This window comes from Bradyrhizobium sp. SZCCHNR1051, from assembly GCF_032489615.1.
Taxonomy (GTDB): Bacteria; Pseudomonadota; Alphaproteobacteria; order Rhizobiales; family Xanthobacteraceae; genus Bradyrhizobium.
Genome location: NZ_JAUEYJ010000028.1, coordinates 1 through 57,671 on the forward strand (window position 1 = coordinate 1; position 57,671 = coordinate 57,671).

Below are 57,671 nucleotides of genomic sequence, written 5' to 3' on the forward strand. Positions count from 1 at the left end.
TCCAGCAGAGGCGCTTGACGAGCTGCTGTCACGAATGAAAACACTGGGTGTTGCGACCACCGCTTGAGCCCGCCTCCCGGCCTTCCCTGCGCAATGGTTGGAACGGCTTATACGTGCTCTCTCCGGGGAACGGCTGTCTTGCCCCCGTCATCGCGATGCGCGTCATCCGCACCACGACTTGACGCCAGCACCGCGGCGCCGAGACCACACGATTTCGCCGTGCGCACCGGATCGTTCGTCCGCATGGAAGACCACGCTGCAACCCGTTGCGCCCACCGCATCCCGCGCTCCACGTCCGTGACGATCGCGATACGCCCCTCTGCAACGAGGCGGGATGGCGGTTAATAAATCACGATTTTCAGAAATATGCAAGGGGGATATTTCTGGGCCGGGGGGCCGGGCAAGCATCAATCGCGCACGCGACGCAGCAATGATCAGTCTCGCGGAGGCAGAAGCTCGATCTCCTGTTCGCCGTGCCGGATCGCTGTCGGCAGGTCTTGCGCGACGAGGTCGGAAATCCATTGGACGAGCGCGGGCAGGGCTTCGTCCTTCGCGCGCCGACGAAGTCCAGGCAAGTCCCGCTCGTGCGCGGTGCCGACTTTGATGTTGAGACGCTCATAAGGAATGTCGCCGTCCGGCGGCCGATATCGCGCATCGAACAGACGCCTGCCGTGGCTGCGAACGAGGTGGATGCGAATGCCGCCGAGATCTCTTGCGGTCAGTGCGGCGAGGATGACGCTCGGCTTGAGAAGATACCCGTAGCCCTTGGGGATCTTGCCGGTTTCTGAGGTGAACTCCATGCGATATCTCTGGCAGGTTCGGAAACTGAGCCCGTAGGGTGGGCAAAGCGGAGCGTGCCCACCATTCTTTTCTTTTCAGCTTCATTTCAGTGGCGACGGCGGTGGGCACGACGCTTCGCGTCTTTGCCCACCCTACGGCTCCGCTCGCTCGGCGCCACGGAAGCCCGTCAGTCCGAATAGCGCTGCTCGGCCCAGGGATCGCCGCGGTTGTGATAGCCGCGCACCTCCCAATAGCCGGGCGCATCCTTGTCTAGGAATTCGATCGCCTTCAGCCATTTTGCGCTCTTCCAGAAATACAGATGCGGCACGACGATGCGGACCGGGCCGCCATGCTCCTGGGTGAGCGGCGCGCCGGACCAGCTATGCGCGAGCAGGGCGTCCTCGGCGGCGAAGTCCTCCAGTGCGAGATTGGTCGTGTAGCCGTCGTAGGAATGCAGCACGACGAAATCGGTTGTGTCGCGCGGCCGGCAGGCGGCAAGCAGGTCGCGCGTCGCAAGCCCTTCCCATTGATTGTCGTAGCGCGACCAGGTCGTCACGCAATGAATGTCGGATGTGAACTGGCGCTGCTCCTGGGAGAGGAAGGCGGAGAAATCCCAGAACAGAGGATTTTCCACCGCGCCATAGACGTCGAGCCGCCAGCGCTCTGATGTGACCGAGGGCGTCAGGCCGAGATCGAGCACCGGCCAGTCGCGGGTCAGATGCTGGCCCGGCGGCAGGCGCTGGTCCTCGGGCCGCACGATCCGGCCGGTCAGGAATTTGCCCTCGTGAGCCCAGCGCTCCTTGCTGCGGGTCAGCTTGCTCTCGGGCGGTAGCCCGGACTCGTCAGCCATGACGGCACCTCATCCGTGGTGGCAGCTCATTCATGGCGGTGCATCGCCGACGCATGCTTGGTGTCACGCATGGTCGCATAGATCAATAGCGACGTGAAGATCACGCCCGTGAGATAATAATAGAACCAGGTCTCGTGCCCAATGCTCTTGAAGTAGAGCGCGATAGCCGGTGCGGTGCCGCCGAACAGCGAGACGGTGATCGCGTAGGGCAGGCCGACACCGAGCGCACGGACATTGGTCGGAAACAGCTCGGCCTTCACCACCGCGTTGATCGAGGTGTAGCCGGCCGTGAAGATCCAGGCGCCGCAGATCAGCAGGAAAGCTGTGAACGGCTCCTTGGTGCCCTGCAGCACGGTCAGAATCGGGATCGTCGCCAGCGTGCCGGCGACGCCGAAGAAGATCAGCAGCGGCTTGCGGCCGATGCGATCGGAGATCGCGCCATAGAGCGGCTGTAGCACGCAGGCAAACAGCAGCGAGCCGAAGATCACCATCGTGGTCTGGTCCTCGGTGAGGCCGACCGACAGCTTGACGAAAGTCTGCATGTAGGTCGTGAAGGTGTAGAATGCCGCCGTGCCACCCGCGGTCAGGCCGACCACCAGCAGCAGCTCTCTCGGATATTTGAGCAGCGTGGTGATCGATCCCGACGGACTGACCGTCTTCTTTGCTTCCACGAAGGCCTCGGTTTCATGCAGGTTCCGCCGCATGACGGCGGTGAAGATGGCGAGGCCGGCGCCGATCGCAAATGGAATGCGCCAGCCCCATGCCTTGAGCTCCTCGGTTGTCAAGAACACCTTCTGCAGGAGCAGCAGCACGATGATCGCGGTGAGCTGGCCGCCGATCAGGGTGACGTATTGGAAGCTCGAATAGAAGCCGCGATGCTTGGCGTCGGCGACCTCGGACAGGTAGGTGGCGCTGGCGCCATACTCGCCGCCGAGGCTGAGGCCCTCGATGACGCGGGCGAGCGCCAGGATGATCGGCGCGGCGATGCCGATGGTGGCATAGGTCGGCGTCACCGCAATGATCAGCGAGCCGAAGCACATGCAGAGGACCGAGACGGTCAGCGACAGCCGCCGGCCATGGTGATCGGCGAGATAGCCGAACAGCCAGCCGCCGAGCGGGCGCATCAGGAAGGTCGCGGCGAACACGACCGCGGCGTTGAGCTGCTCGACGACCGGGTCCTTCGATGGAAAGAAGGCCGGCGCGAAATACAGCGCAAACGCCGTATAGGCATAGAAATCGTACCATTCGACCAGGTTGCCGGCCGAGCCGATCAGGATCGCCTTGATGCGGCGCTCGACGTCGCTGAACGTCGTGGCTTCTTCGGCAGGCTCGATCACCTGGTCAGTCATATCCGGTCTCCGGCAAGCGTGATTTGCGGCCCTTCTACGGCAGCAGCCCCGATTGCCACAGACGATAACGGACATGGGTCCCATGTTCAGCGCATGGAACTCTGCGCGCGTGCCACAAGCAGTGTCGAGGCGGGGGCGCATCACGCTGCGGCCCATCCTTCGAGACGCCCGCCTTCGGCGGGCTCCTCAGGATGAGGGGAATGACTTAGCCCTTCGGCGCGCGCGGATCGATCGGGGTCGAGCCGGCAACGCCGAGGACGTCCTCCAGCACCTTGGCGCCTGCGAGCAGCTTGGCGTCGGCGCGCGGCGCTGCGACCATTTGCAGTCCGACCGGAAGACCCGACGCCGTGAAGCCGCAGGGCAGCGACAGGGCTGGGCAACAGGCCAGCGTGATCGCGTAGACGATGCCGAGCCATTGCACGTAGTTGTCGAACTTATGCCCGGCGCATTCGGCGACGTAGCGGTTCTCGACCGGGAAGGGCGGTACGATGGTGGCCGGCGCCAGCAGCAGATCATAGGTCTCGAAGAACTTGACGGCGCGCGCGGTGATCGCCACGCGCTGCGCCTCGGCGCGCGCGATCTGCGCGACCGTGAGCTTCAGCCCTTCCTCGATGTTCCAGATCACCTCGGGCTTCAAGAGGTCGCGCTTGGTACGCAGCAGCTCCGCCTTGCTCATCGCGAAGTCGAGCGCGCGCAGCACGTGGAAGCATTCATGCGCCTCGCTGAAATCGGGATGCGTCTCCTCGACGATCACGCCGAGCTCGGCGAAGCGCTGCGCCGCCTTGCGGGTGACCGCAGCGACTTCCGGATCCACGGGCGTGATGCCAAGATCCGGAGAGTAGGCAACGCGGACCGGCTTCCTGCCGGAGCGCGCGGCGGCCAGGAACGACGTCGCAGGCGAGGGCAGCGAGATCGGATCCGCGGCGTGCTCGCCGCTCATCGCGTCGAGCAGCAGCGCGAGGTCCGCGACGTTGCGGGCCATCGGGCCCTGGATGGCGAGATTGCGGTCGATGGCCACCGCCGGCGTATGCGCGACGCGGCCGAAGCTCGGGCGCAGGCCGACGATGCCGCAGAAGCTCGCGGGGTTGCGCAGCGAGCCGCCCATGTCGGAGCCGTGCGCCAACCAGGCCATGCCGGTGGCAAGCGCCACCGCGGCGCCGCCGGAGGAGCCGGCCGCCGAGCGGGACGTGTCCCAGGGATTGCGCGTCGCGCCGAACACCTCGTTGAAGGTGTTGGCGCCGGCGCCGAACTCCGGCGTGTTCGACTTGGCGTAGATCACGCCGCCATTGGCTTCGAGATGCTCGACCATGAGATCAGAGCGTTCCGGAATCCGGTCCTTGAAGATCGGCGAGCCCTGGGTGGTGAGCACGCCGGCGACGTCGGTGAGGTCCTTGATCGGCACGGGCAGCCCGGCCAGCACCCCGCGCTCGGCAGCCGGTTTCTGCATCAGCGCCTTGGCGTGATCGCGCGCGCGGTCGAAGCACAGCGTCGGCAGCGCATTGACCTTGCCGTCGACGGCTGCGATGCGCGCTTCCAGCGCGTCGAGGCAATCCAGCGGCGTGACCTTGCCGGACTTCAACTTGTCGACGACGGCGCAGGCGCTCTCGCGGATCAATCCCTGGTCGGCCAAAGTGCAGTTCTCCTGATTGGAAGCGTCCCGGCGCAAAGTCGTAGATCATGTTTCGGCTGAGGTGGAAAGGTCGCGGCGATCAACCCCACCCTGCGCTGATGCCGCCATCGACGGTATAGATCACGCCGGAGGTGTAGCCGGCACGGTCCGAGGCCAGGAACGCCATCAGGTCGGCGATCTCCCTGACATGCGCGGGGCGGCCGAGCGGCAGGCTCTTCTGGAATTCGGTGTAGCGGCTCTCGTCGCCGAACTGATGCTTGGCGCGGGTCTTGAGCAGAGTGACGTGGCGATCGGTGCCGACCGGCCCGGGATTGATGCCGACCACACGGATGTTGTCGGCGAGGCTCTTGGAGCCGAGCGCGCGGGTGAAGGCCATCAGCGCCGCATTGCCGGCGCTGCCGCAGATGTAGTTGGCGTCGAATTTCTCGCCGGCCGCGCCGATGTCGTTGATGATGACGCCGCCACCGCGCGCCTTCATCTGCGCATAGACCAGGCGCGTCAGATTGATGAAGCCGAACACCTTCAGGTCCCAGGCATGCCGCCAGGCCGCCTCGTCGATCTTGTCGATCGCGCCGCCCGGGATGTCGCCGGCATTGTTGACGAGGATGTCGATATCGGAAGCGGCTTCGGCCAGCCGCGCGACGTCCTCGCTCTTGCGCAGGTCCACGACATGCGCGGCCGCATCGATCTGATGCTTCGATCGCAGCTGCCCGACCAGCGCCGCGAGCCGGTCGCCACTGCGCGCTGCAAGCCTGACGTGACAGCCTTCCTCGGCGAAGGCTTCGGCGGCTGCGGCACCGATCCCCTTGGACGCGCCGGTGATGAGAACGCGCTTGCCGCGCAGATGAAGGTCCATGGACGTGCTCGCTGGGATGGGTGAGGAGATAGGATTGTCTGGCGCGTCAGCCATGCGGTCAATCTTGCACCGCAGCGTTGCGCTTGGGCGTGGTTTGGTTCATTCAGGCATTCGCCATTTCAGCCGGGCGTACCGGCGTAAACGACCAAGGATCCGCTCGATGAGCAAGAAGCCCTATCGCATCGCAGTCATTCCCGGCGACGGCATCGGCAAGGAGGTCATGCCCGAGGGCATTCGCGTGATCGAGACGGCGGCCAAGAAGCACGGCGTCGCGGTGCAGTTCGATCATTTCGACTTCTCGAGCTACGACTATTACGAGAAGCACGGCCAGATGATGCCGGACGACTGGAAGGCGCAGATCGGCGGCCATGACGCGATCTATTTCGGCGCCGTCGGCTGGCCCGCCAAGATCGCAGACCATGTGTCGCTGTGGGGCTCGCTCATCAAGTTCCGCCGCGAGTTCGATCAGTACGTCAATCTGCGTCCCGTGCGGCTGATGCCCGGCGTGCCGTCGCCGCTGGCGGGTCGCAAGCCCGGCGACATCGATTTCTGGGTGGTGCGCGAGAACACCGAAGGCGAATACTCCTCGGTCGGCGGCCGCATGTTCCCGGACACCGATCGCGAGTTCGCGACGCAGCAGACGGTGATGACGCGCATCGGCGTCGACCGCATCCTGAAGTTCGCCTTCGAGCTCGCTCAATCCCGGCCGAAGAAGCATCTGACCTCGGCGACGAAGTCCAACGGCATTTCGATCACGATGCCTTACTGGGACGAGCGCGTCGAGGCGATGGCGAAGAACTATCCGGGCGTGAAGTGGGACAAGTACCACATCGACATCCTCACCGCGAACTTCGTGCTGCACCCGGACTGGTTCGACGTCGTCGTCGGCTCCAATCTGTTCGGCGACATCCTGTCCGATCTGGGACCTGCCTGCACCGGCACGATCGGCATCGCGCCGTCGGGCAACATCAATCCCGAGCGCAATTTCCCGTCGGTGTTCGAGCCGGTGCACGGCTCGGCGCCCGATATCGCAGGGCAGGGGATTGCCAACCCGATCGGCATGATCTGGTCGGGCGCGATGATGCTGGAGCATCTGGGAGAGAAGACTGCAGCGCAGTCGATCGTCGGCGCGATCGAGCGGACGCTGGCCGAACGGACGCTGCGCACGCGGGATCTGGGCGGCAACGCCGATACGGTGGCGTGCGGCAAGGCCGTCGCAGACATGGTGGACTAGTCGCCGCTATTTGCTCGATGTCGCCCCGGCGAACGCCGGGGCCCATAACCACCGGCCGTCATTGTAGCCGCCGATATCTGCCACCGCGCGCCACAGATAAATCACGCGGTATGGGTCCCGGCGTTCGCCGGGACGACGGTGGGGGGCGGCAGCTCGATCAACATCGTCATTGCGAGGAGCGTAGCGACGAAGCAATCCAGGGCCGTCGCGGGGACTCTGGATTGCTTCGCTTCGCTCGCAATGACGAAGGAGAGAGCCGTAGGGTGGGCAAAGGCGCGGCTCTGCTGCATCCCCGCATGAGATCGCGGTGGCGCCGTGCCCACCGTCTTGCCGCGTACGCGCTGATCGACGGTGGGCACGCTGCCGCCTAGCGCGGCCGCTTTGCCCACCCTACGCGTCAACAACTACTTCTTCGCTACGCGCCGGCAGTGCTCCCATGCGGCGTGGATCAGGTTCTCGCTCGCCTCCGGGGTGCGGAAGGCCGAGTGCGCGGACAGCGTCACGTTCGGGATCGTGGTCAGCACGTGATCTGCCGGCAGCGGCTCGGTGTTGAAGACGTCGAGGCCGGCGTGGCGGATGTGGCCGGAGCGCAGGGCGTCGATCATCGCTGCTTCGTCGACGATGGCCGCGCGGGCGGTGTTCACGAAGATCACGCCCGGCCGCATCTGCGCGATGCGGTCGCGGGACAGGAAGCCGCGGGTCTCGTCGTTGAGCAGGAGATGCAGCGAGACGACGTGGCTCTCCTTGAGCAGCGTGTCGAGATCGACGAACTCCACGCCCGGATGACTCTTCGGCGAGCGGTTCCAGGCGATCACCTTCATGCCGCCGCCGGACGCGATGCGCGCGACCTCCGCGGCGATGCCGCCGAAGCCGATCAGGCCGAGGGTCTTGCCGGTCAACTGCATGCCGTCGTCGCGCAGCCAGTTGCCGGCGCGCATCTCGCGGTCCATCTGCGCGATGCCGCGGGCCGAGGCCCACATCAGCGCGATCGCTGCTTCTGCCACCGCCGTATCGCCATAGCCCTTGATCAGGTGCACGGTGATGCCGAGCTCGGCCAGCTCCTCCGGATTCATGTAGCTGCGCGCGCCGGTGCCGAGGAACACGACGTGCTTGAGCCCCTTGCACTGCTTCGCGACCTCGGTGGGCAGGGCGGTGTGATCGACCACGCCGATCTCGGCGCCATCGAGAATGGCGGGCCAGTCGTCCGGCTTGATGTCCGGATCGAGATGCACGCGCATCTCGGGATCGGCCGATCTTCGCTGCCGCTCGAAAATCTCGGCAAGCGACTCGTTGGCGTCGATGAAAACTCCGCGCACGTGAGGATCTCCTCTAGGAAGTAGGCAAAATGGTCGCGCAGGACGAGGTCTGCTCCCTCCCCCCTTGTGGGGAAGGGCTGGGGAGGGGGGCCCCGGGCGACACCGCCGCTGTGGACCCCCACCCCCAACCCCTCCCCGCAAGGGGGAGGGGAGCTCAGTGTGCCTGCGCGACTTAGATCGGAGAATGATAACTTAAAGTAGCAGCGAGTGAGAGCAATCAGCCCGTCACGACGCCACGCCCGCCAGCGACAGCACGGTGTGCAGCAGCACGTTGGCGCCGGCGGCGCAGTCGGATTGCGTGGCATCCTCGAGCTCGTTGTGGCTGATGCCATCCTTGCAGGGCACGAACACCATCGCGGCCGGCATGATCGTGTTGAGATTGCAGGCGTCGTGGCCCGCTCCCGACGTGATGCGCCGGTGCGAATAGCCGAGCGTGCCGGCAGCGCGCTCGACGGCATCGACCAGCTTGGGATCGAAGTGCGTCGGCGGCTTGCGCCAGACCTGGTCGATCGCGATCTCGACTTTGCGCTTCTTGGAAATCTCGCTCGCCGCCGCACGCAGGCTGGCATCGAGCGCGTCCAGCGTCTCGGCGTTGGCGCTGCGGCAGTCGATGGTGAAGGCGATCTCGCCGGGGATCACGTTGCGCGAGGGATTGGCGATCACGGCCTCGCCGATGGTGGCGACCGCGTTCGGTCCGAGCTTGAGCGCGATCTGCTCCAGGGTGAGCGCGAACTCCGACAGCGCCAGCAGCGCGTCGCGGCGGAGCGGCATCGGTGTCGAGCCGGCATGGCTCTCGAAGCCGGTGACCTTGCCGTCGTACCAGAACACGCCCTGGCCGTGATCGACCACGCCGATGGTCTTGTTCTCGGCCTCCAGGATCGGACCCTGCTCGATGTGCAGCTCGACGAAGCCCGAGAATGTCTGCGTGCCGACCTTGGTCTCGCCGCGATAGCCGATCTCGTCCAGCGCCGCGCCCACGGTCATGCCTGCGGCATCTGTCCGCGACAAAATGTCCTCGACCGTGAAGTCGCCGACATAGGCGGCCGACGCCATCATCGCCGGCGCGAAGCGCGAGCCTTCCTCGTTGGTCCAGTTGACGATGCAGAGCGGCGCGTCGGTCTCGATGCCGGCGTCGTTGAGCGTGCGGATCACCTCCAGCGCGCCGAGCGTGCCGAGAATGCCGTCGAACTTGCCGCCCGTCGGCTGGGTGTCGAGATGCGAGCCGAGCCCGACCGGCGGCTTCGACATGTCGCGGCCCTTGCGAAGTGCGAACATCGAGCCGAGCGTGTCGACGTGCACGTCGAGCTCGGCATCCTCGCAGGCTTTGCGGAACCAGTCGCGGACCTGCTTGTCCTCCTGGCTCAAGGTCAGCCGCCGCACGCCGCCCTTCGGCGTCGCGCCAAACCTGGCGGTCTCGTGAATGCTGTCCCAGAGGCGGGCGGAATCGATCTGCAGATTGGTGACGGCGCGGCTCATGCTTGAAATCCCTGTACTCCGGCATCCTGTCCATCGCGCGCCGCGACGATGGCGTCAACCGATGCCGCCGGATGGCTGGCCGTCTGCGCCGTCCTGGCTGCGAGCTCGGCGACGCGCTCGATCGCGACCATCTCGGGCGATGACAGCCAGCTCGCCGTGAAGGTCAGCGGCGGAATCCGCAAATCCGTTTTCAACTCCTGCAGGCGTCCGCGCTCGATCTCGTTGGCGACGATCGCCGCGGGAATGACGGCGACGCCGAGGCCCTCGACGGCCATGTGGATCACGGTCGCCAGCGAGGCGCTGGCGTGCAGCCGCATCGGCGGCAGATGCGGGCGGTTGAACAGCGAACGCACATTGTCATAGGGCTGGGTGTTGCGCGGAAAGGTGATGATTGGAAACCGTGCCATCTGCTCCGCCGTGATCAGGCCTTTGCCGAAACCCAAAGAGGGGCTGGCCAGGAAGCTGATCGGATAGTCGCACAGCACGCGGCTGCGGATGCCCGACGCGGACGGCGAGCCGAGCGCGAAGGCGAGCTCGATCTCCTGCGCCAGCAGCCGTGCATGCAGGTTCGGCGTGACGTCGACCTCGATCTCCAGCGAGAGGTTCGGATAGCTCTCGTTGACGCTCTTGATCAGCCGCGGCAGCCAGTCGTGCACGATGGTCTCGGCGACGCCGAGCCGAAGCACGCCGCGCATCGCGGAGCGGTCGCCGACCTCGGCCAGCATCTCCGCGCGCAGGCCGATCAGCTTCTCGGCATACACCAGCATCTGTCGTCCGCTCGCAGTCGGTGACGCCACGCGATGGTCGCGGTTGAGCAGCTTGACGCCGAGCTCGCGCTCGAGCTGGGCGATCCGCTGGGAAATGGCCGGCTGAGTGGTGTTCAGGCGCTGCGCCGCGCCGCGAAAGCTGCCAAGCTTCACCACCCAGAGGAAGGTCTCGATGGAACGGAAATCCAACATCGCGCCCCGCTCGGATCAATTTGTCTTATCGATCCCGATTAAAAACGAAGATTAGACTTTATAGCATGGCTGATGTTCAGTGAGTTTGTCGAGATATTAGGCAAGTGGCACAAATGACTGTTTCTGCGGCACTGCAGCAATCAGCGGGTGGGAGTGAACTTCTCCCGAGCCATCAAGCCCGCCTGGATTATCGCGCCGGCAGGGGCTGGAGCACGGCGGGGGTCGCAAACGGCTTCGTCCAGGGCAATCTGGCTGTTATCCCCGAGCAGTACGCTGGCGCCTTCCACCGCTTCTGCCAGCTCAATCCGAAGCCGTGCCCGATCATCGGCATGTCCGATCCGGGCAATCCTTTCATCCCGGCGCTCGGCGCCGACCTCGACATCCGCACCGATGTGCCGCGCTATCGCGTCTGGCGCGATGGCGAGATGGTCGAGGAGCCGACCGATCTGCTTGCGCACTGGCGCGACGACCTCGTCACCTTCGTGCTCGGCTGCTCGTTCTCGTTCGAGGAGGCGCTGATGGCGGACGGTCTGCCGATCCGCCACATCGAGCAGGGCTGTCGCGTGCCGATGTACCGCACCAACATCGCCTGCACGCCGTCGGGGCCGTTCGGGGGGCCGATGGTGGTGTCGATGCGCCCGTTCAAGCCGGCGCAGGCGATCCGCGCCGCGCAGATCACGACGCGCTTTCCCGCGGTGCACGGCGCGCCGGTGCATCTCGGTCATCCTGAGCAGATCGGCATCGCTGATCTCAACAAGCCGGACTACGGCGATCCGGTGCCCGTCGCTGCGGACGAAATCCCTGTGTTCTGGGCCTGCGGCGTCACACCGCAGGCGGTCATCGCCGCGGCCAAGCTGCCCTTCGCCATCACCCACGCGCCGGGCCTGATGCTGATCACCGATCTCAGGAACAAGGATCTCGCCGTCCTCTAGTCAGCCAGCTTGTGCTGCTTTTTGAGCCTTTACCACCGACGTCAACCGCTTCATCGATGCGCTTTCATCAGAGGATCTTGCCATGACCATTACGCGCCGTAACGTCCTGCTTGGAGCCACCGCTGCCGCTGCTCTCGGTCCGATCGCCGCCCGCGCCCAGACGTCGGAAGTGAAGATCGGCGTCATCTATCCGTTCTCGGGCGCCAGCGCCCAGATCGGCGTCGACGCGCAGCGCGCGTTCGAGACGGCGGCCGAGATCATCAACGGCAAATACGACTACGACCTGCCGCTGGCCCGTACCGAGGGTCTGCCGGGTCTCGGCGGCGCCAAGATCAAGCTGGTGTTCGCCGATCATCAGGCGGATCCGCAGAAGGGCCGCGCCGAGGCCGAGCGCCTGATCACGCAGGAGAAGGTCGCAGCCGTCATCGGCTCCTACCAGAGTGCCGTCGCGGTTACCGCGAGCCAGATCTGCGAGCGCTACCAGATCCCGTATCTCTCCGCCGACAACTCCTCGCCGAGCCTGCATCGCCGCGGCTTGAAATACTATTTCCGCGCCGCGCCGCATGACGAGATGTTCTCGCAGGCGATGTTCGACTTCTTCGATGCGATGAAGAAGAAGGGCACCAAGATCGAGACGCTCGCGCTGTTCCACGAGGACACCATCTTCGGCACGGATTCGAGCAACGCCCAGCTCAAGCTCGCCAATGAGCGCGGCTACAAGATCGTCGCCGACATCAAGTACCGCGCCAACTCGCCGTCGCTGTCGGCCGAGGTGCAGCAGCTCAAGGCGGCCAATGCCGACGTGCTGATGCCGTCGAGCTACACCACCGACGGCATCCTGCTGGTCAAGACCATGGCCGAGCTCGGCTACAAGCCGAATGCGATCGTGGCGCAGGACGCCGGCTTCTCGGAGAAGGCGCTGTATGACGCGGTCGGCGACAAGCTCGAAGGCGTGATCTCGCGCGGCTCGTTCTCGCTCGATCTCGCCGCCAAGCGGCCGATGGTCGGCAAGATCAACGACATGTTCAAGGCCAAGTCGGGCAAGGATTTCAACGACTACTCCTCGCGGCAGTTCATGGGCCTGATCGTGATGGCCGACGCCATCAACCGCGCCAAGTCCACCGATGGCGAGAAGATCCGCGACGCGCTGGCCGCGACCGACATGCCGGGCGAGCAGACCATCATGCCGTGGAAGCGCGTGAAATTCGACGAGAGCGGCCAGAACAACGACGCCGATCCGGTGCTGCTGCAATATGTCGGCGGCAAGTTCGTCACCATCTTCCCGACCCAGGCCGCGGTGGCCCAAGCCACCTGGCCGATGAAGTAGCAACCTCGAGTGTCGTCCCGGGCAAGCCGCGACGCGCGTCAGCGCGTGGCGGCGCCGACCCGGGACCCATACTCCGAGGCCGTGGTTGGACGATGATTGGTCGTCGTCGTGCCCCACAAAAACAGTCGTGGTTATGGGTCCTGGCTTTCGCCAGGACGACACCAAGTGTCACATCGAGAGTGGGGCAAGATCTGTGACAGCAGAAACAATCATCCAAAGTCTCGCCAGCGGCCTCTTGATGGGCCTGCTCTACGGCCTGATCGCCGTGGGGCTGGCGCTCATCTTCGGGCTGATGGACGTCGTGAACTTCGCCCATGGCGAGTTCCTGATGATCGCGATGTACGCGACCTTCTTCCTGTTCGCGTTCTTTGCGCTCGACCCGTTGCTTGCAGCGCCGCTGGTCGCCGCCGCTCTGTTCGTGTTCGGCGCGGTGGTCTATCTGCTGATCGTCAGATTTGCCGTCCGGGCCAAGGCCAATACCGGCATGGTGCAGATCTTCTCCACCTTCGGGCTCGCGGTGCTGATGCGCGGGGTCGCGCAGTATTTCTTCACGCCGGACTATCGCAGCATTCCGCACTCCTGGCTCGGCGGCAAGACGATCTCGATCGCCGGCATCTATCTGCCGCAGCCGCAGCTGGTCGGCGCGCTGATCGCGATCGCGGCCTTCGCCGGGCTGTACTTCTTCATCCACCGCACCGATTTCGGCCGCGCGCTAGAGGCGACGCGTGAGGATGCCGGCGCGGTGGCGCTGGTCGGCATCGACAAGAACAAGGTGTTCGCACTCGGCTGGGGCCTTGGTGCGGCGCTGGTCGGCCTTGCCGGTGCGGTCATGGCGATCTTCTTCTATGTCTTTCCCGACGTCGGCGCGTCGTTCGCGACCATCGCCTATGTGACGGTGGCGCTCGGCGGCTTCGGCAGCGTATTCGGCGCCTTTGCCGGCGGCATCGTCGTCGGCCTGGTCGAGGCGATCACCACGCTGATCCTGCCGCCGTCACTCAAGACCGTCGGCATCTACGGCGTCTATCTCCTCGTCGTCTTCATCCGCCCGCGCGGCCTGTTCGGATCGATCTGATGGACAAGGCATTCATCCAACGCCGCCGGCGCGACCTCGTCCTCGCCGCCTTCCTCGCCGCGGTCGCGGCCGCGGTGCCGCTGTTCGTCAAGGACGTCTACGTCCAGAACATCATGGTGTTGACCCTGATGTATGCGGCGCTGTCGCAGAGCTGGAACATTCTGTCCGGCTATTGCGGCCAGATCTCGCTGGGACACGCGCTGTATTTCGGGCTTGGCGCCTACACCACCGCGATCCTGTTCACCAAGTTCGGCGTGCTGCCGTGGTTCGGCATGCTCGCCGGCGGTCTCATCTCAGCCGTCATTGCGATGGCGCTCGGCTATCCCTGCTTCCGGCTCGGCGGCCATTACTTCGTCATCGCAACCATCGTCATCGCCGAGATAACGCTGCTCTTGTTCCAGAACTGGGATTGGGCGGGGGCGGCACTCGGCATCGACATTCCGGTGCGGCGCGACTCGTGGCTGACCTTCCAGTTCACCCGCTCCAAGCTGCCGTACTTCTACTTTGCGCTCGTGCTCGCCTGCGTCGCCTGGTTCGTGACCTGGTGGCTGGGGGATTCGAAGTGGGGCTATTGGTGGCGCGCGGTGAAGGACAACCCGGTCGCCGCCGAGAGCCTCGGCGTCGACGTGTTCAACTCCAAGATGGGCGCAGCGGCCGTCTCGGCCTTCCTGGTCGCGATCGGCGGCAGCTTCTATGCGCAGTTCGTGTCCTACATCGATCCTGAAAGCGTGATGGGATTCCAGTTCTCGCTCTTGATGGCGCTCCCGGCCGTGCTCGGCGGCATCGGCACCTTGTGGGGACCGATGCTGGGCGCGGTCATCCTGATCCCGCTGACCGAGCTGACCCGCTCCTTCATCGGCGGCTCCGGCCGCGGCGTCGACCTGATCGTGTATGGCGGCCTGATCGTTGCGATCTCGCTGGCGCGGCCGCAGGGGCTGGTCAGTCTGTTCTCCCGCAAGCCGAGGCCGGCCGCCCAGCCGGCGAGAGAGGCGGTGGCGTCATGACCGCGCTGTTGGAAACCCGCAACATCACCCAGCGCTTCTCCGGCCTGACCGCGAACTCCGACGTCTCGATTTCGGTCGGGCGCGGCGAGATCGTCGGCCTGATCGGACCGAACGGCGCCGGCAAGTCGACCTTGTTCAACCTGATTGCCGGCGCGTTCAAGCCGACTGAAGGCGCGATCATCTTCGACGGCGACGACGTCACGGCGCTGCCGGCAGCCGAGCGCTGCCAGCGTGGCATCGGCCGCACGTTCCAGGTCGTGAAGAGCTTTGAGAGCATGACGGTGATCGAGAACGTCATCGTCGGCGCGCTGGTGCGCACCACTGTCATGCGCGAGGCGCGGCGGAAGGCGCATGACGTGCTGGCCTTCTGCGGGCTCGATACGCGTGCCGACGTGCTGGCGAGCGACCTCGTGCCGTCGGAGAAGCGGCGGCTGGAAGTGGCCCGCGCGCTCGCGACCGAGCCGAAGCTGCTGCTGCTCGACGAGGTGCTGACCGGCCTGACGCCGGTCGAGTCACAAAAGGGCGTCGAGCTCGTGCGCCGCGTGCGCGACACCGGCATCACGGTGCTGATGGTCGAGCACGTCATGGAGATCGTGATGCCGCTGGTCGATCGCGCCATCGTGCTCGATCTCGGCAAGGTGCTGATCGAAGGCAAGCCCACGGACGTCGTCCGCGATCCCAAAGTCATTTCCGCCTATCTCGGAGACCGCCATGCTGTCGGTGCGTGACGTCACCACCGCCTATCAGGGCCTCGTTGCGATTTCGAACGTCTCGATCGATGTCGAGAAGGGTGAGATCGTCTGCGTCGCCGGCGCCAATGGCGCCGGCAAGTCGACGCTCTTGAAGTCGATCGCCGGCGCCGAGCGGCCGCGTGCCGGCGCCGTCACCTTCGACGGCAATCGCATCGACGGCATGGCGCAGTATCTGATCACGGCCAAGGGCATTGCCTATGTGCCGGAGAACCGGCGGCTGTTTCCGCGGCTCTCGGTGCGCGACAACTTAAGGCTCGGCAGCTATCTGTATCGCGGCGAGGCCAATCGCGAGGAGCCGCTCGACTTCGTGTTCAAGCTGTTTCCGCGGCTGTCGGAGCGGCTCGAGCAGCGCGCGGAAACGCTGTCCGGCGGCGAGCAGCAGATGCTGGCGATCGGCCGCGCGCTGATGACGCGGCCGCGGCTCCTGATGCTCGACGAGCCGTCGCAGGGCATCATGCCGAAGCTGGTCGACGAGATCTTCCAGGCCGTCAAGCGCATCCGCGATGCCGGCATGACGGTGCTGATCGTCGAGCAGCGCATGGCCGAGTGCCTGGAGATCGCCGACCGTGCCTACATCCTGCAGACCGGCCGCGTGCTGATGCAGGGCACCGCCGCCGAGATCAGCGGCAACAAGGATGTGCGGAAGGCGTATCTGGGGCTGTGATCGACTGTGTGCTTCGCAGCCGCCGAGCCGCTGCAAAGCAAGGGTAATACAGGGTTCTTGCTGCGGCCCCCTGGATCGCTTTGCTCGGTATGACGGAGTATGTGGGGGCTCCCGTGCCCACCACGACCGTCATTGCGAGCGGAGCGAAGCAATCCAGAATGCCAGACCAGTAGGAGGTCTGGCATTTGTTCTCTCGGTATTTCGAAATCACGATCGGAAGAATCAGGTCAGAGCATCGTACAAGTCATTCCATTGCGGATTGATCGCCTCGATCAGTGCCAATTTCTTCTTTCGGCTGCCTGCCTTGATCTGTTTCTCGCGTTCGATCGCGGCTACCATCGTTTCATGGACTTCGTACCAGACGAGCAGCTTGCACCCGTATGTCTTGGTGAATCCCGGAACGAGACCTTCACGATGTTGGTACGCGCGTTTAGGCAGGTCGCTGGTCACACCAACATAGAGCGCTCCATTGCGCCTGTTCGCCATGATGTAGACGCAGGGTTGTTTCATCGGATCGGCTACGAGGTCCGGGGCGACCGGAGCGAGGTTATCCAGAGTCTTTTCCGCTGCCCCTGGATCGCTTCGCTGCGCTCGCGATGACGGAGTATGAGGAGGAGACGGCGCCCACCACAGCCGTCATTGCGAGCGCAGCGAAGCAATCCGGGGATTCCAGCCGATTAGAAGGTATGGATTGTTTCAGCGCAAGACCGCCTCGCAATGACCGAGGCCGCGTTATGATCCGTCGTAGCTTACACCATGCCCTTGCCGGCGTCGGAGCCCTGGCGGCGCTGGCGGGCCTGCAGCACCAGGATCACGGACAGCGCGGCGAAGATCACCACGAACGACACCGCCGAGGTCAGCGTGCCCAGCGCGTAGATGTCGGGCTTCGTCACCGTCGTTGTCAGGCCCTGCAGCTCCAGCGGCAGGGTGTTGACGGAGCCGATCGCCTGGCTGGAGCGGGCGAGCTCGTCCCAGGAGAGCGTAAAGCCGAACAGGCCGATGCCGACCACGCTGGGCAGGATGATCGGCAGCACGACGTGGCGGAAGGTCTGCCAGGGCGTGGCGCCGAGGTCGCGTGCGGCTTCCTCCAGCCGGCCATCGAAGCGGTTGAAGATCGCGAACATGATCAAGAGGCCGAACGGCAAGGTCCAGGTGAGATGCGCACCCAGGCCCGACGTGAACAGGCCCATGGCCGTGGTATAGCCGTCGGCGAGCCAGCCCAGGCCGACATCGGCGCCGTGCTTATTGATGAAGTCGTCGATCAGCCGGAACTCGAGCGCTATGCCGAGCGAGGTGATGATCGACGGCATGATCAGGCTCGCGATCGCCGTGTAGAACAGTACCGAGGCGCCGCGGAACGGCTTGCGGAAGGCCATGCCCGCGGCGACCGACAGCACCACGGTGATCACCATCACGACGAGCCCGAGCGCTAGCGACCGCTTGAACGCCGCGCCGATATCGACGATGCCTCCGCCGGAAAACACTTTGCCGAACCAGGTCAGCGACACCCCATTCATCGGAAAGGTGAGGCCGCCGTCAGGCCCCTGGAATGACAGGATGTAGATCGCGATCATCGGCCCGTACAGGAACAGCACATAGGCCGAAAAGAACAAGGCGAGGATGTAGAACGAGCGCGGCCGCTTGTCGCCCATGGCTCAGAGCTCCTTGCGCACGTCGACGATCCGCGTCAGCGCGGAGATGATGATGATGGTGATACCGAGCAGGATCACGGCATTGGCGGCGGCGGCCGGGAATTGCAGCGCGGAGAGGCGCGCTTCGATGATCTTGCCGGCGGAGGCAATCTGCTGGCCGCCCATCACGCCGATGGTGACGAAGTCGCCCATGACGATCGTGATCACGAAGATCGAGCCGATCACGATGCCGGGCTTCGACAGCGGAATGACGATGTTGACCAGTGTCTGCCAGCCCGACGCGCCGGCATCATAGGCGGCCTCGATCAGCCGCTTGTCGATGCGGATCATCGAATTGAAGATCGGCACCACCATGAAGAACGTGAACAGGTGCACCAGCGCCAGCACCACCGAAAATTCGGAGAACAGCAGCCACTCGATCGGCTTGTTGACGAGGCCCACACCTTGCAGGCCCTGATTGACGAGGCCGTTGCGCCCCAGCAGCGGGATCCAGGCGATCATCCGGATCACGTTCGATGTCCAGAACGGGATCGTGCACAACAGCGACAGCACGATCTGCCAGGTCTTGCTGCGAACGTGGAAGGCGAGGAAATAGGCGACCCAGAAGCCGATCATCAGCGTCAGGCCCCAGGTCAGGAGGCACAGCTTCAGCGTCTTGAGATAGGTCTTCAGGATGGTGCACAGCTCGGGCAGGTTGGCGACGCAGCCCTCGAACGTGTCGGTGTAGCCGCGGAAGCTGAACGCCGGGATCATCTCATATTCGTTGTAGTCCCAGGCGCTGACGACGACGACGAGCACGAGCGGCAACAGGAAGAACAGCGCGAACACCAGCATCATCGGGCCGGCCTGCAGCCAGGCGATCGAGCGCATGGTGATCTTGCGCAAAGCGCTCTCCGCCGGCGCCACGCTGTCAGGCGAATTGTCGATCGTCACGGCCACGGATGCAACCTGTCGTCCTGTGTGTGCGGGAGAGAGAGAAGGAGGCCTGCCGCGCGGGAAAGCACGGCACGGCAGGCCGGGATCGTCACATCAGGCGGCGATGAACTCGTTCCACTTGCGGACCATGTAGTCGTTCTCGTCCATGACCGCGTTCCAGCACACGACGTTGCCCATGCGGTCCTCGTAGGAGCCGCCATCGCGCACGGCGCCGGCCTTCTCCATCAGGGTGCCGTCCGGCGCCTTGATGTCGGCCTTCGCCGGCTTGCCTTCCATCCAATAGCCCCACTCGTCCTCGGTCATGTTGGCCTTGGCGGTGGAGAGCACGGCCGAGTAGTAACCCTGGCGGTTGAGATAGGCGCCGGCCCAGCCGGACAAGTACCAGTTGACGAACTCATAGGCCCAGTCGAGCTTCGGGCCGCCGGCCACCGCCTTGGAGACGCAGAAGCCCGAGGCCCATGAGCGGTAGCCTTCCTTGAGCGGCTGGAAGGTGCAGGGGATGCCCATCGACCGCACCTTGGTGACCGCCGGCGACCACATCGACTGGATCACGGTCTCGCCCGAGGCCATCAGGTTGACGGACTCGTTGAAGTCCTTCCAGAACGCGCGGAACTGGCCGGCCTTCTTGGCCTCGGTCAGGACCTTCATCGTCAGGTCGATCTCGGCCTTGGTCATGTTGCCCTTGTCGGCATATTTGTACTGGCCGGTCGCCTCGACGACGAGGGCGGCGTCCATGATGCCGATCGAGGGGATGTTGAGGATCGAGGCCTTGCCCTTGAATTCGGGGTTGAGCAGCTCGGCCCAGGAGTTGATCGGGCGCTTGATCAGGTCGGGACGGATGCCGAGCGTATCGGCATTGTACACGGTCGGGATCAAGGTGACGAACTCGGTCGGCGTCGCCGAGAAGGTCTTGGAGTTCGCCCCCTCGAGATAGAGCACCTTCCACGGCGCGGTGCCCTGGCCGCCGATCTTCTTGCCGTTCGGCAGCTCGCCCTTGGTGAAGACGGGCGTGATGTTGTCGAACTCCTTGATCTTGCGCGCGTCGAGCGGAAAGATGTTGCCGGACGGCACCAGCTTCTTCAGCGAGAAATATTCGGTGTCGAGCACGTCGAAGGAGTTCGGCTGGGTGATGACGCGCTTGGTCACGTCGTCGGTCGTCGCCGTGATGTATTCGATCTTGATGCCGGTGTCGGCGAGGCACTTCTTCGAGATCTCGTCGCCCTCGTTCACGGCGGTGCCGAGATAGCGCAGCACCTTGGCGTCGGCTGCGTGGACATAGGGCGCGCTGAGCAGCGTGCCCGAGCCGGCGAGACCGGCGACGCCCGCCGCGCCCTTGAGCAGCGTGCGGCGGCTGATGGATGTTGTCTTCGATCGGTCGGTCATGATCATCTCCTTGGGAAAACGAGCAAACGAAATCAGGCGACCAGCTCAGCGGCCGGTGCGGCTGCTGCTGCGGGACGGGTCGTCAGCGCATCGGCGAGCGCCGGATTCCAGGTGACGACGACGCGCTCGCCGATGCTGTGGGTCTGTGCATCGAACTGATCGTCGCTGAGCTGCGCCGAGATCTCGGGGCCGCCATCGGTCGCCACCGCGACCAGCACATAGGTGCCCTGATATTCGATCTTGCTGATCGTGCCCGGCACGGCCGGACCGTCGACCGCCGCAGTCGGCGCCTTGAGCTGGATGCGGTCGACGCGTACGGCAAAGGTCTCGCCGTTCAGCGGGATCACGTTGTGACCGCCGATGAAGCGGGCGGCGAATTCGGTGCGTGGATGATTGAAGATCTCGCGCGGGCTGCCCTGCTGCTCGATGCGGCCGCCATTCATCAGCACCACGAGGTCGGACAGCGCCATGGCCTCGTCCTGGCCATGGGTGACATGGACGAAGGTGAGGCCGAGCTCGCGCTGCAGCCGCTTCAGCTCGGCGCGCATGCGCAGGCGCAGGAACGGGTCGAGCGCCGACAGCGGCTCGTCGAGCAGCAGGATCTGCGGCGAGGTGATCAGCGCGCGGGCCAGTGCCACGCGCTGTTGTTGTCCGCCGGAGAGCTGCGCCGGCAGGCGGCCGGCATAGCCCTGCATGTCCACCAGCTCGAGCAGCTCGCGTGCCTTGGCGTGGCGCTCGGGCTTGGACACGCCTTTCATCTTCAACGCAAACGCCACGTTGTCGATGACCGAGAGATGCGGAAACAGCGCGTAGGACTGGAACATCATCGCGGTGCCGCGCCCAGCAGGCGGCAGCTCGGTCACGTTCTTGGCGCCGACGATGATGTCGCCCGATGTCGCCGATTCATGGCCGGCGATCATGCGCAGGGTGGAGGTCTTGCCGCAGCCGGACGGACCAAGCAGGCAACAATAGGAGCCGGCGGGAATCCGCAGGTCGATTGCGTCGACGGCGGTGACGTGACCGTACATCTTCGTCACCCTCACCAGTTCCAAGCTCGCGCCCGCCGCCATCCGCCCTCCGTCGTCCTGTCGCGTGTCGGTCATGATCGCGGCTCGCTCCATCGGGCGGCTGCGATCCGATCCGTCTGATGTCTGCAACGGATATGCCAAGGGTCGCCGTGGGGGCGGGGCAGTGCGCGAAGATTGCGCGTTGGGCGAGATGCGTATGCAACGCTCGAAAGGGCATTCCCCGGTCCCGGCGGCAGCCCGCTCAGATCGGGCGCCGATCCGGCCAAACAGCCGCGCCCACGCCGATGTGGAGGCATTTTGCCCTTGTCCTTTCGTGCTCCGGGCGTGCTGCGCGATGGGCTGCAATCGATGGTGGAAGGGCGGGGCGCATCCTCGCGCCGCGGCAGTGGTGTGCTGCCGGTGCCGTCCTTGTTCGATCGATCCGCCCGTGATTGCTGCCGCAGCCTTATCTTGCCTCAATATTAGGCATCGTTGCCGTCTGGAGGCAAGGCAGCTTGATCAGTGACAAGGCGGCGCAGGCTCCGCGGCATGCAGGCAGGTCGGCGGGACGCTAGACCCGCCGTGCCCGCGATCTGGCCTGCGCGGCGGCCACCAGCATGCGCTCGGCGATGTCGCGCAGCTCGCTGACCGCGATTGGATCGGAGGCGGCGAACGCGTCATAGGAGTCGGTTGCGATCGGAAACCAGCGATAGAAGCGGGCCTCCTCATACAGCACCCGCACAGCGGCATCGATCTCGGCTGGCGTTGTTGCGGGATATTGCATGCCCATCCATCCGGACCGGTGGGATCAGTGATGATCGCTGTGATCGGGCAGGCCGAGGCCGAACACTTTCACCAGATCGTCGACCTGCTGCGGCGAGAGGTGACGTGGGTTGAGCCCGCGCAGCAGCAGATACAGCTTTGCGGTCTCCTCGAGCTCCTCCATCGCGAACACGGCGGCTTCCAGCGTATCGCCGGACACCACCGGCCCGTGATTGGCGAGCAGCACCGAGGCGTATTTGCCGGCGAGACCCTTGATGGCATCGGCTACCGCGGGATCGCCGGGACGATGATAGGGCACCAGCGCGGTCTGACCGCAGCGCATTAAATAATAAGGTGTCAGCGGCGGCAGCGCGGCGCGCGGATCGATGTCCGGCAGCATCGAGATCGCGACCGAATGGGTCGAGTGCAGATGCACCACGGCGCGGGCAGCATTGCGCGTCTGGTACAGCGCGGTGTGCAGCGGCACCTCCTTGGTCGGCGCGTCGCCCGAGACCAGCTTTCCCGCGGCATCGAGCCGCGACAAACGGGCCGGATCGAGGAAGCCGAGCGAGGCATTGGTCGGCGTCACCAGCCAGCCGCCATCATCGAGCCGCACGCTGATGTTGCCGGAAGAGCCCGGCGTCAGCCCGCGCTCGAACAGCGAGCGGCCGAACCGGCAGATGGCCTCGCGAATCGCAGTTTCCGCCACGGGACTTTCCTCGCATTTCGCTCTTTGGCCGCTTTGTCTCACGCTTTGGCAACGCGGCCAAGCCGTGATACCCAGAGTGCAGTCCGGGGCAACCGGACGTCACCAGGAAACGCTTCAGGGATCTGCCGCATGCCGTCGCCATCGCAATTGAAAGTCGCCGTGATCGGGCTTGGCTCGATGGGATTCGGCATGGCGACCTCGCTGAAGCGCGCAGGCTTCGAGGTGACCGGATGCGATGTCTCGGCGGATGCCGTAGCGCGCCTCGTCGCCGACGGCGGCAAGGGCGCGGCGAGCCCGGCCGAGGCAGCGCGAGGTGCCGACATCGTGGTCAGTGTCGTCGTCAACGCGGCGCAGACGGAAGCCATCCTGTTCGGCCCCGGCGGTGCTGCCGAAACCATGCCGAAGGACTCCGTGTTCGTCTCCTCCGCGACCATGGACCCTGACGTCGCGCGGCGGCTCGCGAAGCAGCTCGAAGCCACCGGCCGGCACTACCTCGACGCGCCGATCTCCGGCGGCGCGCAGCGCGCCGCGCAGGGCGAGCTGACGATCCTGGCCTCGGGCAGCGCGGCTGCGTTTGCCAAGGCGCGGCCGGCGCTCGATGCGATGGCGGCCAAGCTCTATGAGCTCGGCGATGCGGCCGGGCAGGGCGCCGCGTTCAAGATGATCAACCAGCTGCTCGCCGGCGTGCACATCGCAGCCGCCAGCGAGGCCATCGCCTTTGCCGCCAAGCAGGGCCTCGACATCCGCAAGGTCTATGAGGTCATCACAGCCTCGGCCGGCAATTCCTGGATGTTCGAGAACCGCATGCCGCACGTCCTCGACGGCGACTACACGCCGCGCAGTGCGGTCGAGATCTTCGTCAAGGATCTCGGCATCATCCAGGACATGGCGCGCAGCCATCGTTTTCCGGTGCCAGTCTCGGCCGCCGCGCTGCAGATGTTCCTGATGACGTCGGCCGCCGGCATGGGCCGCGACGACGACGCCTCGGTGGCGCGGATGTATGCGCAGGTCACCGGCACGACGCTGCCGGGCTCCTCCAAGTAGCAAGCAGTACGACGAGTTTTCACGCCATGCCCCGTTTCGCCGCCAATCTCTCGATGATGTTCACCGAGCATCCGTTCCTCGATCGCTTCGCGGCCGCCGCCAAGGCCGGCTTCACCGCGGTCGAATTCCTGTTTCCCTATGATCATCCTGCCGAGGAGGTCGGCAAGCGGCTGCACGGCAACGGCCTGGCGCAAGCGCTGTTCAACCTGCCGCCCGGCAACTGGGATGCCGGCGAGAAAGGCTTTGCCGCGCTGCCCCAGCGCTTCGATGATCTCAAGGCGAGCCTCGAGACGGCGCTGCCCTATGCCAAGGCCACCGGCGTGAAACGGCTGCACATGATGGCGGGCATCGCCGAACGTAGTGATGCGAAGGCCGTGGAAGCCTACACCAAGTCGGTGGCCTGGGCGGCGGAGTTCTTCGCGCCCCATGGCCTCGACGTCGTCATCGAGCCGATCAATGCGCGCAACGTGCCCGGCTACTTCCTCAACGATTTCGGCTTCGCCCGCGATCTCATCCGCGAGCTGAAGATTCCAAATCTCAAGCTGCAATTCGACATCTATCACTGCCAGATCATCCATGGCGACGTCACCATGCGGCTGCGCGAGATGATGGACATCATCGGCCACATCCAGATCGCCAGCATTCCCTCGCGCAACGAGCCCGACGACGAGGAGCTGAACTATCCGTTCCTGTTCGCCGAGCTCGACCGGCTCGGCTATGCCGGCTTCGTCGGCTGCGAGTACAATCCGCGCGGTCGCACCGAGGACGGGCTCAACTGGTTTGCGCCCTACAAGGGAGTGAAGCCGTGACCTTGAAGCTCGGCTGCATCGCCGATGACTACACCGGCGCCTCCGACCTCGCCAACACCTTGACTCGCGCCGGCCTGCGCACGGTGCAGACGATCGGCGTGCCGGCTGATGACCTCACGCTGCCGGAGGTCGATGCCGTCGTGGTGTCGCTGAAGAGCCGGTCGATCGAGGCTTCGCTTGCCGTGGCCCGCTCACGCGAGGCCGACAAATGGCTGCGCGCACGGGGGGCCGACCACGTGCTGTTCAAGATCTGCTCGACGTTCGATTCCACCGACGCCGGCAATATCGGCCCTGTCATGGACGCGCTCGCCGGTGATGCGGGCGACGGCATCGTGCTGGTGACCCCGGCCTTCCCGGAAACCAGGCGGACCGTCTATCAAGGCAACCTCTTCGTCGGCAGCGTGCCGCTCAACGAGAGCCCGCTCAAGGATCATCCGCTCAACCCGATGCACGACGCCAATCTGGTGCGCGTGCTGGCGCGCCAGAGCCGCAGGAAAATCGGCTTGGTCGACCTCGCCGCCGTCGTGCACGGGCCGGAGGCGATCGGCCACAGGCTGCAGGAATTGGCCGCGCAGGGCATTGGTGCGGCGATCGTCGATGCCGTGTTCGACGCCGACCTGATTGCGATCGGCGCGGCCGCCTTGAAGAACCGGGTCTCTGTCGGCGCGTCCGGCATCGGGCTCGGGCTGGCGCGCGCTTTGGTCGAGGCCGGGCACGTGCATGCCCACGGCTTGGCGCATCACGCGGATGCGCCCGTCGGCGGCATGGCCGCCTGCCTCGCCGGAAGCTGCTCGCAGGCGACGCTGCAGCAGATCGCGCAGGCCGAGACCATCATGCCGGTGCTGCATCTCGATGCGGCGGGCCTGGTCGCCGGTCCGGACGAGGCGCAGCGCGCGCTGGCCTGGGCGCGTGAGCGCATTGCCAAGGGGCCTGTGCTGATTGCCTCCAGCGCGACGCCGGATCAGGTCAGCGCGCTGCAATCCAGGCACGGCCGTGAAGCGGCGGGGCACGCCATCGAGCAGGCGATGGCCGATCTCGCCGAGGGGCTGATTGAGACCGGCGTGCGGCGGTTGATCGTCGCCGGCGGCGAGACCTCGGGCGCCGTCGTTGACCGGCTGGGGATTCCCGGCTTCCTCGTTGGTCCAGAGATCGCGGCCGGCGTGCCAGTGCTTCGCGCAATCGGCGCGCAGGGCGGCGACATGCTGCTGGCGCTGAAGTCCGGCAATTTCGGCGGGCCGCAGTTCTTCGCCGACGCGCTCGGGCTGATGCGCTAACTGCGCGTCAGCCGACTGCCGGCTGCGTCGGCCTGTGCCGGATTTTGGAACGACGTGCTGGGCCTCGGTCCCGATCTCATCATCTGCTTAGTTTGTGAGCCGTCGCTCGGCACGGCAGCGCCGCCGTGCCGCCATAAGCATCGGGACGCACACTGAAAAAGCAGAAGTTTTTTGCGTGTAATGCCCGATAACTCCCGTAAATTAACGGTCTCTAGGGACCTCACCGCTATACCTCCGGTACGGACCGTCGCGTGACGCGTCCATCTGTGGGTAGGGCAATGAAACTGAATCGGATCGGCTACAAACTCGGGCTTGCTGGCGCCATCGGCGCATCTCTCGCGGTCGGCATGATCGCAAATCAGATGATTGCCGAGAGAGCGGTCAACGAAGCCAATCAACGGGCGGAGAGCTCCCGGCGCGTGGTCGAGAGCGTCATGTCGGCCAGCATCAACATGCAGCAGACCCAGCTCGCGGGCCGCTCGGCCCGGCTGGCGCGGGTGCCGGCCGATGCCGAGAAGGCCGCTGCCGACATTCAGCAGTTCTCGGCCGCGATGGTCACGGACATCGACGGCGCCCTTGCGAACGTGGCGACGGCCGAAAATCGGTCTCGGCTGAGCCGGCTCAAGGAGCTGATGACGAACTACGCCGCCGGCGCGGTGGAGCTTGCCCAGGCGCAGAAGGCGCTGCTGCTGCAGATCGACAAGCGGAGCGCGGTCTCCAACGAGTGGACCAACGGTCTCAAGGCGCTGCTCGCCTCGCCGGCGCTGCCGAAACTTGCCTTCCGCGAGCGCGTCGAGCGGCAGCTTCATGCGGCCGATGCCAAGCTGAACTACATGCGGTCCCAGGCCTGGCGGTTCGGCATGACCGGGGATGCCGTGACGATCGCGCATCTGAAGCAGACGGTGCCGATCCTGAAGAGCTCGCTGACCGATGCCCGCATGCTGGCCGATGACCGCGAGATCCAGGCGACGATCAGCAAGCTCAACGGCATTGCGTCGGACTTCGTCGCTGCGAACGACGAGGTGGTCAAGATCGAAGGAATCAAGGAAGCGGTGCTGCGCGACCGTACGCTGGTCTATCTCGGCGAGGCCGACGAACTCATGACGGCAGCGATCCAGGATGCCCGCGCGCGCAACGCCAGCGCAAGATATGATGCCGACGAGGTGGCCGCGCAGGCGAGCCGCATCATGCTGATCGTCGGACTGGCCGTCCTGGCATCCGTGCTCAGCTCGGTCGTCTTCTCGTTCCTGGGAATCGCCCGTCCGTTGACCCGGCTCAATGCGGCGCTCGGCGAGATGGCGCGTGGCCGGCTCGACATCGTCATCCCCGGTGCATCGCGCGGCGACGAGATCGGCGATCTTGCCAAGACCGTGACGGTGATCCGGGGCAACGCGGAGGAGAAGGCGCGTGCCGAGGCCGAAACGAAGAATGCACAGGACGCGATCGCGGCGCGCCAGCGCAAGGCCGACATGCAGCGGCTGGCCGAGCAGTTCGAAGCCGCGGTCGGCGAAATCGTGAACACCGTCTCGTCGGCCTCGAGCCAGCTCGAGCAGTCCGCCACCACGCTGACCCAGGCCGCGACGCGCTCGCAGGGCTTGACGACGGCGGTTGCGTCCGCCTCGGAGGAAGCCACGACCAACGTCCAGTCGGTGGCGTCTGCGACCGAGCAGATGGCCTCTTCGGTCACCGAGATCAGCCGCCAGGTGCAGGAATCGGCGCGCATCGCCAACGACGCCGTCGGCCAGGCCCGCACCACGACCGGGCGTGTCAGCGAGCTGTCCAAGGCGGCCACCCGCATCGGCGATGTCGTCGAACTGATCAACACGATTGCCGGCCAGACCAACCTGCTGGCGCTCAACGCCACCATCGAGGCGGCGCGCGCCGGCGACGCCGGCCGCGGCTTCGCGGTCGTCGCCTCCGAGGTCAAGGCGCTGGCGGAGCAGACCGCGAAGGCAACCGGCGAGATCGGCCAGCAGATCTCGAGCATCCAGGTCGCGACGCAGGAGTCGGTCAGCGCCATCAAGGAGATCTCCTCCACGATCGAGAAGCTGTCGGAAATCTCCTCGACGATCGCAGCGGCCGTCGAAGAGCAGGGTGCGGCGACGCAGGAGATCTCACGCAACGTTCAGCAGGCCGCGCATGGCACGCAGCAGGTCTCGTCCAACATCGCCGATGTCGAGCGCGGCGCGGCCGAGACCGGGTCGGCCTCGGCCCAGGTGCTCTCAGCGGCACAGGCGCTGTCCGGCGACAGCAATCGCCTCAAGCAGGAGGTCGCGAGCTTCCTCGGCTCGGTGCGGGCGGCGTAACGCTGAGCAGCGGAAGCGACGAACTGCTGGTCGCGCGGGGGATTGGAAGGCCGGAGCATCGAACGCTCCGGCCTTCTGCGTTTTCTGGCCCAACAGGGACAGTCCGCGGCCCCGTCGCCCGCGGCTTTTCTGTTCGCGCTACATCGACGCCGGAAAACTAACTTGCGTAGTCAATCTGCGTTTTTAACTTACGTTAAGAGTAGGCGTGTAGGGTCTGGTCATTCGCGGCCAACGCGCAGTCGAGCCCCACGGGCAAACGGCGCTTCTCTCGTTCGGTCGCACGGCATGAGATGACGCGCCGCACGGCCAAGCCGGAGCGCGTTACCGATCTGGACGGGCAACGATCACTTTTCGATCGCTGCTCCGTATTTGCACGGACATGGTCTTAACCAGACTTAATTTTGGCTCCCGTAGCTTCCACGCGTGGGCTGCGGGCCCGTTTGCGTGACGACGAGGCGAGCCCACGCCCGTCGACGTGATCTGTCCCCGAGCGCCCCCAGCATGAGTCGCGCCGTGGAGACCGACATGTCCTTTGCAATGCCCCATCGCCTCAAGCTCACCATCGGGATCAAGATCTATGCCCTGATCGGTCTGAGCTTCCTCGGCCTGATCGGCCTGACTGCCTTCAATTCCCGCGAGCTCGCCGCAGGCCTCAAGCAGCAGAAGCAGCTCGAGCTCCGGCATCTGACCGAGCTCGCGCTCGGCATCTTCGCCGAGGAGCATGCGGCCGCGCAGAAGGGGACGATCTCGGTCGCCGAGGCGCAGAAGCGCGCTCTCGAGCGCGCCTCCCAGCTGCGCTATGGCGGCAACGAGTATTTCTTCGTCACGGACATGACCGCGAAGATGCTGATGCATCCGATCTCGACCAAGCTGGTCGGGCAGGACGTCGCGGACATGAAGGATCCGAACGGCAAGAAGCTGTTCATCGAGATGATCGATGTGGTTCGCCAGCATGGCCGCGGCTTCGTCGACTACGATTGGCCGAAGCCCGGCTCCGAGACGCCGCAGCCCAAGCTGACCCATGTCGCGGGGTTCGCACCCTGGAATTGGCTGGTCGGAACCGGCGTCTATATCGATGACCTCTCGGCGCAGGCCTGGGCCTCGACGCGGCAGTCGTTGACGGCGGCCGGAATCGTGCTGCTGATCCTGCTCGTCGTGTCGACGCTCGTCGGGCGCGGCATCACCAACCCGCTGCATCGCATGACCAGCGCGATGAAGAGCCTAGCCGGCGGCCGTCTCGACGTCGAGGTCCCCGGCGTGGGACGCGGCGACGAGATCGGCGAGATGGCCGGCGCCGTCGAGGTGTTCAAGAGCAATGCGGTCGCACGTCACGCGCTGGAAGCGGAGCAGAAGGAAGCCGAGCAGCGGGCGCTGGCCCGCCGCAAGGCCGACATGCACAAGATGGCCGACGACTTCGAAAGCGCCGTTGGCGAGATCGTCGAGACGGTCTCGTCGGCTTCGTCCAGACTGGAAGTGTCGGCGGACACGTTGAGCAAGACGGCGGTCCGCGCCGGCGAGCTCGCAACCACGGTGGCGGCCGCGTCGGAGGAAGCGTCCACCAACGTGCAATCCGTCGCCTCGGCCACCGAGGAGATGACGTCCTCGGTCACCGAGATCGGCCGCCAGGTGCATGAATCGGCGCGCATGGCCAATGAAGCGGTCGAGCAGGCGAAGAAGACCAACGAGCGGGTGAGCGAACTGTCGCGCGCGGCGAGCCGCATCGGCGACGTGGTCGAGCTGATCAACAGCATTGCCGGGCAGACCAATCTGCTGGCGCTGAACGCCACCATCGAGGCGGCGCGTGCCGGCGAGGCGGGGCGGGGCTTTGCCGTGGTCGCCGCCGAGGTCAAGGCGCTGGCGGAGCAGACCGCCAAGGCGACCGACGAGATCGGCCAGCAGGTGGCCGGCATCCAGGCGGCGACACAGGAATCGGTCGCGGCGATCAGGCTGATCTCCGGCAGCATCGAGCGGCTGTCGGAGGTTTCCTCGACGATTGCTGCCGCCGTCGAAGAGCAGAACGCCGCGACCAAGGAAATCTCGCGCAACGTGCAGCAGGCGGCGCACGGCACGCAGCAGGTTTCCGTCAACATCACCGACGTGCAGCGCGGCGCGACCGAGACCGGCTCGGCGTCGACCCAGGTGCTGGAGGCGGCCCAGGGTCTGTCGACAGACAGCAACCGCCTCAAGCGCGAGGTCAGCCGCTTCCTGCAGACGGTCCGCGCGGCCTGAGAGGCCGGCAGCAATCTCATCAGCTAAGTCAGCGATCCAACCAACGTGTCTCAACGAGTTTGAAGCTCCGCCATGATCACCTTTCTTGACTTCCGGCCCCGCCACGAGGTGGTAAGCCGGATGCGATCGTTCGCGAATTCCTCGGCGATCATCCTCGCCCTCATGTTCACTACATCGATCCATGCAGCGCCCGGCGACAACCTCGCCGTCGTGCGCGACCTCAGTGGCAGGATCGGTCCCGTCATCGGGGGGGCCCTTGCCTGCAGCGATATCCCTCGGCCGCGTATCCAAGCCATCATCGGCAAGTTCCAGGCCGTCATCCGGGAGGCCTCGAACAACGACGGCGATCGAAACGAGCTGACGCGCCAGTTCGACCGCTTCATCGCCGACGGTCGCGCGGCCGTGGCGAGTGGCCGCCAGGACTGCCGACGGGCCGAGCTCCAGCTCGGAGACATCGAGCGATCGATCGGCGCACCGGCAACGGCGGCCGGCGCGCCGCCGGATGCGACGCTCCCGGTCGCTGCGGCTGGCGCGACGAGTGCTGTGCCTGCTCCATCGGTTCGCGGCGTCACGGAGCGTGACATCACGTTCGGCAGCGTCTTGCCGCTGTCGGGAGCGAACAAGGAATCAGGACGTCTGCTCAAGGTCGGTATCGAAGCCGCCTTCAACCACGCCAACGACACCGGCGGGGTCAATGGCCGGATGCTCAAGCTCGCCGTCGCCGATGACGGCTATGATCCGAACCGCACGCTCGATGCCATGAAGCAGCTCTACGAGAAGGAGCGCGTGTTCGGCTTCGTCGGCAGTTTCGGGACCGTGACCGCGGCCGTTGCAATTCCATATTCGCTCGAGCGCCGGATGCTGTTCTTCAGCCCCTACACCGGTGCGAACGTCTCGCGCCACGATCCGCCGGACCGCTACGTCTTCAACTATCGCCCGAGCTATTCGGAAGAAGCCGATGCGCTGGTCCGTTACCTGGTGAAGCTGCGCCGAGTACCGCCGCGCCAGATCGCGCTGTTCGCGCAGGACGATTCGTTCGGGGATGCAGGCTTTGCCGGCGTGGCGAAGGCATTTCGCGTCCTGGGCCTCAGCGACGCTGCGATCCTGCGCGTCAACTACACCCGCAACACCGTGGATGTGGAGCCCGCGATCAACCAGCTCAAGGCACAGAAGGTGCCCGTCCGTGCGGTCATCATGGTCGCGACCTCGCGCGCGGCAGCGAAGTTCATCGAAAAGGCGCGCGACGCGCTTCCCGGCGTCGTCTTCGTCAATGTGTCGGCGGTCGGTGCATCGGCGCTTGCCAACGAGCTCATGCTGCTTGGTTCGCGATACGCCTCCGGGGTCATCGTGACCCAGACCGTTCCCGCCGTCTCCGGCTATTCGAGCGTGGTGCTCGACTACAAGGCCGCGCTGGCGAAGCATTTCCCCGGCGAGCCGCCGGACTACACCTCGCTCGAGGGCTACATCGAGGCGAGCATCCTGATTCAAGCCCTGAAGAAGGCCGGTCCGCAGCTCGATACCGAGCGGTTGATCGATACCCTCGAGTCGATGCGTAACATCGATCTCGGTCTTGGAGCCTTGCTCAACTTCGGCCCCGCCGAACATCAGGCCTCGCACAAGATCTGGGGCACGGCGCTCGACGAGACCGGCGCCTATCAGGCGATCGAGCTGGAGTGACCCGCGGCGCGGGCTAAAAAGGGGGAGCGAGCGCCAGCATGTGCGGCCCATGGCGGCCGCATCGCAAGCGTGAGATGCAGCAGCTCGCAATCATCGAGATGCTGTCGGCGATTTCTTCGGCCATCGGCTGCAGATGCCGTCGGGCGACACCACCCCCTCAGGCGCGAGGTCGGACGTTTCCTGGTCGCGTCGGCCACCGAGGAGCTGTCCTGCTCGGCGACCGAGATCAGCCGCCAGGTGCCGGAATCGGCCCGCATGGCGAGCGAGGCCGTCAACCGGGCGCGGCGGACAAACGACCAGGTGAGCGAGCTGTCCAAGGGCGCCGCGCGGATCGGCGACGTCGTCGAGCTCATCAACACCATCGCCGGCCAGACCAACCTGCTGGTGCTCAAGGCCACCATCGAAGCGGCGCGCGCCGGCGAAGCCGGCCGCGGCTTCGCGGTGGTTGCCACCGAGGTCAAGGCGCTGGCCGGGCAGACCTCGAAGGCGACCGGCGAGATCGGTCAGCGGATTTCCGGCATCCAGAGCGCGACCCAGGAATCGGTCGGCGCCATCAAGGAGATTTCCGGCACCGTCGAGCGGCTCTCATCGAGGTGCAGGGCGGCGCCAATGAAATCGGCTCCGCCTCGTCCGAGGTGTTGTCCGCCGCGCAGGCGCTGTCGTCCGACAGCAACCGGTTGAAGGCCGAAGTCAGCCGATTCCTGGAGACCGTCCGCGCCGCCTGAGCGCGCACGGCCGCCGATGATAAAGGGGCGCGGCTGCGAAAGCCGCGCCCTTTTGCTTTGCCGGCCGGACAACGGCAATCGCCCCTGAATGGGGTCCAGCGATCCGTATTTCAACGGTTGCGGCACTTTATCTTAGGTTAATCGGCGGCTGCGACAATCGATGCATCGTTTGCAGCAAAATTAGCCATGCCGATGCCGGCATGGCTCGAAAGACTCGCCATGCGTAAGAATTTGCCGGTCACCAACGTCGAGTATCCGATCACGGATGACACGCTGATCGTGTCCAAGACCGATACGAAGGGCAAGCTGACCTTCTTCAACCAGGATTTTGTCGACGCGGCCGGCTTCACCGAAGCCGAGCTGATGGGGCAGCCGCACAACATCGTGCGTCATCCCGACATGCCGCCCGAAGCCTTCGACAATCTCTGGACCACGCTCAAGGCCGGCCGTCCCTGGGTCGGCGCGGTCAAGAACCGCCGCAAGAACGGCGACTATTACTGGGTGCTGGCGACGGCGTCGCCGATTTGCAAAGACGGCCAAGTCGTCGGCTACACCTCGGTGCGCACCAAGCTGCCCGCCGACCAGCGCGCGGAGGCCGAGCAGGTCTATGCGGCGATCCGCGAAAAGCGGCCACATGGTTACAAGATCGACGACGGCATCGTCCGCCGCCGCTCGGTGTTCGACCATCTCTCGATGTTCACCGGCTCGATCGCGGCAAGGCTGCGAACGCTGGTCGGATTGCAGACGCTGTTCCTGCTCGTGCTTGGCGTCATCTCGTTCGGGGAGGGCGGGCTCGCCGGAATGACCGCCGTGGCGATTGCTGCCGCTGGTGTCGTGCTGTGTGGTCTGGTCGGGCTGCGTACGATGAACGTGATCGTGGCGCCGCTCGATCATCTGAACGAGACGATGGAGAGCATCACCCAGGGCACGCTCGACACCCGCATGCGCATCGAGCGCGACGACGAGATCGGCCGCGCCTTGCGTAACCTGCAGACCGTTCAGACGATGGTGCGGTTCAACGACAGGGAGCTCGGAGAGCAGGAGCGGCGCGCAGCCGCCGCGCGCAAGCGGGAGATGTCGGAGCTCGCCAACGGTTTCGAAGGCGCCATCGGCAACATCGTCAATACGGTGTCCTCGGCCTCCAGCGAGCTCGAGAGCTCGGCCAACTCGCTGTCGAGCACCGCCGTGCGGGGGCAGGAGCTTTCCACCACTGTTGCCGCGGCCTCCGAAGAGGCGTCGGCCAATGTTCAGGCCGTGGCGTCGGCGACCGAGGAGCTCACCTCGTCGGTCCGTGAGATCAGCCGCCAGGTGCAGGAGTCCGCGCGCATCGCCTCCGATGCGGTCGAGCAGGCGCGCCGCACCAATGATCGTGTCGGCGAGCTGTCGAAGGCGGCGACCCGCATTGGCGACGTCGTCGAGCTGATCAACACGATCGCCGGGCAGACCAATCTGCTGGCGCTCAATGCCACCATCGAGGCCGCGCGGGCGGGCGAGGCTGGCCGCGGCTTTGCCGTCGTCGCCTCCGAGGTCAAGGCGCTGGCCGAGCAGACTGCAAAGGCGACCGGCGAGATCGGCCAACAGATTTCCGGTATCCAGGGGGCCACGCAGGAGTCGGTCGGCGCCATCAGGGAGATCTCGACGACGATCGAGCGGCTGTCGGAGATCGCCGCGACGGTGGCGGCCGCGGTCGAGGAGCAGGGCGCAGCGACCGCCGAGATCTCGCGCAACATCCAGCACGCCGCCGCGGGTACACAGCAGGTGTCCGCCAACATCACCAACGTCCAGCGCGGCGCCAGCGAGACCGGCGACACCTCGGGGCAGGTGCTCAGCGCCGCGCGCCAGCTCTCCGGTGATAGCGAGCGTCTCAAGCAGGAGGTCGGCCGCTTCCTGCAATCGGTTCGCGCCGCCTGATCCGCGACATGGCGAAGCCGGCGACAGCGGCCGAGATTGCCCGCTGTCGCGTCCGATAGTCGAACGACACAGCCCCGACCGATAGCCGCGGGCACAGCCGATGACGCCGCGGCGAACCACGTCGACGTGGACGCTCATGCGTGCGCCGTTCGTCAGGCGGCGCCCCGCTCGACCGGATCATCCCCCACCGTTGCAGACTCCCCACACCTGACGCCCCGGCCAGAAAGGCCGTTGTGGCGCCATAATCCCGCTAAGGTGCAGAGATTAACTTGTGTTAGATATTTATTCAACCAGCGGTACATTTAGTGGCAGGCAATGTGATTGCGAGCAGACCTTCGCGCAGGACCCTGGTGCTAACGGCCGCGACGGCCGCGGTCGCCTTGGGTCTCGATGCGGGGCTTGCCGTGGTTGCCGCCAAGCCGCGCCGCCGCACTGAGGATCCCGCGCACGGCTATCGCCGGATCACGATCGGCGAGGCGGAGGTGATCGCCCTCTACGACGGTGTGTGGGAAAAGCCGCACGAGGCCGGCTTCATCGGCAATGCCAGCATCAGCGACGTGAAGGAAGCACTGCGCGCTGCGGGTCTGAGCCCCGCCTTCGTCCCGGTCCCGATCTCCACCTTCGTGGTGCGGCTGAAGGGCAAGACCGTGCTGTGCGATGCCGGCGGCGGCGGTCAGGTCCAGGGCTACAATTCCGACTCGATCTTCATTTCGGGCCGCCTGCTGGACAATCTGAAAGCAGCCGGCATTCGCCCGGAGGACATCGACACCATCCTGATCTCGCACTTCCATCCCGATCATATTTTCGGACTGCTCGGCGAGGACACCAACGCGCCGGTGTTTCCCTCCGCCGAGATCATCGTGGCTGCGGCCGAATACAAATTCTGGACCGATGCATCTCTGACCAGCCGGCTGCCGCCGTGGCGGCAGTCGCTGGCGCGCCGCATCCAGAGCGTGATCCCGGGCTGGAAGAACGTGCTGCCGGTCGAGGGCGAGGACGAGGTGGTGCCCGGCATCCGCTTCGTCAGCGTCCCCGGTCATACGCCGGGGCACACCGCGTTTCATCTCAGCTCCGGAGCGGAGCAACTGATGATCTCGGGCGACACCGCCTATGTGCCGGCGTTGTGCCTGCGCCATCCCGAATGGCACGGCGCCTATGACCAGGACGGCGCGGCTGCCGAGGTCAGCCGGCGCAGATTGCTCGATCGTATCGTTGCAGAAAAGATGTTGGTTTGTGGATCTCATTTTCCGTGGGCCGCGTTCGGTCGGCTCACCCGCGATGGCGCCCATTATGCGCTCGACCTGCTCCCCGCGTGATCCCGAACCGGCCTCGGAAGAGAGGCTCGGGATCGCGCCATGACGACGCATTATGAGGTGCTCGGCGTATCGCCGCGGGCCGATCTCGACACGATCAAGCGGGCGTTCCGCCAGGCCGCCAAGGCGCACCATCCCGACCTCCGGGGCGGCGCCGATCCGGCGTCGGAGCACCAGCTCAAGTTGATCATCGTCGCCTACAACGTGCTGCGCGACCCTGACCTGCGCGCCGAATACGACGCCCATCTTGCTTCTGAGCGCGACCGCGTCCGCCGCGAACGCTGGGACGCCATCCTGCAGTTCACCGCGGCGACCGCCGTGCTCAGCGCGATCCTGATCGGCCTCGAGATTCTGCTCTTGCCCTCCGCCGGTGATTGGATGAGCAGGCCGGCGACGCGCTCGATCGTGACACCGTCGCCGCAGGCCCGATCGGGGCCGCAGCGCAAGGTCGCAGGTGAGACCGTCCCGGCGCCTGCCGTCCAGGACGCGACCGGAGCCGTGCTGCCGGTGCCGCCTCCGGAGGCGGAGGCCCCCGCGCTGTCTCCGCCGGCAGAGCCTAGAGCCGCAGAGCAGGTCGTCCCGGCTGCACCGACGACCGCCGCATCCTTCCTGAAGCGGGGGATGGACCGCAGCCGGCAGGGCGATCTCGAGCGCGCTGTCGCCGATTTCGACGAAGCGATCCGGCTCGCGCCCCGCAATGCCGATCTCTATCGCTATCGCGCCAGGGATCTGGTCCGCATGGGCCGCATCGACCGCGCGCTTGGCGATTTTGAGCGGGCGATCCGGCTGGATCCGAACGACCCGGTGCTGTTTCACGATCGTGGCCTCGCGCTTCAGCGCAAGGGCGATCTCGACGAGGCCCTCGTCGATCTCGACCACGCCGTGCGCATGGGCTTCAGCGATGCCGGAATGTACAGCGACCGTGGCGCGGTATGGCTGGCGAAGGGGCGCTACGACCGCGCGCTCGCCGACTTCAACCAGGCCCTCAAGCTGGATCCGGAATTGGCGATCGCGGCCGCACGGCGGGATGAGGCCCTCGCGCGCAGGCGCGACCGGCAATTGGCGGGCGACAACAGCGCGCCTCCGGCGGCTGCGGAGACCACGGGCACGGTGCCTGCCGACGTGAAGCCCCGGCGTAGCGGTCGCTGAGCGCCGGACCGTGATCTGCGCTCCGACATCCGGGACGCGGTGAGCAGCGTTGTGCTCACACCCGTCGGCGCGACCGTTCCATTGCGCGGCGGTCTGCGATCCAGGAGCGCGCCATGAGCGTTTACGTTTCCGTCACCGGCTTCCGCCCGCATCGCGGCCTCAATCGGCTGGCGCGATTCTGGTGGCACACGTTGCGCGCCGTCCGCCAGGCGCGTGCGGCTCCCGGGAATCTGCGCGTCGAGCTTCGTCCGGTGAATGGCATCTATCATACGCTGACGGTCTGGACCGACGAAGCCAGCATGCGCGCCTATGTCAGAAGCGGCGCGCACCGCCGCGCCATGATCGGCTTCCGCGACCTCGGCGGCGGCAGGACGCTCGGCTTCGTGGCGGACAGCGATCCTGATCCTGATTGGGACACGGCCTATGCGCGCTGGCAGCGTGACGCCCGGGAGGTGTGAGGCAACGGAAGCGAACTAATTCGTCCGCCACTCCGGCACACCATCGGCGGCCATCGTGATCGTGCCGAGCGCGCCGACCGGCGTCCTGTCCTGATCCATCAGCCGCGCCAGCGTGGCTGCGTCCTGCGCCGGAACGCGCGCCAACGTGCGCGTGTCCTGCTCGGTGCGCAGCATCGCAACGCCATGCTCGACCTCGCCGTTGCGATCAAACAGCACGGTGAAGCTTTCGACCCGGCCACCGCCGCCGGCTTCGCTGACGAACGCCGGCGCGGCGGCGCGATGCCGATCGGCCTCGGCCTGCACGCTCACCTCCTGTGACAGGGACGACGGCGGCTCGCGCGAGATCACCAGCGCATGATGCTTGGTGACGAAGCCGCCCTGGCCGTACAGCAGGCCGCGCCTGGCGCCGCCGCGCAGCCGCCGCACCATCGCGCAGGCGGCGTGCGTCATGTAGGTGTTGAGCGGCGCGCCGAAGAAGGTCAGCCCGCCGGTCACGGTCGGCTCCACGTCGGCGCCGAGGCCGAGGATCCGCCGTGCCATCTTCGGCACGCAGGGAAAGCAGCTGTAGAGCTCGATGACGTCGAACGCCGCGCCGTTGCCGCCGACGATGTTCATCGCGGCCCGCAACACGGCGTTCTGCGGATGACTCTCGGCGAACTGATCGCGGGTGAGGTAGTCGCGCGGATCCTCGGCCGCTGCGCCGCCGAGCGGATAGATCATGCGGCTGTCGGCAATGCCCGCCGCACGCGCCTTTGCCAGGCTGGTCAGGATCAGCGCCGCCCCCATGTTGACCATGGGATTGGCGACCATCAGCTTGGTGTAGGGCCAGGCGATCGGGCGGTTGTCGGCTGACGGAGTCGTGATCTCCTCGGGCGCGAAGTGCCGCTTCAGCCAGGCGTTGGGATTGTAGGCGGCGACCGCGGAAAAGCGCGACCACAGCTCGCCGGATTCCGCGAGCGCCTGCCGCGGCGTCTGGCCCCATTTGGCCGCGCTCGCGACCTCGTAGAACGGATAGACCGAGACCGGGCGGAATACGCCGAGCTTCACCGCCAGCGGCTTCTGGAACGCGGCGCCGCGCTTCGGCTCCTCGACGTCGTGGGCGAACGGCGTCCACGGCAAGGGCACGCCGGCGCGGTCGGCCTTGGTCGCGGTCGATTGCGCCTCGGCGCCGCAGACCACGGCGACCTCGCATTCGCCGCGCGCGATGCGCAAGGCGGCCTCGTGCAGAAAGCGGATCGGGCTCTCGCCGCCGACCGGACCATAATGGCAGTGCGCCGGCGTCACGCCGAGCCGCTGCGCGAGAAGCTGCTCGGGATCGCGGTAGCGCCAGCTCAGGAAGTTGACGACGTCGAGCGAGCCGATGTCGTGGATGAGCTTGGCGCCCGCGTCATTTTCCGCACGGCGGATCGCCTGTTCGAGCAGCGTCAGCGGCTCGAGACCGTCGCCGATATCCTTGGGACGATCGACGATCTCGCCCACGCCGACGATCACGGGAATGCGGTCGGGGGGCAGGGTACTTGCAGTCATCGGCGTTTCCAAGAGCCGGCCCGTGACGGACCGTCATTGTTATCTTGTCTCCGTTCTGTCATCGCAGGTTCGACCGCGCAATGCAGAAAATGCTGATGGCGCCCGCGCGCAGCATGGCTTCCGCTTCACGGCAGATGCGCCTAAAACGCTCGCTCCTGACGCTCACGCCGGAGTCTGCCGTGTCTGAACAGAACAGCTATGTGCCGCCCAAGGTCTGGACCTGGAACAAGGCCAGCGGCGGCCGCTTCGCCAACATCAACCGGCCGATCGCAGGTCCGACGCACGAGAAGGAATTGCCTGTCGGCCGTCATCCCTTGCAGCTTTATTCTCTGGGAACGCCCAACGGTGTGAAGGTCACAGTGATGCTCGAGGAGCTGCTGGCGCTCGGCCACAGCGGCGCCGAATACGACGCCTGGCTGATCCGGATCGGCGAGGGCGATCAGTTCGGTTCGGGCTTCGTCGCCATCAATCCCAATTCCAAGATCCCGGCGCTGCTGGATCGCAGCGGGACCGAACCGATCCGCGTATTCGAGTCCGGCGCGATCCTGGTGTATCTGGCCGAGAAGTTCGGCGCCTTCCTGCCGACCGAGCCGGCCAAGCGCGCCGAATGCCTGTCCTGGCTGTTCTGGCAGATGGGAGCTGCGCCCTATCTCGGCGGCGGCTTCGGCCACTTCTATGCCTATGCGCCGACCAAGATCGAGTATGCCATCGACCGCTTCGCGATGGAGGTGAAGCGCCAGCTCGACGTACTCGACCGCCGTCTCGCCGAAAGCGAGTATCTCGCCGGCCCCGACTACACCATCGCCGACATCGCGGTGTGGCCGTGGTACGGCGCGCTCGCCAAGGGCCTGCTCTATGAAGGCGGCGAGTTCCTCTCGGTGCAGGACTACAGGAATGTTCAGCGCTGGACCGACCAGATCGCGCAGCGCGCCCCTGTGAAGCGCGGCCGCATGGTCAACCGCGTCTCCGGCGATCCAAAGAGCCAGCTCCACGAGCGCCACGACGCCAGCGACTTCGACACCAGGACACAGGACAAGATCGGGCAGGGCACGTAGTTGCGCGTGTAGGGTGCGCAAAGGCGCGGCGAGCTCATCGCGGCGTGCAACGACTGTGGAGTGCGCCGTGCCCAACGTCGTCCCTCGCCGGCGCCGTCGGTGGGCACACGCCGCCTGACGGCCCCGCTTGCCCGCCCTGCGGTTCGATGCACGATTGCTCTTGTTGCACGTGCGAAGTCTCGTCCGTTGCCGCGCTGCGATGCCATGATTGCGGACGTTCACGGCTTTTCTCGCAGTGAGAGAATGTGCAACGATCAATTCGCAGCGGCCGTGCATGCCGCCAGATTGATGAGAGCCGGCGGTGATGACCGCGGGTTCAAAACGACCACTCCGGAGGGAGTTGCATGATCGACAGACGTGATCTGCTCAAGGGAGCGGGGATGGCTGCTTTGCTGGGCAGCTTCGGCACGACCCGTGCGCTGGCCGAGGAGACGGTGACGTTGCCCTTCGCCAATGGCGAGCGCCCGCTGGTGAAATATCCGCAGAAGCGACCGATGATCGGTCTGACCAGCCGGCCGCCGCAACTCGAAACGCCATTCGGGGTGTTCAATGACGGCGTGATCACGCCGAACAATGCCTTCTTCGTCCGCTATCATCTGGCGGGCCTGCCTTACGATCTCGATCCGGACAAGTTCACGCTCGCGATCAGGGGAAAGGTCGACAAGCCGCTCAAGCTGTCGCTCAAGGACATCCGCAAGATGAAGGCGACCGAGATCGTCGCCGTCAACCAATGCTCCGGCAACAGCCGCGGCTTCTTCGAGCCGCGCGTCGCAGGCGGCCAGCTTGGCAATGGCGCCATGGGCAATGCGCGCTGGCGTGGCGTGCCGCTCAAGACCGTGCTCGACATGGCGGGTGTTCAAGCCGGCGCCAGGCAGGTCACCTTCGGCGGCATGGACGGCCCGGTGATCGACAAGACGCCGGATTTCGTCAAGGCGCTCGACCTCGATCACGCCATGGATGGCGAGGTGATGCTGGCCTACGGCATGAACGGCGAGGATCTGCCGTTCCTGAACGGCTTTCCGCTGCGCCTGATCGTGCCCGGCTACTACGGCACCTACTGGGTCAAGCACCTCAACGAGATCACTGTCATCGACAACGTCTTTGACGGCTTCTGGATGAAATCGGCCTATCGAATTCCGGACACGCCGAACAATGCCGTCGAGCCCGGAACCACGCCGAAAGCGACGATCCCGATCAACCGCTTCACGGTCCGCTCGTTCATCACCAGCCTGGCCGATGGCGCAAAGCTCAAGGCGGGCAGGGCAATGCTGCGCGGCCTCGCATTCGACGGTGGAACGGGAATCAAGCAGGTCGCGGTCTCGACCGACGGCGGCAAGACCTGGACCGACGCCAAGCTCGGCAAGGATCTCGGGAAATATTCCTTCCGCGAGTGGAAGCTGCCGGTGAAGCTGGCCGCGGGGTCCCACGATCTCAAGGTGCGTGCCACGAGCAATTCCGGCGAGACCCAGCCGGAGACGCTGCGCTGGAATCCGGCCGGCTATCTGCGCAACGTCGTCGAAACCGTCCGCGTCACGGCGGCCTGAGGAGCATCACCATGCGTCGGACGCCTTTCCTCATCGCCACCCTGGCCGTCGGACTTGGCTGCCTGGCGGGCCGCCCCATCTCGCTCACGGCAGCCCCGGTCAACTATCAGGTTCCGCAGGAGACGGCGGCCTTCAAGCCGGGGCCCGATCTCGCCGTCGTGCAGGGCAATTGCACGGCCTGTCACTCCTCCGACTACATCAGGACCCAGCCGCCGATGCAGAACAGGAAGGAGTTCTGGCAGGCCGAAGTCACCAAGATGATCAAGGTCTATGGCGCCCCGATCGACGCGGCCGATGTCGGCAAGATCGTCGACTATCTCGCCGCGACCTACTGACTGCCCGTGCCGGCGGCCGGGAGCGCTCAGGCGGCGCCCTTCGCCGGCGGGAAATCCATCCGGTCATTGGTGCAGCAATAGCGGTCGGCGAACATGCGCCCGACAGGATGGAACAGCTCCATCTCGACCCGCATCTTCTCGGTGTCCCACAATTCGTCGCGGATGTGGAAAGCGAGGCCTTCGCCGAGCACCAGCACGCGATCGCCATTGACGTCGATGAGCTGCCAGGTCTTGCACTCCATCGCGAACGGTGCCTCCGCCAACCGCGGAACGCCGATCATCCGCGACGGTGTAAGCTTGAGCCCGAGGTGATCCGGCTCGCCGATCTCAGGTGGAAAGTCGCCGCCGGTCTCGTGCATCGCCTGCGCCAGCGGCTCGTCGGTGATGTGGACGACGAACTCGCCGCCGCGGCGGATGTTGACGAGGGTGTCCTTGACCCGCCCATCGGGCCGCAGGTTGATCGCGAACACGCACAGCGGCGGGTCCTCGCCGAGCACGTTGAAGAACGAGAATGGCGCGGCGTTGACGATCCCGGTCTCGCTTCTCGTCGTCACCCAGGCGATCGGCCGCGGCAGCACGAAGGAGGTCAGAATCTTGTAGCGCTCGCGCGGGCTGAGATCGGTGGAGAGGTATTCCATCTAGAGGCCTCTGGTGCGTCGGTTCCCCGACCGTAGTGGGCTGTGACGCGATGCGGAAGCCAATAAAGCGGGCAGGGGTTGCGCACATCAGCGCCGTCTTCGCGGAAATTCGATGTTCCCGGGAACGGCTCCGCCAGCGCTACGTTCGGACAGCACACGGCAACGACAAATGGAGGTCGCGCCATGAAACCAATGATCAGTCTGATTGCTTGCGCATTCGTCGTCTCGGCCACGTCCGCGCTGGCGCAGGGCAGCCCACAGACCACGCCGCCGCCGAGTGCGCAGAATTCCGGAGCGGGCATCCAGGGCGCGCCAGGCAACAAGAACGGACCGGGCACTGAGACGGGAAGCGGCACGGTGGGCTCGTCCACGATCAACCGCCATAGTCCGGACGTCAGCGCGCAGGACCCGTCGAACATCAAGGGCATGCCGGGGAACAAGAGCGGCCCGCCGGCCAAGAAACCGCAGGACTGACGTCTGCGATGGCGGCTGCGCGATTGCGCGGCCGCCCTTCGCATTTCGCCGGTCGTGCCGTCGCGCTGATTGCCAGATCAGGGAAGGGCGGCTGCCCCGTTGGTCACGATCAGATTGTCGGTATCTGCCGGGGCCAGCTCGCTCGTTGCATCGCCGCCGAGATATTTGTCGAGCGTCGCCTGGATCCGTTCCCGCGCCGTGTAGGGGCCACGGTCGCTCATCCAGGTGTGCTGGAACTCGGTCTTGATGATGTCGATGCCGCTCTTCCTGTCGACATGCGTCGGCACCACGCCGGGGTCGGTCTTGAACTGCGGATCATCCGAGCGGAACGACAGGATCTTGAGCTTGTCCCTGATGACGAAAGGCACGCGCAGATTGTCGAGCGTCACCACCTGCGAGACGATGTTCGGATGCTCCTTGGCGAAATACATCGCGGTGTCGCCGCCATTGGAGTGGCCGACCAGGGTCAGGTGATCGTAGTCGGCATTCGGATGACGCTTCTTCATCTCGTTCAGCACGCAGAGGATGTTGGCCTCGCCCTTCTGGTAGACGTCGAGCCGGCCGACATATGGCATCCCGACCTTGGTGACGAGCGGCGGATCGGTCGGCAGGTCCTGCTGGACGCTGGCGACGAGGTACCCGCGCGCGGCGAACACGTTCGCGAGGAACGAGTACTCGGTGTTCTTGACCGTGTTGCCGTTGCTGATGATGGCCACGGGCAGCCGCCACAGCCCGGCATTGGCCTTCATCTCGTAGTCCTTGCGCACCGCGACATCGACATTGATCGACCGCTGCCGCGCGGCATCGAAGAACTCGCGGCTCTCGTGCTGGATGCCCCACTTTGCCATCGCAAAGTAGCCGGCCACAGCCAGGGCAGACACACAGGCCAAAACCGTCATACCGCGCTTCATGGCATCCTTCCTGGGAATTCTCTCCGTTATGTGATGGATGACAACGCCGGCGTCACGGGGGCGTGGCAGCCAGAGGCGGATTAAATTTCGGAAATCTTGGAGCGCAGCACGGAACGATCCCCGTCTGGTGAGCCGGCGCACCGGCTCACCACCCGCTGCGAGGGATCAGAATGCGGTATAGCCGCCGTCGATCACGAAGCAGTCGGCGGTGTGATAGGAGGACGCCTTGCTCATGAGGTAGACGGCGATGCCGCCGAAATCCGACGGCTCGCCGAAGCGGCGCACCGGGATACGCGGCATGACGTTGGCGACGAACTTCTCGTTGCCCATGATGCCCGCGGTCATGTCGCTCTTGATCCAGCCAGGCAGGATGGCATTCGCGGTGACGCCATAGCGCGCCAGCTCCACCGCGAGCGCGCGGCACAGCGCATTCAGCGCGGCTTTGGTCCCGGCATAGTGCTCGTTGCGCGCGGTGCCGAACAGCGAGGCCAGGCTCGAGGTGGCAACCAGCCGGCCGAACGCGTCACCGGCTTCGGCGCGCGCGGTCATGTGCCTCGCGGCAGCCTGGAACGCATGGAACACGCCGTCGAGATTGGTTGCGAACATCGTGCGCCATTCCTCCTCGCTGCGCTCGATGAACGGCTTGCGGCCACCGCCGCCGATGCCGGCATTGGCAAAGCAGCCGTCGACCCGACCGAACGTGTCGAGCGTGGCCTTCATCGCCTCGTTGACGGAAGCGGCGCTGGTCACGTCGCAGATACGGGTGTCGACCTTGCCGGGCCCGGCGGCCATCGACGCCGCAGCCGCCTTGTTCTTCTCGGCGTTGCGGCCCCAGATCGAGACGTTGCAGCCACTGGACGCAAGTGCCTGGGCAATACCGAGGCCTATGCCTCCATTGCCGCCGGTGACGACGGCCACACGGCCGGTGAGGTCGAACATGGTCATGGGGTTCTCTCGGGCGTTTCCGTGATGATGTGAGCGCGCTACGCGTCGCTTCGGTTATTTGGATGATGCAACCATGGACAAGCGAAGCGCAAAAATCAAATATGCTGACCGAACCGGGCTGCGCTTCGAATTTCCGCCGCGAAGAATGTAGCGACCGAAAAGCTCTTGAGAGGAAACCATGCAGTACAAGCACGTCACGCTCGATTTCGACGGGCCCGTCGCCATCCTCACGCTCGACCATCAGGAGGTGATGAACGCGGTCTCGATCGACATGCTCGGCGGGTTGGCCGAAGCGCTCGACGAGATCGAGGAGAAGAAGGCTGCGGTGCGCTGCCTCGTCGTGACGGGCGCCGGCCGCGCGTTCTGCACCGGCGCCAACCTGCAGGGCCGCAATGCGCAGGCCAAGCCCGGCCGCAGCAATGCCGGCGCCGCGCTCGAGACCGCCTTCCATCCGTTCCTGCGCCGCTTGCGCAATCTGCATTGCCCGATCGTGACCTCGGTGAATGGCCCGGCCGCCGGCGCCGGCATGAGCTTCGCACTGATGGGCGACATGATCCTGTGCGCGAAGTCCGCCTACTTTCTGCAGGCCTTCCGCCGCATCGGACTGGTGCCTGATTGCGGCTCGACCTGGCTGTTGCCGCGCCTCGTCGGCAAGGCCCGCGCGATCGAGCTGTCGCTGCTGGGCGAGAAGCTGCCGGCCGAGACGGCGCTGCAATGGGGCCTCGTCAACCGCGTCTATGACGATGCGGTCCTGAAGGAGGAGACGATGAAGCTCGCGCACGAGCTCGCCAACGGGCCGACGGTGGCGCTGGCGCAGATCCGCCAGCTGTACTGGGACAGCCCGGAGAACTCTTTCGAGGAGCAGCTCAACGCGGAATTTCAGTCGCAGCGCGTCGCAGGCAGCACTTCGGATTTCAAGGAAGGCGTCACCGCGTTCCTCGAAAAGCGCCCGGCCAAGTTCAAGGGCCAATGATCGAGACCGAGCTGTCCCGCTGCGTCGCCTCGTTCATGCCGGGGGCGACCGGTGTGAGCGGCGCCGCAAGACTCTCCGGCGGCGCCAGCCAGGAGACATGGCGCTTCGACATCGTCCATCCCGTCAGTGAGGTCGGCGCCATTCTGCGTCGCTCGCCGAAGGGCTACGGCGCCGCGCCCGGGCGTGCCGCCGGGCTCGACAACGAGGCGGCGCTGATGCGGCTCGCTTATGCCGCCGGCGTGCCGTCGCCCGAGGTCCTGCACGTGCTGCGGCCGGAGGACGATCTCGGCGCCGGTTTCATCATGCGCCGCGTCGAGGGCGAGACCATCGCGCGCAAGATCCTGCGTGATGCCGAATTCGCCGAGGCGAGGCCGCGCCTCGCGCGCCAGCTGGGCGGCATCGCCGCCGGCATCCACGGGATTCGACGCGAGACGCTACCCGCGTTGCGCGGGATGACCGCGACCAAGGAGATCGCGGAGCTCGCACGGGAATATCAAAGCTTCGACTGGCCGCGCCCGGTGTTCGATCTGGCCCTGCGCTGGCTGTCGCAGAACGATCCCGGTCCCCCGGCCGAGATCACGCTGGTGCACGGTGATTTCCGCAACGGCAATCTCATCATCGGCCGCGATGGCGTGCGCGCCGTGCTCGACTGGGAGCTCGCCCATCTCGGCGATCCCATGGAGGATCTCGGCTGGATCTGCGTCAACTCCTGGCGCTTCGGCGAAATCGACAAGCCCGTCGGTGGCTTCGGCTCCCGCGAGGAGCTGTTCGCCGGTTATGAGTCTGCAGGGCGCAAGGTCGATCCTGACAGGGTGAAATTCTGGGAAGTGATGGGCACGTTGCGCTGGGGCGTGATGTGCTGCGGCATGATGCAGCGTTTTCGCATCGGTCCCGACCATTCGATGGAGCGCGCCATGATCGGCCGCCGCGCGTCGGAGACCGAGATCGATCTGTTGCGATTGCTTGCGCCGAGGGGAGAGGGCTGATGCAGGACGAGCCGACGCCGACCGAGCTGGTGCAATCCGTCGCCGACTTCCTGCGCAACGATATCGCGCCGCTGATCTCGGGGCACGAGGCGTTCAAGCTGCGCGTGGGCATCAACGCGCTCGACCTCGTGGTGCGACAGCTGACACAGGCGGCTGCGGCAGATGAGGCGGAGCATGCGCGGTTGAGAGAATTGCTGGGACAGGATGGTGATTTACTCGAACTCAATCGAGCGCTCACGGCTCAGATCGCCAGCGGCGCCGTTGGTCTCCAGACACCGGGCCTGAAGCAGCACCTCTGGCGGACCACTCTCGCCAAGCTCGCCGTCGATCAGCCGAACTACGCGTCCTACAAGCGCGAAGCTGGGAGGAGCACCGATGGCTCCTAACCCACCGGCGTCATGCCCGGGTTTGACCCGGGCATCCATCTCTTCACGAGTCTGCTGCGGGACGTGGATGGCCGGGTCAAGCCCGGCCATGACGGAGCGGAGACAACCCGGCGCGATCAGGCCCAGAGCATGCGAAGTATCGGATAACTCACCGCCCGAGCCACCTCGGCGGCCGCTTCTCCGAGAACGCCTTCGGTCCCTCGATGTAGTCCTGCGAATGGATCATCGCCTGCACCGCCGGGTAGTCGCGCTGCTCGGTGATGGCCTGCTCCAGCGAGACCGCAAGGCCCTTCTCGATCGCCTGCTTGGAGGCGCGGATCGACATCGGCGAGTTCTTGGCGATCGTCTCGGCCCATCGCTCCGCCGCCGCCAGCGCCTCGCCTTGCGGCACCACCTCATTGACGAAGCCGAGCTCATGGCCTTCGCGGGCGCCGACATGTCGACCGGTGAGGATCATGCCCATCGCGCGCTTCATGCCGATCTGGCGCGGCAGCCGCTGCAGGCCGCCGGCGAGCGCGGCGAGGCCGACGCGCGGCTCGGGCAACGCGAAGGTCGCATTCTCGGAGGCGATGATCAGGTCGCAGGCGAGCGCGATCTCGAAGCCGCCGCCCATTGCGACGCCGTTGACGGCGGCGATGATCGGCTTGTCGCAATCGAAGCGGGAGGTGAGCCCCGCGAAGCCGCTCTTACCCCAACCGCGGGCGCCGCCGGCCGCCTGCCATTTCAGGTCGTTGCCGGCGCAGAACGCCTTGTCGCCCTCACCGGTGACGATCGCGACCCACTGCTCGGGATCGGCGGCGAAGGCGTCGAACACGCGCTCGAGTTCATGATGCGCCTCGATGTGCAGGGCGTTGTAGACCTCGGGGCGCGCCAGGGTGACGATCGTGATCGGCCCCTTGCGCGTCACTCTCGAAAACTTCAGCTCCATCGGCTGTTCCTCCTGTCTTCTGATTGGCTGTCGCGCATCAGCTTAGCGCCTGCGCAGGTGTTGCAGTCATCCAAATACGCAACGGCGCTGCGCGCCACAAGCACGCGACGGGAGGTCGCGCCGACCAGGATCAACAACAACAACGAAACACACTGGGAGACACGCCGTGGATTTTTCCTTGCCGAAGGAATTGGTCGCCTATCTCGACGAGCTCGATCGCTTCATCGCCGCCGAGATCAAGCCGCTGGAGCAGGCCGACGACAACATCCGCTTCTTCGATCATCGCCGCGAATGGGCGCGCACCGATTTCGAGAATGGCGGCCTGCCGCGGCATGAATGGGAGCAACTGCTGCGCAAGGCCAAGGATCGTGCCGATGCGGCCGGCCATCTGCGCTTTGCAATTCCGAAGCGCTATGGCGGCAAGGACGGGTCCAACCTCTGGATGGCCGTGATCCGCGAGCATTTCGCCTCCAAGGGCCTCGGCCTGCACAACGACCTGCAGAACGAGCACTCGATCGTCGGCAATCTGCCGATCGTCACCATGCTCGACCGGTACGGCCGCGACGACCAGAAGGCGATGATCGACGGCTCGATCACCGGCAAGTACCGCATCACGTTCGGTCTCACCGAGCCGCATCACGGCTCGGACGCGACCCACATGGAAACCAAGGCCGTTCCGGCCACCCGCGACAACATCAAGGGCTGGCTGATCAACGGCGAGAAGATGTGGACGACGGGCATGCACGTCGCCACCCACTGTGCACTGTTCGCGCGCACCTCGGGCAATGATGGTGACGCGCGCGGCATCACCTGCTTTCTGGTGCCGGCCAAGACCGAGGGTGTGAAGGTCGAGGAGTATCTCTGGACCTTCAACATGCCGACCGATCATCCGCGCGTCAGCTTCACCGACGTGTTCGTGCCGGAGGATGCGCAGTTCGGCGAGGTCGGGCGCGGCCTGTCGCTGGCGCAATGCTTCGTCCACGAGAACCGCATCCGGCAGGCGGCGAGCTCGCTCGGCGCGGCCGTCTACTGCATCAATGAGAGTGTGAATTACGCGCGTGAGCGCAGACCGTTCGGCAAGGCGCTGGCCGAGAACCAGGCGATTCAGTGGCCGCTGGTCGAGCTGGCGACCCAGGCCGAGATGCTGCGGCTGCTGATCCGCAGGACGGCCTGGGAGATGGACCAGCTCACCCAGGCCCAGGTCGAGCACACACTCTCGGACAAGGTCTCGATGTGCAACTACTGGGCTAACCGTCTGTGCTGCGAGGCGGCCGACCGCGCCATACAGGTCCATGGCGGCATGGGCTATTCGCGCCACAAGCCGTTCGAGCACATCTACCGCCACCACCGCCGCTACCGCATCACCGAGGGCAGCGAGGAGATCCAGATGCGGAAGGTCGCCGGCTTCCTGTTCGGCTACATGGGGGTGAACAAGCGGTGACACGCTGTTGAGCGGCAGGGCCCTGTCGCAAGCGCAATTGATGCAATCGAGCGTCGTCTCCGGAGCCCTGGATTGCTTCGGCGCAAGGCGCCTCGCAATGACGGCGGAGAGGGAGCGCGCACTCTCTCCACGGCGTCATCGCGAGCGCAAGCGAAGCGATCCAGGATGGCGGTGCGTGCACTCAATTGACCTGCCGATCCTTGCCCGCCCAATAGGGGTCGCGCAGATTCCGCCGCAGGATCTTGCCTGAAGGATTGCGCGGCAGGGCGTCGAGGAAGTCGACGCTCTTCGGCGTCTTGAAGCCGGCGATGCGGGTGCGGGTGAAATTGATGATGTCGGTCTCGGTGGCGCGCTTGCCGGGCTTCATCACGACGATCGCCTTGACGGCCTCGCCCCATTTGTCGTCGGGAATCCCGATCACCGCGGCCTCGGCGACATCGGGATGATCGCAGATCGCGCTCTCGACCTCGGCCGGATAGATGTTCTCGCCGCCGGAGATGATCATGTCCTTGATGCGGTCGTGAATGTAGACGTAGCCGTCCTCATCCATGTAGCCGGCATCACCCGTGCGCAGCCAGCCGTCCTTGCCAAGCGTGCGCGCGGTCGCCTCCGGCAGGTTCCAGTAGCCGGTCATGTTGGAGCCCGAGCGCGTCGCGATCTCGCCGACCTGCCGCGGCGGCAGCGAATTGCCGAGGGGATCGATGATCGCGACCTCAACGCCGGGCAACGGCTTGCCGGCGGAGCGCATGCGCTCCAGTCCCTCGACATGGTCCTCGGGCGGCAGCGCGATGATGGTGCCGGTGGTCTCGGTCATGCCATACATCTGCACGAAGCCGCATTTGAACACGTCGATGCATTCCTTGAGCAGCGCGGCCGGGATTGGCGAGGCGCCGTAGAGCATGTATTTCAGGCGGGAGAAATCGACCTGCCGCGCGCGCGGCTGCCGCACCACGAACTGCATCGCCGCCGGCACCATGAACAGCTTGGTGATGCCGGACTGCTCGAAGAAGTCGAGGATCCTGGTCGGATCGAACTCACGGGCGATCACGCCGCGGGCGCCGTGATAGAGGCTCATCAGGCCCCAGCCGGAGCCGCCGATGTGGAAGATCGGCATCGCGATCAGCGAGACGTCGTCGGTCGACCATTTGTTCCAGTCCGGTTTCTCCTCGGGATTGCCGGTGTTGACGAGGTTGAGGAAGTTGGCGTGCGACAGCATCGCGCCTTTCGGCTTGCCGGTGGTGCCGGAGGTGTAGAGCTGCAGCGCGATGTCCTGCGGCGTGATCGGAACGCCCGGATCATCCGCGCTCTGCGCGTCGCGCCAAGCCGTGTAGTCCTGCCATTCCGGCGCGCCGCCCTCGGTGGTGATGATGTGCCGCACGCTCGGGATCTGGTCGCGGATGTTGCGGATCATCGTAGTGAATTCCGGTCCGACGAACAGTGCAGGGGCCTTGCAGTCCTCGACGATGAAGGCGACCTCGGGACCGGCGAGGCGCCAGTTCACCGGCGCCATGACGACGTTGGCCTTCATGGCGCCGACGAGCAGCTCAAAATAGATGTCGCTGTTCTTGCCGAAATAGGCGATCCGCTCGTGCGGCTTGACGCCAAGCGCCTTCAGCGCGTTGGCGACCTGGTTGGTCTTGCGGTCGAACGCGGCGAAGCTGGTGATGCGCCCCTCGAACTCATAGGCGGTGGCGGAGCCCAGCGTTTGCGCTCTGTCGCGCACGACGTCGACGAGCGTCGACGATGCCGTCGAGACGGACATGTTTCCCCTCCGATTGCGTCTTGTTCTTTGTTTGATGTCTTGTCGTGGTCCTCGCCCCGGATCGCGCCGGAGCAAGCATCTCTCGATCAGTCTACAGGGCGCACGTCGCCGATCAACCGGGCGATTCGGCCGTCAGCTCGTGCGCGTCGCGCGGTCCTTCTCGTTCTGCGCCTTGATCGACTCCTTGGCCTTGGTCCAGTCGTCGTCGCTCCAGTCGCGCAACTGATAGAAGTTGCCGCCCATCGCCAGCGCCTGGGCGCCGTCCATCGCGATGGTCTCGCCGTTGATCCAGTTGCAGCCGCCGGAGATCAGGAACACCGCGAGGTTCTGCAGCTCCTCCATGGTGCCGACGCGACCCATCGGGTTCATCGCCTTGGTCCGCGCGCCGGCCTCGTCGCCGGGCTTGATGCGCTTGCTCATGCCTTCGGTCGGGATTTCGCCGGGCGCGATGGTGTTGAGGCGGATGCCATAGCGGCCCCATTCGGTCGCAAGCGACATCGTCATGGCGTGGATCGCCGACTTGCTCATCGCCGATGGCACCACATAGGGCGAGCCGTTGCGCACCCACGTCACCGTGATCGACACGACGTTGCCCGGCTGCTTCGCAGCGATCCAGCGCTTGCCGACGGCATGCGTCACGTAGAACGTGCCGTGCATCACGATGTTGGCGACGGCATCGAAGCCGCGCGGGCTCAATTCCTCGGTGCGGGAGATGAAGTTGCCGGCCGCGTTGTTGATGAGATCGGTGAGACCGCCTTCCTGGAAGATGGCCTCGATCATTTCCTCCACCGCCATGGCATTGCGGATGTCGACGCCATGGCTGGTCACGCGGCCGCCGTAGAGGTCCATCAGTTCGGTCGCGGTCTCGTCGCAGACGATTTTCCGCCGGCCGCAAATATGCACCTCGGCGCCGAGCTGCAGGAAGCGTGCTGCCATCGCTTTGCCAAGGCCCGTGCCGCCGCCGGTCACCAGAATGCGTCGACCTTCGAGGAGATTGTCCTTGAACATGGGAGTTTCCGCCTGACATGTTGTGAGTTAATTGGTCGATTGACTAAATCGCTCCGACAGCCTTCTGTAAAGTCACAAAGACATCCGTAGGGAGACCGCTCGATGGACAACCGCCTCGCGATCGAGATCAAGGACGGCGTCGCCGACGTTCGCCTGGTTCGCGCCGACAAGATGAATGCGTTGGACATGGAGATGTTCGAGGCGCTGGTCGCGGCGACCGAGCGGCTGTCGAAGGAGAAGGGACTGCGGGCGGTGGTGCTGTCCGGCGAGGGGCGTGCCTTCTGCGCGGGCCTCGACATGGGCCGCTTCGCCGCGATGAAGGAGTCCGGCGGCAACGGCATACCCGGCGGCGAGACGCGCGACCTCACCATTCGCACCCACGGCAAGGCGAATTTCGCCCAGCAGGCTGTCTGGGGCTGGCGGCAGCTGCCGGTGCCGGTGATTGCTGCAGTGCATGGCGTCGCCTATGGCGGCGGCTTCCAGCTCGCGCTCGGCGCGGACATGCGCTACGTCGCGCCGGACACCAAGATGTCGATCATGGAGATCAAGTGGGGTCTGGTGCCCGACATGGCGGGCACGCCGATCCTGGCGACCCTGATGCGCGACGACATCCTGCGCGAGTTGACCTACACGGGCCGGGTGTTCTCGCCGGAGGAAGGCCAGTCCTACGGCCTCGTTACCCGCATCTGCGCCGATCCGCGCGCGGCTGCGCTGGAGACCGCGCGTGAGATCGCCGGCAAGAATCCGGATGCGATCCGCGCCGCCAAGCGGATGCTGAACAATCTCTCGGTCGATCCGGGGCCGGCGCTGCTCGCCGAATCGGTCGAGCAGCAGAAGCTGATCGGCAGTCCGAACCAGCTCGAATCGGTGCGCGCCAACATCGAGAAGCGCGCGCCGAGGTTTGCGGACTGAGTCCGTCATTCCGGGATGCTCCGAAGGAGCAGGCCCGGAATCTCGAGATTCTCCGGTGCGCAACTGCGCACCTGAGTTCGATGCTCCGCGCAAGACGGCTCCGCCGTTTTGTCGCGGCGCATCGCCCCGGAATGACGGCCGAAACTCAAACCGACGCCAGATCGGATAACAAAGAAAATGGAAACGTCCTCCCTGTTCTGCGGCATCATCTCCGGCGAGCGCCGGCGCAGCCACGCCGAAATCGCCGACCGCGCCGCGCGGATCGCCAGCGGCCTCGCGAAGCTCGGCGTGGGCCAGGGCGATTGCGTCTGCATTCTCATGCGCAACGACATCGCCTTCATCGAGGCCGCCTATGGCGCGATGCGGCTCGGCGCCTATGGCGTGCCGGTGAACTGGCACTTCAAACCGGAGGAGATCGACTACATCCTCAAGGACTCCGCGACCAAGGTGCTGATCGGTCACGCCGATCTGTTGCATCAGCTTCGCGGCCTGATTCCACCCGGAGGCACCGTGCTCAGCGTGCCGACGCCGCCGGAGATCCTGTCCAACTACAAGATCGGCGCGGATCTGCTCGCAACACCGGAGTTCGCGACCGACCTGGAAAGCTGGCTCATGCAACAGGGTCCTTACGAGGGGCCGCAGGTGCCGCAGCCGCAGAACATGATCTACACCTCCGGCACGACCGGTCATCCCAAGGGCGTGCGCCGCAATGCGCCGACGGTCGAGCAGGCGGCTTCGGCCGAGCGCATGCGAGCGCTGATCTACGGCTTGAAGCCGGGCTCGCGCGCGCTCTTGCCGGGGCCGCTGTATCATTCTGCCCCGAATGCGTTCGGCCTGCGTGCCGGACGTCTCGGCGGCGCGCTGGTGCTGATGCCGCGCTTCGAGCCGGAAGAATTTCTCGGCATCATCCAGACAGAGCGGATTGATACGATCTTCATGGTGCCGACCATGTTCATCCGGCTGATGAAGCTGCCGGAGGAGGTTCGCCGCCGCTACGACGTATCGTCGCTGCGCCATGTCATTCACGCTGCCGCGCCGTGCCCGGCCGACGTCAAGCGCGCGATGATCGACTGGTGGGGGCCGGTCATCTACGAGTTCTACGGCTCGACCGAATCCGGCGCCGTCACCTTCGCAACCTCGGAGGACGCGCTGAGGAAGCCAGGCACCGTCGGCAAGGTCTCGCCGGGCGCCGAGCTTCGTTTCCTCGGCGAGGACGGCCGCATCCTGCCGCAGGGCGAGGTTGGCGAGATCTATTCGCGCATCGCGGGCAATCCGGATTTTACCTATCACAACAAGCCGGAGAAGCTTGCCGAGATCGACCGCGACGGCTTCATCACCTCGGGCGATGTCGGCTACATCGATGCCGAGGGCTACGTCTTCCTGTGCGACCGCAAGCGCGACATGGTGATCTCCGGCGGCGTCAACATTTATCCGGCCGAGATCGAAGCCGTATTGCATGCCGTGCCCGGCGTGCACGATTGCGCGGTATTTGGCATTCCCGATGCCGAGTTCGGGGAAGCCCTGATGGCCGTGGTCGAGCCGCAGCCCGGCGTCGTGCTGGACACCGGCGAGATCAGACACCGGCTCAGGGCTTCGCTGGCCGACTACAAGGTGCCCAAGCACATCGAAATCCAGGACAAATTGCCTCGTGAGGATTCCGGCAAGATCTTCAAGCGGCGGCTGCGCGACCCCTATTGGGCGCAGGCAGGGCGAAAGATCTGATCGATTGGCGGCTCTCAGCGATGAGAAGACGTCACGTGAGCATTGAATAGGGCAGGCGACGCCTCTTTCTTGATCTTGCGCTGCGGTATAGATACGGCAGACTGACCCGTAAATGGGCAGCTGCTGGAGAGCGCATCCATGTCGCCGCAAACCATGACAGAGGAAATCCGTCCCAACCGCGCTGCCGAGGCGCAGGCCATGGAGGAGGATGCGCGGCTGCGGGACGATATCCGGCTGCTCGGCCGCATCCTCGGCGATACGGTCCGCGACCAGGAGGGCGCCGAATTGTTCGACCTCGTCGAGCGCATCCGCCAGACATCGGTGCGCTTCCACCGCGACGAAGACCGCCAGGCGCGGCGCGAGCTGGAGCAGATCCTCGACGGCATGACGACGGCTGAGACCGTCCGCATCGTCCGCGCCTTCAGCTATTTCTCTCACCTCGCCAACATTGCCGAGGACCAGAACAACATCCGGCGCATGCGTGCCAAGAGCGATTCCAATGGCGGGGCCGGCATGCTGGCGGCGACGCTCGCTCACGCCAAATCCGCCGGGTTCGAGGCTTCCGATCTGCGCAAGTTCTTCTCGACGGCGCTGGTCAGCCCGGTCCTGACCGCGCACCCGACAGAGGTGCGGCGCAAGAGCACGATGGATCGCGAGATGGAGATCGCGATGCTGCTCGACCGCCGCGAGCGGATGCAGCTGACGCCGGATGAGCGCGAGGCCAATGACGAGGCGCTGCGCCGCGCCGTGCTGACCTTGTGGCAGACCAATCTGCTGCGCCGGACCAAGCTGACGGTGCTCGACGAGGTCACCAACGGGCTGTCGTTCTACGACTACACGTTTCTGCGTGAGGTGCCGCGTCTGCTGTGCTCGCTCGAGGATCGGCTCAATGACGGAGGGGAGGTGGCGGGCGATCTCGCCTCGTTCCTGCGCATGGGGAGCTGGATCGGCGGCGATCGCGACGGCAATCCGTTCGTCACCGCCGAAGTGATGCGCGGAACGCTCAAGCTGCAATCCAGCCTGGCGCTGCACTACTATCTCGAGGAACTGCACCTGCTCGGCAGCGAGCTGTCCATCGCCGCGCATCTCGCCGATGTCTCCGAGGAGCTGCGTGCGCTGGCCGAGCGCTCGCCGGACACGTCGCCGCATCGTCACGGCGAGCCATATCGCCTGGCGGTGTCCGGCATCTATGCGCGCTTGGCGGCGACGGCGAAGAAGCTCGGTATCCAGATCAGCCGCCTTCCCGTGGCGGCCGTGGCGCCTTACGACAGCGTCAAGCAGATGCAGGATGATCTCGACGTGCTGCATCACTCGCTGGTCGCCAACAATGCCGAGGTGATCGCCCGCGGGCGGCTGCGGCTGCTGCGGCGTGCCGTGGATTGCTTCGGCTTCCATCTGGCCCGGCTCGACATCCGCCAGAACTCGGCGGTGCACGAGCGAACCGTCGCCGAGCTGATCGACACCGCGATGCCCGGCATGTCCTATATGGCGCTGAGCGAGGATGCGCGGGTCGGCCTGCTTGTCAGCGAGCTGCGCAACGCCAGGCCGCTGGTGTCGCAATTCGTCAAGTACAGCGATGAGACCGTCGGCGAGCTCGCGCTGTTCCGCGCCGCTGCCGAGGCGCACGCGACCTTCGGCGCCGACGTGATCCCCCAGTGCATCATCTCGATGTGCAAGGGCATGTCCGACATGCTCGAGGTGGCGCTGCTGCTCAAGGAGGTCGGCCTGATCGATCCATCGGGCCGCTGCGCCGTCAATATCGTGCCGCTGTTCGAGACCATCGAGGACCTGCAGGCCTCCAGCGCCATCATGGACCGCATGCTGGCGCTGCACGACTACCGCCGCCTGGTCGACAGCCGCGGCGCCGTGCAGGAGGTCATGCTCGGCTATTCCGACAGCAACAAGGACGGCGGCTTCGTCACCTCGGGCTGGGAGCTCTACAAGGCCGAGATCGGCCTGGTCGACATCTTCGAACGCCATGGCATTCGGCTCAGGCTGTTCCATGGCCGCGGCGGATCGGTCGGCCGCGGCGGCGGTCCGAGCTATGACGCCATCATCGCCCAGCCCGGCGGCGCTGTGAACGGCCAGATCCGGATCACCGAGCAGGGCGAGATCATCTCCAGCAAATATTCCAACGCCGAGGTCGGACGTAACAATCTGGAAATTCTCGCCGCCGCGACGCTCGAGGCCAGCCTGCTGCATCCGCGGCAGCCGGCGCCGAAGCGCGAATATCTCACTGCGATGGACCGGCTCTCGGAGCTCGCCTTCAAGGCCTATCGGGGCCTCGTCTACGAAACCGACGGCTTCGTCGAATATTTCTGGGCCTCGACGGTCATCAACGAGATCGCCACCCTCAACATCGGCAGCCGCCCGGCCTCGCGCAAGAAAACCCGCGCGATCGAGGACCTGCGTGCGATCCCCTGGGTGTTCTCCTGGGCGCAGTGCCGGCTGATGCTGCCGGGCTGGTACGGCTTCGGCAGCGCGGTCGAGACCTGGATCGCGGAAAATCCGGAGCAGGGCATGCCATTCCTGCGCGAGCTTTATCAGGAATGGCCGTTCTTCCGCATGCTGCTGTCGAA

Annotated in this window: 50 protein-coding genes and 1 pseudogene (1 of these 51 running past the window's edge); 29 read left to right on the top strand and 22 right to left on the bottom strand. The window is 65.5% G+C overall.

From position 1 onward, the window contains the following. Window positions 1-434: 434 nt before the first annotated feature. From QW868_RS29105 to QW868_RS29125, 5 genes are all read right to left on the bottom strand, one after another. Complete coding sequence (locus QW868_RS29105; RefSeq protein WP_315737216.1) at window positions 435-800, bottom strand: hypothetical protein; 366 nt, start codon at window positions 798-800, stop codon at window positions 435-437. A gap of 167 nt (window positions 801-967) precedes the next feature. Beyond that, window positions 968-1,630 carry a sulfite oxidase-like oxidoreductase gene (locus QW868_RS29110; protein ID WP_315737217.1) on the bottom strand — a complete coding sequence of 221 codons (663 nt, stop codon included), beginning with the start codon at window positions 1,628-1,630 and terminating at the stop codon, window positions 968-970. Window positions 1,631-1,656: 26 nt separating this feature from the next. Then, window positions 1,657-2,979: an MFS transporter gene (locus QW868_RS29115; protein ID WP_315737218.1), complete on the bottom strand. Its 1,323-nt coding sequence runs from the start codon at window positions 2,977-2,979 to the stop codon at window positions 1,657-1,659. Between the two features lie 205 nt (window positions 2,980-3,184). Further along, window positions 3,185-4,609: an amidase gene (locus QW868_RS29120; protein ID WP_315813030.1), complete on the bottom strand. Its 1,425-nt coding sequence runs from the start codon at window positions 4,607-4,609 to the stop codon at window positions 3,185-3,187. Between the two features lie 79 nt (window positions 4,610-4,688). Continuing rightward, on the bottom strand, window positions 4,689-5,465 hold the full coding sequence (locus QW868_RS29125; protein WP_316232134.1) for an SDR family oxidoreductase: 777 nt from the start codon (window positions 5,463-5,465) through the stop codon (window positions 4,689-4,691). A 160-nt stretch (window positions 5,466-5,625) separates the two neighbouring features. On the opposite strand from QW868_RS29125, the gene QW868_RS29130 reads away from it, so the two are divergent. Then, complete coding sequence (locus QW868_RS29130) at window positions 5,626-6,699, top strand: tartrate dehydrogenase (RefSeq protein ID WP_316232135.1); 1,074 nt, start codon at window positions 5,626-5,628, stop codon at window positions 6,697-6,699. 404 nt (window positions 6,700-7,103) lie between these two features. Here the strand turns inward: QW868_RS29130 and QW868_RS29135 are convergent, their stop codons facing one another. The 3 genes from QW868_RS29135 to QW868_RS29145 all read right to left on the bottom strand — a co-directional run bounded on the left by QW868_RS29135 (window position 7,104) and on the right by QW868_RS29145 (window position 10,450). Beyond that, a complete protein-coding gene (locus QW868_RS29135; RefSeq protein ID WP_316232136.1) occupies window positions 7,104-8,015 on the bottom strand; it encodes an NAD(P)-dependent oxidoreductase in 912 nt (303 codons plus the stop codon). 225 nt (window positions 8,016-8,240) lie between these two features. Beyond that, window positions 8,241-9,491: a Zn-dependent hydrolase gene (locus QW868_RS29140; RefSeq protein ID WP_316232137.1), complete on the bottom strand. Its 1,251-nt coding sequence runs from the start codon at window positions 9,489-9,491 to the stop codon at window positions 8,241-8,243. Then, complete coding sequence (locus QW868_RS29145; RefSeq protein WP_315737224.1) at window positions 9,488-10,450, bottom strand: LysR family transcriptional regulator; 963 nt, start codon at window positions 10,448-10,450, stop codon at window positions 9,488-9,490. Before QW868_RS29145 ends, QW868_RS29140 begins: the two co-directional genes overlap by 4 nt. Window positions 10,451-10,563: 113 nt before the next feature. Between QW868_RS29145 and QW868_RS29150 the strand changes: the two genes are divergently transcribed. The 6 genes from QW868_RS29150 to QW868_RS29175 all read left to right on the top strand — a co-directional run bounded on the left by QW868_RS29150 (window position 10,564) and on the right by QW868_RS29175 (window position 16,201). Beyond that, the gene (locus QW868_RS29150; protein ID WP_316232138.1) at window positions 10,564-11,382 is read left to right on the top strand and encodes a putative hydro-lyase; all 819 of its coding nucleotides are present in this window, start codon (window positions 10,564-10,566) and stop codon (window positions 11,380-11,382) included. Window positions 11,383-11,464: 82 nt separating this feature from the next. Further along, window positions 11,465-12,709, top strand: coding sequence for an ABC transporter substrate-binding protein (locus QW868_RS29155; protein ID WP_316232139.1), 1,245 nt, complete (start codon window positions 11,465-11,467; stop codon window positions 12,707-12,709). 193 nt (window positions 12,710-12,902) lie between these two features. Continuing rightward, window positions 12,903-13,781, top strand: a complete 879-nt coding sequence (locus tag QW868_RS29160; protein ID WP_315737227.1) for a branched-chain amino acid ABC transporter permease — start codon at window positions 12,903-12,905, stop codon at window positions 13,779-13,781. After that, window positions 13,781-14,785 (top strand): branched-chain amino acid ABC transporter permease, encoded by a 1,005-nt coding sequence (locus tag QW868_RS29165; RefSeq protein WP_316232140.1) that lies wholly within the window; start codon window positions 13,781-13,783, stop codon window positions 14,783-14,785. The genes QW868_RS29160 and QW868_RS29165 overlap by 1 nt, the downstream gene beginning before the upstream one ends. Beyond that, entirely contained in the window at window positions 14,782-15,513 is a 732-nt protein-coding gene (locus QW868_RS29170; RefSeq protein WP_316232141.1) for an ABC transporter ATP-binding protein, read from the top strand. Before QW868_RS29165 ends, QW868_RS29170 begins: the two co-directional genes overlap by 4 nt. Beyond that, window positions 15,497-16,201 carry an ABC transporter ATP-binding protein gene (locus tag QW868_RS29175; RefSeq protein ID WP_316232142.1) on the top strand — a complete coding sequence of 235 codons (705 nt, stop codon included), beginning with the start codon at window positions 15,497-15,499 and terminating at the stop codon, window positions 16,199-16,201. The genes QW868_RS29170 and QW868_RS29175 overlap by 17 nt, the downstream gene beginning before the upstream one ends. 222 nt (window positions 16,202-16,423) lie before the next feature. Here QW868_RS29175 and QW868_RS29180 read toward each other — a convergent pair whose 3' ends face one another. The 7 genes from QW868_RS29180 to QW868_RS29210 form a co-directional block, all read right to left on the bottom strand. Further along, on the bottom strand, window positions 16,424-16,711 hold the full coding sequence (locus tag QW868_RS29180) for a GIY-YIG nuclease family protein (RefSeq protein WP_315798110.1): 288 nt from the start codon (window positions 16,709-16,711) through the stop codon (window positions 16,424-16,426). A 239-nt stretch (window positions 16,712-16,950) separates the two neighbouring features. Beyond that, window positions 16,951-17,853 (bottom strand): ABC transporter permease, encoded by a 903-nt coding sequence (locus QW868_RS29185; protein ID WP_316232143.1) that lies wholly within the window; start codon window positions 17,851-17,853, stop codon window positions 16,951-16,953. A gap of 3 nt (window positions 17,854-17,856) precedes the next feature. After that, a complete protein-coding gene (locus QW868_RS29190; protein WP_315779610.1) occupies window positions 17,857-18,792 on the bottom strand; it encodes an ABC transporter permease in 936 nt (311 codons plus the stop codon). Between the two features lie 90 nt (window positions 18,793-18,882). After that, window positions 18,883-20,172, bottom strand: coding sequence for a PotD/PotF family extracellular solute-binding protein (locus QW868_RS29195; protein ID WP_315779611.1), 1,290 nt, complete (start codon window positions 20,170-20,172; stop codon window positions 18,883-18,885). Window positions 20,173-20,204: 32 nt separating this feature from the next. Then, complete coding sequence (locus tag QW868_RS29200; RefSeq protein ID WP_316232182.1) at window positions 20,205-21,242, bottom strand: ABC transporter ATP-binding protein; 1,038 nt, start codon at window positions 21,240-21,242, stop codon at window positions 20,205-20,207. A 508-nt stretch (window positions 21,243-21,750) separates the two neighbouring features. Beyond that, window positions 21,751-21,963: a hypothetical protein gene (locus tag QW868_RS29205; protein ID WP_315737235.1), complete on the bottom strand. Its 213-nt coding sequence runs from the start codon at window positions 21,961-21,963 to the stop codon at window positions 21,751-21,753. 24 nt (window positions 21,964-21,987) lie between these two features. After that, complete coding sequence (locus QW868_RS29210; RefSeq protein ID WP_315798106.1) at window positions 21,988-22,650, bottom strand: aldolase; 663 nt, start codon at window positions 22,648-22,650, stop codon at window positions 21,988-21,990. A gap of 120 nt (window positions 22,651-22,770) precedes the next feature. Between QW868_RS29210 and ltnD the strand changes: the two genes are divergently transcribed. The 11 genes and pseudogenes from ltnD to QW868_RS29265 all read left to right on the top strand — a co-directional run bounded on the left by ltnD (window position 22,771) and on the right by QW868_RS29265 (window position 37,545). Beyond that, entirely contained in the window at window positions 22,771-23,694 is a 924-nt protein-coding gene (gene ltnD / locus QW868_RS29215) for an L-threonate dehydrogenase (protein WP_409997724.1), read from the top strand. A gap of 26 nt (window positions 23,695-23,720) precedes the next feature. After that, window positions 23,721-24,503, top strand: a complete 783-nt coding sequence (otnI, locus tag QW868_RS29220; RefSeq protein WP_316232144.1) for a 2-oxo-tetronate isomerase — start codon at window positions 23,721-23,723, stop codon at window positions 24,501-24,503. Further along, window positions 24,500-25,777, top strand: coding sequence for a 3-oxo-tetronate kinase (otnK, locus tag QW868_RS29225; protein ID WP_316232145.1), 1,278 nt, complete (start codon window positions 24,500-24,502; stop codon window positions 25,775-25,777). Before otnI ends, otnK begins: the two co-directional genes overlap by 4 nt. A 278-nt stretch (window positions 25,778-26,055) precedes the next feature. Beyond that, complete coding sequence (locus tag QW868_RS29230; protein WP_315813045.1) at window positions 26,056-28,083, top strand: methyl-accepting chemotaxis protein; 2,028 nt, start codon at window positions 26,056-26,058, stop codon at window positions 28,081-28,083. A 525-nt stretch (window positions 28,084-28,608) separates the two neighbouring features. Then, a complete protein-coding gene (locus QW868_RS29235; protein WP_315737241.1) occupies window positions 28,609-30,312 on the top strand; it encodes a methyl-accepting chemotaxis protein in 1,704 nt (567 codons plus the stop codon). Window positions 30,313-30,384: 72 nt separating this feature from the next. Then, complete coding sequence (locus QW868_RS29240) at window positions 30,385-31,989, top strand: ABC transporter substrate-binding protein (RefSeq protein ID WP_316232146.1); 1,605 nt, start codon at window positions 30,385-30,387, stop codon at window positions 31,987-31,989. Between the two features lie 183 nt (window positions 31,990-32,172). After that, a pseudogene (locus tag QW868_RS29245) lies at window positions 32,173-32,714 on the top strand (methyl-accepting chemotaxis protein); the annotation flags it as partial. Between the two features lie 219 nt (window positions 32,715-32,933). Then, a complete protein-coding gene (locus tag QW868_RS29250; RefSeq protein WP_315798101.1) occupies window positions 32,934-34,625 on the top strand; it encodes a methyl-accepting chemotaxis protein in 1,692 nt (563 codons plus the stop codon). Window positions 34,626-34,975: 350 nt separating this feature from the next. Further along, window positions 34,976-35,941, top strand: a complete 966-nt coding sequence (locus tag QW868_RS29255; RefSeq protein WP_316162185.1) for an MBL fold metallo-hydrolase — start codon at window positions 34,976-34,978, stop codon at window positions 35,939-35,941. A 39-nt stretch (window positions 35,942-35,980) separates the two neighbouring features. Further along, window positions 35,981-37,087 carry a J domain-containing protein gene (locus QW868_RS29260; RefSeq protein ID WP_316232147.1) on the top strand — a complete coding sequence of 369 codons (1,107 nt, stop codon included), beginning with the start codon at window positions 35,981-35,983 and terminating at the stop codon, window positions 37,085-37,087. Window positions 37,088-37,200: 113 nt separating this feature from the next. Continuing rightward, a complete protein-coding gene (locus tag QW868_RS29265; RefSeq protein WP_315737246.1) occupies window positions 37,201-37,545 on the top strand; it encodes an antibiotic biosynthesis monooxygenase in 345 nt (114 codons plus the stop codon). A gap of 15 nt (window positions 37,546-37,560) precedes the next feature. Here the strand turns inward: QW868_RS29265 and QW868_RS29270 are convergent, their stop codons facing one another. Next, a complete protein-coding gene (locus QW868_RS29270; RefSeq protein WP_316232148.1) occupies window positions 37,561-39,072 on the bottom strand; it encodes an acetyl-CoA acetyltransferase in 1,512 nt (503 codons plus the stop codon). Between the two features lie 134 nt (window positions 39,073-39,206). Between QW868_RS29270 and yghU the strand changes: the two genes are divergently transcribed. The 3 genes from yghU to QW868_RS29285 all read left to right on the top strand — a co-directional run bounded on the left by yghU (window position 39,207) and on the right by QW868_RS29285 (window position 42,006). Beyond that, window positions 39,207-40,127 carry a glutathione-dependent disulfide-bond oxidoreductase gene (gene yghU, locus QW868_RS29275; RefSeq protein ID WP_409999075.1) on the top strand — a complete coding sequence of 307 codons (921 nt, stop codon included), beginning with the start codon at window positions 39,207-39,209 and terminating at the stop codon, window positions 40,125-40,127. A 344-nt stretch (window positions 40,128-40,471) separates the two neighbouring features. Beyond that, window positions 40,472-41,671 carry a molybdopterin-dependent oxidoreductase gene (locus tag QW868_RS29280; protein WP_316232149.1) on the top strand — a complete coding sequence of 400 codons (1,200 nt, stop codon included), beginning with the start codon at window positions 40,472-40,474 and terminating at the stop codon, window positions 41,669-41,671. 11 nt (window positions 41,672-41,682) lie between these two features. Beyond that, window positions 41,683-42,006, top strand: coding sequence for a cytochrome c (locus tag QW868_RS29285; protein WP_315737250.1), 324 nt, complete (start codon window positions 41,683-41,685; stop codon window positions 42,004-42,006). A 26-nt stretch (window positions 42,007-42,032) separates the two neighbouring features. Here QW868_RS29285 and QW868_RS29290 read toward each other — a convergent pair whose 3' ends face one another. Next, entirely contained in the window at window positions 42,033-42,644 is a 612-nt protein-coding gene (locus QW868_RS29290; protein WP_316232150.1) for a flavin reductase family protein, read from the bottom strand. Between the two features lie 183 nt (window positions 42,645-42,827). Here QW868_RS29290 and QW868_RS29295 point away from each other — a divergent pair, with 183 nt between their 5' ends. Then, window positions 42,828-43,118 (top strand): hypothetical protein, encoded by a 291-nt coding sequence (locus QW868_RS29295; protein WP_316232151.1) that lies wholly within the window; start codon window positions 42,828-42,830, stop codon window positions 43,116-43,118. A gap of 77 nt (window positions 43,119-43,195) precedes the next feature. Here the strand turns inward: QW868_RS29295 and QW868_RS29300 are convergent, their stop codons facing one another. Together QW868_RS29300 and QW868_RS29305 are read right to left on the bottom strand one after the other, a co-directional pair. Beyond that, window positions 43,196-44,029, bottom strand: a complete 834-nt coding sequence (locus QW868_RS29300) for an alpha/beta hydrolase (RefSeq protein ID WP_316162191.1) — start codon at window positions 44,027-44,029, stop codon at window positions 43,196-43,198. Window positions 44,030-44,194: 165 nt separating this feature from the next. Continuing rightward, window positions 44,195-44,974, bottom strand: a complete 780-nt coding sequence (locus QW868_RS29305; RefSeq protein ID WP_315737254.1) for an SDR family oxidoreductase — start codon at window positions 44,972-44,974, stop codon at window positions 44,195-44,197. 178 nt (window positions 44,975-45,152) lie between these two features. Here QW868_RS29305 and QW868_RS29310 point away from each other — a divergent pair, with 178 nt between their 5' ends. From QW868_RS29310 to QW868_RS29320, 3 genes are read left to right on the top strand one after another with little or no spacing between them, the layout of a single operon-like run. Next, window positions 45,153-45,947 (top strand): enoyl-CoA hydratase/isomerase, encoded by a 795-nt coding sequence (locus QW868_RS29310; RefSeq protein WP_315737255.1) that lies wholly within the window; start codon window positions 45,153-45,155, stop codon window positions 45,945-45,947. Further along, window positions 45,944-46,933 carry a phosphotransferase family protein gene (locus QW868_RS29315; protein ID WP_316232152.1) on the top strand — a complete coding sequence of 330 codons (990 nt, stop codon included), beginning with the start codon at window positions 45,944-45,946 and terminating at the stop codon, window positions 46,931-46,933. Before QW868_RS29310 ends, QW868_RS29315 begins: the two co-directional genes overlap by 4 nt. Further along, window positions 46,933-47,319, top strand: coding sequence for a DUF6285 domain-containing protein (locus tag QW868_RS29320; protein ID WP_315779635.1), 387 nt, complete (start codon window positions 46,933-46,935; stop codon window positions 47,317-47,319). Before QW868_RS29315 ends, QW868_RS29320 begins: the two co-directional genes overlap by 1 nt. 148 nt (window positions 47,320-47,467) lie before the next feature. On the opposite strand, the gene QW868_RS29325 is transcribed toward QW868_RS29320, so the two are convergent. After that, window positions 47,468-48,247, bottom strand: a complete 780-nt coding sequence (locus QW868_RS29325; RefSeq protein WP_315737258.1) for an enoyl-CoA hydratase-related protein — start codon at window positions 48,245-48,247, stop codon at window positions 47,468-47,470. A 166-nt stretch (window positions 48,248-48,413) separates the two neighbouring features. Between QW868_RS29325 and QW868_RS29330 the strand changes: the two genes are divergently transcribed. Beyond that, window positions 48,414-49,688: an acyl-CoA dehydrogenase family protein gene (locus QW868_RS29330; RefSeq protein WP_316232153.1), complete on the top strand. Its 1,275-nt coding sequence runs from the start codon at window positions 48,414-48,416 to the stop codon at window positions 49,686-49,688. Between the two features lie 181 nt (window positions 49,689-49,869). Here QW868_RS29330 and QW868_RS29335 read toward each other — a convergent pair whose 3' ends face one another. Both QW868_RS29335 and QW868_RS29340 read right to left on the bottom strand, forming a co-directional pair. After that, entirely contained in the window at window positions 49,870-51,450 is a 1,581-nt protein-coding gene (locus tag QW868_RS29335) for a fatty acid--CoA ligase (RefSeq protein ID WP_316232154.1), read from the bottom strand. A gap of 132 nt (window positions 51,451-51,582) precedes the next feature. Beyond that, complete coding sequence (locus QW868_RS29340) at window positions 51,583-52,458, bottom strand: SDR family oxidoreductase (protein WP_006613814.1); 876 nt, start codon at window positions 52,456-52,458, stop codon at window positions 51,583-51,585. Window positions 52,459-52,560: 102 nt separating this feature from the next. Between QW868_RS29340 and QW868_RS29345 the strand changes: the two genes are divergently transcribed. From QW868_RS29345 to ppc, 3 genes are all read left to right on the top strand, one after another. Beyond that, a complete protein-coding gene (locus QW868_RS29345) occupies window positions 52,561-53,370 on the top strand; it encodes a crotonase/enoyl-CoA hydratase family protein (protein ID WP_316176654.1) in 810 nt (269 codons plus the stop codon). A gap of 177 nt (window positions 53,371-53,547) precedes the next feature. Next, a complete protein-coding gene (locus tag QW868_RS29350) occupies window positions 53,548-55,092 on the top strand; it encodes an acyl-CoA synthetase (protein WP_316176653.1) in 1,545 nt (514 codons plus the stop codon). A 138-nt stretch (window positions 55,093-55,230) separates the two neighbouring features. Further along, on the top strand, window positions 55,231-57,671 hold the 5' portion of the coding sequence (gene ppc / locus QW868_RS29355; protein ID WP_316232155.1) for a phosphoenolpyruvate carboxylase. The gene runs 343 nt beyond the window's last position; 2,441 of the gene's 2,784 nt are visible here — the first part of the coding sequence; it begins with the start codon at window positions 55,231-55,233; its stop codon lies beyond the right edge, outside the window.

Excerpts from the sequence above, each read along its gene's own strand:
- QW868_RS29350 (WP_316176653.1), top strand. The coding sequence starts at position 53,548 with ATGGAAACGTCCTCCCTGTTCTGCGGCATCATCTCCGGCGAGCGCCGG.
- QW868_RS29105 (WP_315737216.1), bottom strand. The coding sequence starts at position 800 with ATGGAGTTCACCTCAGAAACCGGCAAGATCCCCAAGGGCTACGGGTAT.
- QW868_RS29110 (WP_315737217.1), bottom strand. The coding sequence starts at position 1,630 with ATGGCTGACGAGTCCGGGCTACCGCCCGAGAGCAAGCTGACCCGCAGC.
- QW868_RS29205 (WP_315737235.1), bottom strand. The coding sequence starts at position 21,963 with ATGCAATATCCCGCAACAACGCCAGCCGAGATCGATGCCGCTGTGCGG.
- QW868_RS29250 (WP_315798101.1), top strand. The coding sequence starts at position 32,934 with ATGCGTAAGAATTTGCCGGTCACCAACGTCGAGTATCCGATCACGGAT.
- QW868_RS29260 (WP_316232147.1), top strand. The coding sequence starts at position 35,981 with ATGACGACGCATTATGAGGTGCTCGGCGTATCGCCGCGGGCCGATCTC.
- QW868_RS29165 (WP_316232140.1), top strand. The coding sequence starts at position 13,781 with ATGGACAAGGCATTCATCCAACGCCGCCGGCGCGACCTCGTCCTCGCC.
- QW868_RS29335 (WP_316232154.1), bottom strand. The coding sequence starts at position 51,450 with ATGTCCGTCTCGACGGCATCGTCGACGCTCGTCGACGTCGTGCGCGAC.
- QW868_RS29290 (WP_316232150.1), bottom strand. The coding sequence starts at position 42,644 with ATGGAATACCTCTCCACCGATCTCAGCCCGCGCGAGCGCTACAAGATT.
- otnI (WP_316232144.1), top strand. The coding sequence starts at position 23,721 with ATGCCCCGTTTCGCCGCCAATCTCTCGATGATGTTCACCGAGCATCCG.
- QW868_RS29310 (WP_315737255.1), top strand. The coding sequence starts at position 45,153 with ATGCAGTACAAGCACGTCACGCTCGATTTCGACGGGCCCGTCGCCATC.
- QW868_RS29145 (WP_315737224.1), bottom strand. The coding sequence starts at position 10,450 with ATGTTGGATTTCCGTTCCATCGAGACCTTCCTCTGGGTGGTGAAGCTT.
- QW868_RS29280 (WP_316232149.1), top strand. The coding sequence starts at position 40,472 with ATGATCGACAGACGTGATCTGCTCAAGGGAGCGGGGATGGCTGCTTTG.
- QW868_RS29265 (WP_315737246.1), top strand. The coding sequence starts at position 37,201 with ATGAGCGTTTACGTTTCCGTCACCGGCTTCCGCCCGCATCGCGGCCTC.
- QW868_RS29125 (WP_316232134.1), bottom strand. The coding sequence starts at position 5,465 with ATGGACCTTCATCTGCGCGGCAAGCGCGTTCTCATCACCGGCGCGTCC.
- QW868_RS29150 (WP_316232138.1), top strand. The coding sequence starts at position 10,564 with ATGACTGTTTCTGCGGCACTGCAGCAATCAGCGGGTGGGAGTGAACTT.
- QW868_RS29140 (WP_316232137.1), bottom strand. The coding sequence starts at position 9,491 with ATGAGCCGCGCCGTCACCAATCTGCAGATCGATTCCGCCCGCCTCTGG.
- QW868_RS29155 (WP_316232139.1), top strand. The coding sequence starts at position 11,465 with ATGACCATTACGCGCCGTAACGTCCTGCTTGGAGCCACCGCTGCCGCT.
- QW868_RS29315 (WP_316232152.1), top strand. The coding sequence starts at position 45,944 with ATGATCGAGACCGAGCTGTCCCGCTGCGTCGCCTCGTTCATGCCGGGG.
- QW868_RS29320 (WP_315779635.1), top strand. The coding sequence starts at position 46,933 with ATGCAGGACGAGCCGACGCCGACCGAGCTGGTGCAATCCGTCGCCGAC.
- QW868_RS29240 (WP_316232146.1), top strand. The coding sequence starts at position 30,385 with ATGATCACCTTTCTTGACTTCCGGCCCCGCCACGAGGTGGTAAGCCGG.
- QW868_RS29270 (WP_316232148.1), bottom strand. The coding sequence starts at position 39,072 with ATGACTGCAAGTACCCTGCCCCCCGACCGCATTCCCGTGATCGTCGGC.
- QW868_RS29185 (WP_316232143.1), bottom strand. The coding sequence starts at position 17,853 with ATGGGCGACAAGCGGCCGCGCTCGTTCTACATCCTCGCCTTGTTCTTT.
- QW868_RS29340 (WP_006613814.1), bottom strand. The coding sequence starts at position 52,458 with ATGTTCAAGGACAATCTCCTCGAAGGTCGACGCATTCTGGTGACCGGC.
- QW868_RS29285 (WP_315737250.1), top strand. The coding sequence starts at position 41,683 with ATGCGTCGGACGCCTTTCCTCATCGCCACCCTGGCCGTCGGACTTGGC.
- QW868_RS29180 (WP_315798110.1), bottom strand. The coding sequence starts at position 16,711 with ATGAAACAACCCTGCGTCTACATCATGGCGAACAGGCGCAATGGAGCG.
- QW868_RS29305 (WP_315737254.1), bottom strand. The coding sequence starts at position 44,974 with ATGACCATGTTCGACCTCACCGGCCGTGTGGCCGTCGTCACCGGCGGC.
- QW868_RS29115 (WP_315737218.1), bottom strand. The coding sequence starts at position 2,979 with ATGACTGACCAGGTGATCGAGCCTGCCGAAGAAGCCACGACGTTCAGC.
- QW868_RS29235 (WP_315737241.1), top strand. The coding sequence starts at position 28,609 with ATGTCCTTTGCAATGCCCCATCGCCTCAAGCTCACCATCGGGATCAAG.
- QW868_RS29300 (WP_316162191.1), bottom strand. The coding sequence starts at position 44,029 with ATGAAGCGCGGTATGACGGTTTTGGCCTGTGTGTCTGCCCTGGCTGTG.
- QW868_RS29175 (WP_316232142.1), top strand. The coding sequence starts at position 15,497 with ATGCTGTCGGTGCGTGACGTCACCACCGCCTATCAGGGCCTCGTTGCG.
- QW868_RS29195 (WP_315779611.1), bottom strand. The coding sequence starts at position 20,172 with ATGACCGACCGATCGAAGACAACATCCATCAGCCGCCGCACGCTGCTC.
- QW868_RS29170 (WP_316232141.1), top strand. The coding sequence starts at position 14,782 with ATGACCGCGCTGTTGGAAACCCGCAACATCACCCAGCGCTTCTCCGGC.
- QW868_RS29325 (WP_315737258.1), bottom strand. The coding sequence starts at position 48,247 with ATGGAGCTGAAGTTTTCGAGAGTGACGCGCAAGGGGCCGATCACGATC.
- QW868_RS29130 (WP_316232135.1), top strand. The coding sequence starts at position 5,626 with ATGAGCAAGAAGCCCTATCGCATCGCAGTCATTCCCGGCGACGGCATC.
- QW868_RS29295 (WP_316232151.1), top strand. The coding sequence starts at position 42,828 with ATGAAACCAATGATCAGTCTGATTGCTTGCGCATTCGTCGTCTCGGCC.
- QW868_RS29200 (WP_316232182.1), bottom strand. The coding sequence starts at position 21,242 with ATGGCGGCGGGCGCGAGCTTGGAACTGGTGAGGGTGACGAAGATGTAC.
- yghU (WP_409999075.1), top strand. The coding sequence starts at position 39,207 with ATGCGCCTAAAACGCTCGCTCCTGACGCTCACGCCGGAGTCTGCCGTG.
- QW868_RS29345 (WP_316176654.1), top strand. The coding sequence starts at position 52,561 with ATGGACAACCGCCTCGCGATCGAGATCAAGGACGGCGTCGCCGACGTT.
- QW868_RS29230 (WP_315813045.1), top strand. The coding sequence starts at position 26,056 with ATGAAACTGAATCGGATCGGCTACAAACTCGGGCTTGCTGGCGCCATC.